At 62.9% G+C, this 55,382-nt stretch carries 58 protein-coding genes, 3 pseudogenes and 1 riboswitch (1 of these 62 running past the window's edge); of the genes and pseudogenes, 17 read left to right on the top strand and 44 right to left on the bottom strand.

Features of this window, described 5'->3' with window-relative positions; genetic code table 11:
- Positions 1–199, top strand: a pseudogene (locus NKI21_RS32415) (hypothetical protein); the annotation flags it as partial.
- Between the two features lie 8 nt (positions 200–207).
- Here NKI21_RS32415 and NKI21_RS27520 read toward each other — a convergent pair.
- From NKI21_RS27520 to coxB, 14 genes and pseudogenes are all read right to left on the bottom strand, one after another.
- Positions 208–518: pseudogene (locus tag NKI21_RS27520) on the bottom strand (type II toxin-antitoxin system RelE/ParE family toxin).
- Positions 508–789: a ribbon-helix-helix domain-containing protein gene (locus tag NKI21_RS27525; protein ID WP_127290846.1), complete on the bottom strand. Its 282-nt coding sequence runs from the start codon at positions 787–789 to the stop codon at positions 508–510. The pseudogene NKI21_RS27520 and the gene NKI21_RS27525 overlap by 11 nt, the downstream one beginning before the upstream one ends.
- A 176-nt stretch (positions 790–965) precedes the next feature.
- Positions 966–1,496, bottom strand: a complete 531-nt coding sequence (gene rnhA / locus NKI21_RS27530; RefSeq protein ID WP_023808602.1) for a ribonuclease HI — start codon at positions 1,494–1,496, stop codon at positions 966–968.
- A 10-nt stretch (positions 1,497–1,506) separates the two neighbouring features.
- Complete coding sequence (locus NKI21_RS27535) at positions 1,507–2,469, bottom strand: homoserine kinase (protein WP_023808603.1); 963 nt, start codon at positions 2,467–2,469, stop codon at positions 1,507–1,509.
- 5 nt (positions 2,470–2,474) lie between these two features.
- The gene (gene ispH, locus NKI21_RS27540) at positions 2,475–3,485 is read right to left on the bottom strand and encodes a 4-hydroxy-3-methylbut-2-enyl diphosphate reductase (protein WP_023808604.1); all 1,011 of its coding nucleotides are present in this window, start codon (positions 3,483–3,485) and stop codon (positions 2,475–2,477) included.
- 71 nt (positions 3,486–3,556) lie between these two features.
- Positions 3,557–4,312, bottom strand: coding sequence for an SURF1 family protein (locus tag NKI21_RS27545; RefSeq protein ID WP_023808605.1), 756 nt, complete (start codon positions 4,310–4,312; stop codon positions 3,557–3,559).
- Entirely contained in the window at positions 4,309–4,695 is a 387-nt protein-coding gene (locus NKI21_RS27550; protein ID WP_023808606.1) for a DUF983 domain-containing protein, read from the bottom strand. The genes NKI21_RS27545 and NKI21_RS27550 overlap by 4 nt, the downstream gene beginning before the upstream one ends.
- Positions 4,696–4,715: 20 nt before the next feature.
- Positions 4,716–5,207: a L,D-transpeptidase family protein gene (locus NKI21_RS27555; RefSeq protein ID WP_023808607.1), complete on the bottom strand. Its 492-nt coding sequence runs from the start codon at positions 5,205–5,207 to the stop codon at positions 4,716–4,718.
- A gap of 92 nt (positions 5,208–5,299) precedes the next feature.
- Positions 5,300–6,181: a cytochrome c oxidase subunit 3 gene (locus NKI21_RS27560; RefSeq protein ID WP_023808608.1), complete on the bottom strand. Its 882-nt coding sequence runs from the start codon at positions 6,179–6,181 to the stop codon at positions 5,300–5,302.
- Position 6,182: 1 nt separating this feature from the next.
- Positions 6,183–6,815, bottom strand: a complete 633-nt coding sequence (locus tag NKI21_RS27565) for a cytochrome c oxidase assembly protein (RefSeq protein ID WP_023808609.1) — start codon at positions 6,813–6,815, stop codon at positions 6,183–6,185.
- Positions 6,815–6,979: a cytochrome c oxidase system small membrane protein gene (locus tag NKI21_RS27570; RefSeq protein WP_024503613.1), complete on the bottom strand. Its 165-nt coding sequence runs from the start codon at positions 6,977–6,979 to the stop codon at positions 6,815–6,817. Before NKI21_RS27570 ends, NKI21_RS27565 begins: the two co-directional genes overlap by 1 nt.
- Complete coding sequence (locus tag NKI21_RS27575; protein ID WP_023808610.1) at positions 6,976–7,920, bottom strand: heme o synthase; 945 nt, start codon at positions 7,918–7,920, stop codon at positions 6,976–6,978. The genes NKI21_RS27570 and NKI21_RS27575 overlap by 4 nt, the downstream gene beginning before the upstream one ends.
- 75 nt (positions 7,921–7,995) lie before the next feature.
- A complete protein-coding gene (gene ctaD, locus NKI21_RS27580) occupies positions 7,996–9,648 on the bottom strand; it encodes a cytochrome c oxidase subunit I (RefSeq protein ID WP_023808611.1) in 1,653 nt (550 codons plus the stop codon).
- A 38-nt stretch (positions 9,649–9,686) separates the two neighbouring features.
- The gene (gene coxB, locus NKI21_RS27585) at positions 9,687–10,586 is read right to left on the bottom strand and encodes a cytochrome c oxidase subunit II (RefSeq protein ID WP_127257085.1); all 900 of its coding nucleotides are present in this window, start codon (positions 10,584–10,586) and stop codon (positions 9,687–9,689) included.
- 376 nt (positions 10,587–10,962) lie between these two features.
- Here coxB and NKI21_RS27590 point away from each other — a divergent pair, with 376 nt between their 5' ends.
- Together NKI21_RS27590 and tldD are read left to right on the top strand one after the other, a co-directional pair.
- On the top strand, positions 10,963–11,517 hold the full coding sequence (locus tag NKI21_RS27590; protein ID WP_023808613.1) for an invasion associated locus B family protein: 555 nt from the start codon (positions 10,963–10,965) through the stop codon (positions 11,515–11,517).
- A gap of 157 nt (positions 11,518–11,674) precedes the next feature.
- On the top strand, positions 11,675–13,087 hold the full coding sequence (gene tldD, locus NKI21_RS27595) for a metalloprotease TldD (RefSeq protein ID WP_127811002.1): 1,413 nt from the start codon (positions 11,675–11,677) through the stop codon (positions 13,085–13,087).
- 197 nt (positions 13,088–13,284) lie between these two features.
- Here the strand turns inward: tldD and NKI21_RS27600 are convergent, their stop codons facing one another.
- Both NKI21_RS27600 and NKI21_RS27605 read right to left on the bottom strand, forming a co-directional pair.
- Positions 13,285–14,526 carry a class I SAM-dependent RNA methyltransferase gene (locus tag NKI21_RS27600; protein WP_352868405.1) on the bottom strand — a complete coding sequence of 414 codons (1,242 nt, stop codon included), beginning with the start codon at positions 14,524–14,526 and terminating at the stop codon, positions 13,285–13,287.
- On the bottom strand, positions 14,523–15,287 hold the full coding sequence (locus NKI21_RS27605; protein ID WP_352868408.1) for a TlyA family RNA methyltransferase: 765 nt from the start codon (positions 15,285–15,287) through the stop codon (positions 14,523–14,525). Before NKI21_RS27605 ends, NKI21_RS27600 begins: the two co-directional genes overlap by 4 nt.
- A 326-nt stretch (positions 15,288–15,613) precedes the next feature.
- Here NKI21_RS27605 and NKI21_RS27610 point away from each other — a divergent pair, with 326 nt between their 5' ends.
- On the top strand, positions 15,614–16,609 hold the full coding sequence (locus NKI21_RS27610) for a sterol desaturase family protein (protein WP_352868411.1): 996 nt from the start codon (positions 15,614–15,616) through the stop codon (positions 16,607–16,609).
- Positions 16,606–17,757, top strand: a complete 1,152-nt coding sequence (locus NKI21_RS27615) for a GNAT family N-acetyltransferase (protein WP_502896787.1) — start codon at positions 16,606–16,608, stop codon at positions 17,755–17,757. The genes NKI21_RS27610 and NKI21_RS27615 overlap by 4 nt, the downstream gene beginning before the upstream one ends.
- Positions 17,758–17,846: 89 nt before the next feature.
- On the opposite strand, the gene NKI21_RS27620 is transcribed toward NKI21_RS27615, so the two are convergent.
- The 6 genes from NKI21_RS27620 to NKI21_RS27645 all read right to left on the bottom strand — a co-directional run bounded on the left by NKI21_RS27620 (position 17,847) and on the right by NKI21_RS27645 (position 22,851).
- Positions 17,847–18,140, bottom strand: coding sequence for a hypothetical protein (locus NKI21_RS27620; protein WP_352868414.1), 294 nt, complete (start codon positions 18,138–18,140; stop codon positions 17,847–17,849).
- A gap of 148 nt (positions 18,141–18,288) precedes the next feature.
- Positions 18,289–20,202: a 1-deoxy-D-xylulose-5-phosphate synthase gene (gene dxs / locus NKI21_RS27625; protein WP_352868417.1), complete on the bottom strand. Its 1,914-nt coding sequence runs from the start codon at positions 20,200–20,202 to the stop codon at positions 18,289–18,291.
- Positions 20,203–20,332: 130 nt separating this feature from the next.
- Entirely contained in the window at positions 20,333–21,253 is a 921-nt protein-coding gene (locus tag NKI21_RS27630; protein ID WP_352550848.1) for a pirin family protein, read from the bottom strand.
- 39 nt (positions 21,254–21,292) lie between these two features.
- Entirely contained in the window at positions 21,293–21,559 is a 267-nt protein-coding gene (locus NKI21_RS27635) for a DUF2277 domain-containing protein (protein ID WP_027035955.1), read from the bottom strand.
- 110 nt (positions 21,560–21,669) lie between these two features.
- On the bottom strand, positions 21,670–21,921 hold the full coding sequence (locus tag NKI21_RS27640; protein ID WP_127268720.1) for an exodeoxyribonuclease VII small subunit: 252 nt from the start codon (positions 21,919–21,921) through the stop codon (positions 21,670–21,672).
- Positions 21,922–21,924: 3 nt separating this feature from the next.
- Complete coding sequence (locus NKI21_RS27645) at positions 21,925–22,851, bottom strand: histone deacetylase family protein (protein WP_127290880.1); 927 nt, start codon at positions 22,849–22,851, stop codon at positions 21,925–21,927.
- Between the two features lie 121 nt (positions 22,852–22,972).
- Positions 22,973–23,152: riboswitch (cobalamin riboswitch) on the top strand.
- Positions 23,153–23,263: 111 nt separating this feature from the next.
- Between NKI21_RS27645 and bluB the strand changes: the two are divergent.
- Positions 23,264–23,881, top strand: a pseudogene (gene bluB, locus NKI21_RS27650) (5,6-dimethylbenzimidazole synthase); the annotation flags it as partial.
- Between the two features lie 122 nt (positions 23,882–24,003).
- Here bluB and NKI21_RS27655 read toward each other — a convergent pair.
- Positions 24,004–24,987 carry a hypothetical protein gene (locus NKI21_RS27655; RefSeq protein WP_352628637.1) on the bottom strand — a complete coding sequence of 328 codons (984 nt, stop codon included), beginning with the start codon at positions 24,985–24,987 and terminating at the stop codon, positions 24,004–24,006.
- 284 nt (positions 24,988–25,271) lie between these two features.
- Positions 25,272–25,880 (bottom strand): TetR/AcrR family transcriptional regulator, encoded by a 609-nt coding sequence (locus NKI21_RS27660; protein ID WP_352628635.1) that lies wholly within the window; start codon positions 25,878–25,880, stop codon positions 25,272–25,274.
- 121 nt (positions 25,881–26,001) lie between these two features.
- Between NKI21_RS27660 and NKI21_RS27665 the strand changes: the two genes are divergently transcribed.
- The gene (locus NKI21_RS27665; protein ID WP_352868422.1) at positions 26,002–27,225 is read left to right on the top strand and encodes an MFS transporter; all 1,224 of its coding nucleotides are present in this window, start codon (positions 26,002–26,004) and stop codon (positions 27,223–27,225) included.
- A 37-nt stretch (positions 27,226–27,262) separates the two neighbouring features.
- Here NKI21_RS27665 and ribB read toward each other — a convergent pair whose 3' ends face one another.
- Positions 27,263–28,363 carry a 3,4-dihydroxy-2-butanone-4-phosphate synthase gene (gene ribB, locus NKI21_RS27670; RefSeq protein ID WP_023808630.1) on the bottom strand — a complete coding sequence of 367 codons (1,101 nt, stop codon included), beginning with the start codon at positions 28,361–28,363 and terminating at the stop codon, positions 27,263–27,265.
- Between the two features lie 102 nt (positions 28,364–28,465).
- Complete coding sequence (aroC, locus tag NKI21_RS27675; protein WP_023808631.1) at positions 28,466–29,575, bottom strand: chorismate synthase; 1,110 nt, start codon at positions 29,573–29,575, stop codon at positions 28,466–28,468.
- A gap of 183 nt (positions 29,576–29,758) precedes the next feature.
- On the opposite strand from aroC, the gene NKI21_RS27680 reads away from it, so the two are divergent.
- Positions 29,759–30,019, top strand: a complete 261-nt coding sequence (locus tag NKI21_RS27680) for a DUF1344 domain-containing protein (RefSeq protein ID WP_023808632.1) — start codon at positions 29,759–29,761, stop codon at positions 30,017–30,019.
- Between the two features lie 66 nt (positions 30,020–30,085).
- Here the strand turns inward: NKI21_RS27680 and NKI21_RS27685 are convergent, their stop codons facing one another.
- The 4 genes from NKI21_RS27685 to NKI21_RS27700 all read right to left on the bottom strand — a co-directional run bounded on the left by NKI21_RS27685 (position 30,086) and on the right by NKI21_RS27700 (position 33,135).
- Positions 30,086–30,673, bottom strand: coding sequence for a histidine phosphatase family protein (locus NKI21_RS27685; RefSeq protein WP_352439986.1), 588 nt, complete (start codon positions 30,671–30,673; stop codon positions 30,086–30,088).
- A 46-nt stretch (positions 30,674–30,719) separates the two neighbouring features.
- Positions 30,720–31,538, bottom strand: coding sequence for an enoyl-ACP reductase FabI (gene fabI, locus NKI21_RS27690; RefSeq protein WP_023808634.1), 819 nt, complete (start codon positions 31,536–31,538; stop codon positions 30,720–30,722).
- A gap of 105 nt (positions 31,539–31,643) precedes the next feature.
- Complete coding sequence (locus NKI21_RS27695; RefSeq protein ID WP_352677115.1) at positions 31,644–32,573, bottom strand: DnaJ C-terminal domain-containing protein; 930 nt, start codon at positions 32,571–32,573, stop codon at positions 31,644–31,646.
- Positions 32,574–32,673: 100 nt separating this feature from the next.
- Positions 32,674–33,135, bottom strand: a complete 462-nt coding sequence (locus NKI21_RS27700) for an RT0821/Lpp0805 family surface protein (RefSeq protein WP_027035968.1) — start codon at positions 33,133–33,135, stop codon at positions 32,674–32,676.
- A 76-nt stretch (positions 33,136–33,211) separates the two neighbouring features.
- Here NKI21_RS27700 and pdxH point away from each other — a divergent pair, with 76 nt between their 5' ends.
- The gene (gene pdxH, locus NKI21_RS27705; RefSeq protein ID WP_023808637.1) at positions 33,212–33,829 is read left to right on the top strand and encodes a pyridoxamine 5'-phosphate oxidase; all 618 of its coding nucleotides are present in this window, start codon (positions 33,212–33,214) and stop codon (positions 33,827–33,829) included.
- Between the two features lie 3 nt (positions 33,830–33,832).
- Here pdxH and NKI21_RS27710 read toward each other — a convergent pair whose 3' ends face one another.
- Together NKI21_RS27710 and NKI21_RS27715 are read right to left on the bottom strand one after the other, a co-directional pair.
- The gene (locus tag NKI21_RS27710; RefSeq protein ID WP_023808638.1) at positions 33,833–34,585 is read right to left on the bottom strand and encodes a crotonase/enoyl-CoA hydratase family protein; all 753 of its coding nucleotides are present in this window, start codon (positions 34,583–34,585) and stop codon (positions 33,833–33,835) included.
- 20 nt (positions 34,586–34,605) lie between these two features.
- Complete coding sequence (locus NKI21_RS27715; protein ID WP_352550859.1) at positions 34,606–36,375, bottom strand: acyl-CoA dehydrogenase family protein; 1,770 nt, start codon at positions 36,373–36,375, stop codon at positions 34,606–34,608.
- Positions 36,376–36,590: 215 nt separating this feature from the next.
- Here NKI21_RS27715 and NKI21_RS27720 point away from each other — a divergent pair, with 215 nt between their 5' ends.
- Both NKI21_RS27720 and NKI21_RS27725 read left to right on the top strand, forming a co-directional pair.
- Positions 36,591–36,809, top strand: coding sequence for a hypothetical protein (locus NKI21_RS27720; protein ID WP_352550982.1), 219 nt, complete (start codon positions 36,591–36,593; stop codon positions 36,807–36,809).
- A gap of 158 nt (positions 36,810–36,967) precedes the next feature.
- Entirely contained in the window at positions 36,968–38,077 is a 1,110-nt protein-coding gene (locus NKI21_RS27725) for a glycoside hydrolase family 25 protein (protein WP_128302530.1), read from the top strand.
- A 14-nt stretch (positions 38,078–38,091) separates the two neighbouring features.
- Here NKI21_RS27725 and purD read toward each other — a convergent pair whose 3' ends face one another.
- A complete protein-coding gene (gene purD, locus NKI21_RS27730; protein ID WP_352868431.1) occupies positions 38,092–39,369 on the bottom strand; it encodes a phosphoribosylamine--glycine ligase in 1,278 nt (425 codons plus the stop codon).
- Positions 39,370–39,650: 281 nt separating this feature from the next.
- The gene (locus tag NKI21_RS27735; protein ID WP_352722794.1) at positions 39,651–40,466 is read right to left on the bottom strand and encodes a phytanoyl-CoA dioxygenase family protein; all 816 of its coding nucleotides are present in this window, start codon (positions 40,464–40,466) and stop codon (positions 39,651–39,653) included.
- An 89-nt stretch (positions 40,467–40,555) separates the two neighbouring features.
- On the opposite strand from NKI21_RS27735, the gene NKI21_RS27740 reads away from it, so the two are divergent.
- Complete coding sequence (locus tag NKI21_RS27740; RefSeq protein WP_352722795.1) at positions 40,556–41,467, top strand: LysR family transcriptional regulator; 912 nt, start codon at positions 40,556–40,558, stop codon at positions 41,465–41,467.
- Positions 41,468–41,535: 68 nt separating this feature from the next.
- Positions 41,536–42,519, top strand: coding sequence for a 4-hydroxybenzoate octaprenyltransferase (gene ubiA / locus NKI21_RS27745; RefSeq protein WP_023808647.1), 984 nt, complete (start codon positions 41,536–41,538; stop codon positions 42,517–42,519).
- Between the two features lie 36 nt (positions 42,520–42,555).
- Here the strand turns inward: ubiA and NKI21_RS27750 are convergent, their stop codons facing one another.
- The 3 genes from NKI21_RS27750 to NKI21_RS27760 all read right to left on the bottom strand — a co-directional run bounded on the left by NKI21_RS27750 (position 42,556) and on the right by NKI21_RS27760 (position 45,723).
- A complete protein-coding gene (locus NKI21_RS27750; protein ID WP_023808648.1) occupies positions 42,556–43,122 on the bottom strand; it encodes a DUF6101 family protein in 567 nt (188 codons plus the stop codon).
- A 186-nt stretch (positions 43,123–43,308) separates the two neighbouring features.
- Positions 43,309–44,739 carry an FAD-binding oxidoreductase gene (locus tag NKI21_RS27755; RefSeq protein ID WP_023808649.1) on the bottom strand — a complete coding sequence of 477 codons (1,431 nt, stop codon included), beginning with the start codon at positions 44,737–44,739 and terminating at the stop codon, positions 43,309–43,311.
- 9 nt (positions 44,740–44,748) lie between these two features.
- A complete protein-coding gene (locus tag NKI21_RS27760) occupies positions 44,749–45,723 on the bottom strand; it encodes an L-threonylcarbamoyladenylate synthase (protein ID WP_164892811.1) in 975 nt (324 codons plus the stop codon).
- Positions 45,724–45,915: 192 nt separating this feature from the next.
- Between NKI21_RS27760 and NKI21_RS27765 the strand changes: the two genes are divergently transcribed.
- Both NKI21_RS27765 and NKI21_RS27770 read left to right on the top strand, forming a co-directional pair.
- Complete coding sequence (locus NKI21_RS27765; protein ID WP_128302477.1) at positions 45,916–46,398, top strand: hypothetical protein; 483 nt, start codon at positions 45,916–45,918, stop codon at positions 46,396–46,398.
- A gap of 178 nt (positions 46,399–46,576) precedes the next feature.
- Complete coding sequence (locus NKI21_RS27770) at positions 46,577–46,966, top strand: hypothetical protein (protein ID WP_023808652.1); 390 nt, start codon at positions 46,577–46,579, stop codon at positions 46,964–46,966.
- A 106-nt stretch (positions 46,967–47,072) separates the two neighbouring features.
- Here the strand turns inward: NKI21_RS27770 and NKI21_RS27775 are convergent, their stop codons facing one another.
- Both NKI21_RS27775 and glyS read right to left on the bottom strand, forming a co-directional pair.
- Complete coding sequence (locus tag NKI21_RS27775) at positions 47,073–47,375, bottom strand: ATPase (RefSeq protein ID WP_128302476.1); 303 nt, start codon at positions 47,373–47,375, stop codon at positions 47,073–47,075.
- A gap of 109 nt (positions 47,376–47,484) precedes the next feature.
- Entirely contained in the window at positions 47,485–49,860 is a 2,376-nt protein-coding gene (gene glyS / locus NKI21_RS27780; RefSeq protein ID WP_352868435.1) for a glycine--tRNA ligase subunit beta, read from the bottom strand.
- Positions 49,861–50,055: 195 nt separating this feature from the next.
- On the opposite strand from glyS, the gene NKI21_RS27785 reads away from it, so the two are divergent.
- Entirely contained in the window at positions 50,056–50,232 is a 177-nt protein-coding gene (locus tag NKI21_RS27785) for a hypothetical protein (protein ID WP_164781615.1), read from the top strand.
- Positions 50,233–50,235: 3 nt separating this feature from the next.
- Here the strand turns inward: NKI21_RS27785 and NKI21_RS27790 are convergent, their stop codons facing one another.
- A complete protein-coding gene (locus NKI21_RS27790; RefSeq protein ID WP_206637984.1) occupies positions 50,236–51,156 on the bottom strand; it encodes a glycine--tRNA ligase subunit alpha in 921 nt (306 codons plus the stop codon).
- 218 nt (positions 51,157–51,374) lie between these two features.
- Here NKI21_RS27790 and NKI21_RS27795 point away from each other — a divergent pair, with 218 nt between their 5' ends.
- Entirely contained in the window at positions 51,375–51,836 is a 462-nt protein-coding gene (locus NKI21_RS27795; protein WP_023808656.1) for a GNAT family N-acetyltransferase, read from the top strand.
- A 78-nt stretch (positions 51,837–51,914) separates the two neighbouring features.
- On the opposite strand, the gene NKI21_RS27800 is transcribed toward NKI21_RS27795, so the two are convergent.
- The 4 genes from NKI21_RS27800 to NKI21_RS27815 form a co-directional block, all read right to left on the bottom strand.
- Complete coding sequence (locus NKI21_RS27800) at positions 51,915–53,690, bottom strand: tetratricopeptide repeat protein (RefSeq protein ID WP_023808657.1); 1,776 nt, start codon at positions 53,688–53,690, stop codon at positions 51,915–51,917.
- A gap of 257 nt (positions 53,691–53,947) precedes the next feature.
- Positions 53,948–54,391, bottom strand: a complete 444-nt coding sequence (locus tag NKI21_RS27805; RefSeq protein ID WP_023808658.1) for a DUF1284 domain-containing protein — start codon at positions 54,389–54,391, stop codon at positions 53,948–53,950.
- Complete coding sequence (locus NKI21_RS27810; RefSeq protein ID WP_023808659.1) at positions 54,388–54,981, bottom strand: biotin transporter BioY; 594 nt, start codon at positions 54,979–54,981, stop codon at positions 54,388–54,390. Before NKI21_RS27810 ends, NKI21_RS27805 begins: the two co-directional genes overlap by 4 nt.
- Positions 54,982–55,088: 107 nt before the next feature.
- Positions 55,089–55,382, bottom strand: partial view of a GntR family transcriptional regulator gene (locus tag NKI21_RS27815; RefSeq protein WP_127290934.1) — the end only. 375 nt of this gene lie beyond the right edge of the window; the window shows 294 of its 669 coding nt (coding positions 376–669); its start codon lies beyond the right edge, outside the window; the stop codon is at positions 55,089–55,091.

The following is a 55,382-nucleotide window of genomic DNA, read 5'->3' on the forward strand; positions in this document are numbered from 1 at the left end:
CGACGTTGCGCCTATGGGCGGGCTTGGCCCCGGGGGTCCCGCGCCCGCCGGCGGGGTCGCTTATGCTCGCCCCGCCGGACCGGCCGGCGGGGGGCCCCCCGCCCCCCGCCCCAACCCGATGCTGATCCGTGCGCTGAACCTGGTGTCGCATACGGTGTTCGCGCTCGGGCTTTGGGGTACAGCGCTGCTGATCCGATAAACAGCTCGCTAGAATAAACGGTTCAGATCCCGCCGGCCGTCCACCACACGGACGATTTCAACCCACTCAACAGGGCCATCATCCGTGTCCGGAATCGTTTCGTAGAGCAGTACAAACGGCGCCTCCACCAGCATCCGTACGGAAGACCTGATATCGGGTGCCTAACACCCATGCGCGGATGGTCTGCCAGCTGCAAGGCCCGCGCTTCTAGTTGATCATAATAGCGATCGGCCGCTCGTATGTTTTCGCTGCCTATCATCACGTAGACGTCGATGAGGTCCGCCTTGGCCGCGGGTGACCAGACCAGCCTAACGGTCATTCCGCGAGGCTTCCGCCAGCCTTCGCCGAGCTTCCTTTCGCAACGCGTCGAAATCCACAGGCTCCGGCCTCCCACTTGCCTTGCCTTCATCCCACAGGTGCCTTAGCCGGCGGATATCGTCGTGCCGAAGTTCACGCTTGGCCAGCCAATCCCGCACCGCTTCACGCACAATCTCGCTTGCGGTGGCATACTCGCCCGCCTCGACAGCCTCACGCATCACAGCTGCTTGTTGCGGGGTCACAGCCACGCTCATTTTTTCTACGTTTGCCACGCCCGTTTCCTTATCGCATTTTGCTCTATGGTAGGAAATATTACTCCCTCCGTATTCTGGAGCAACTGCGACGCCACCAAAGGCCTTACGTCCGCTGGACGCTGGTCAAGGCAGCCTGTCGTCGGCCGTCAACCGTTGATAACGCGATGCGCGCCTAGCCGCGCCGCTCCGGAAATTCAATAGCTCTGGGTCGAGCGCCGCACTTTCGCGATTGCCGGTTGTTTGGCCGGCGCAGCAGGCTTTGGCGCGGCTGCAGGCTTGAACGGACCTTTCTTGAACGGTGCCATGCCTTCACGCGCAAGCTCGTCGGCGCGCTCGTTCTCGACATGACCGTCATGGCCCTTGACCCAGTTCCAGGTGACCTTGTGGCGCTTGTTGGCCTCGTCGAGCGCCTGCCAGAGTTCACCGTTCTTCACAGGCTTCTTGTCGGCGGTCTTCCAGCCGTTCTTCTTCCAGCCGTGGATCCACTTGGAAATACCGTCCATGACATACTTGCTGTCGGTGTGGAGGTCGACCGTGCACGGTTCCTTCAGCGCGTTCAGCGCCGAAATGGCGGCCAACAGTTCCATGCGGTTGTTGGTCGTCTCGGCTTCGCCGCCGGAAAGCTCCTTGGTGGTGCCGTTGAAGCGCAGGATCGCGCCCCAGCCGCCGGGGCCGGGATTGCCCGAACAGGCGCCGTCGGTGAAGATCTCAACCTGTTTGCTCATGATACTCATATCAGGCCAATCCATATTCCGAAGACGATTTGATCGCCCGGTGGAACCGCATCCTTCTGATGTATTCGGTCGGATCGCGTTTCATCACCAGCCCGCCATCGGGAACGGTCAACCAGTCGTACAGCCGGGTCAGCATGAAGCGCAACGCCGAACCGCGCGCCAGCATCGGCAGCGCAGCCTTTTCCTGGTCGCTCAGGGGCCGGAGGCTCTGGTAGCCGGCGAGCAGCGCCTTGCCCTTGGTGAGATTGAAGGAAAAATCCTTCTCGAAGCACCAGGCGTTGAGACAGGTGGCGACATCGTAGGCGTAGAGGTCGTCGCAGGCGAAATAGAAATCGATCAGGCCGGACAGTTTTTCGCCGAGGAAGAAAACGTTGTCGGGGAAAAGATCGGCATGGATGATGCCTTGCGGCAGGTCTTTGGGCCAGTTGCGCTCGAAATCGGCAAAGTCGGCATCGACCTCGGCGGCCAGACCCGGCTCGACCTCGTCTGCGCGATCGCGCGCTGCATCCCAGAGCTTGCGCCAGCCGTCGATGGCCAGGGCATTCGGACGCGTCATCGAAAAATCGGCGCCGGCCAGATGCAATTGCGCCAGCGCCTTGCCGACCTCGGCGCAATGCGTTGCTGTGGGCCGCCGCAACGAAAGCCCTTCCAGGAAGGTGATGATGACCGCCGGCCGGCCGGCGAGCGTGCCGATGACGCTGCCGTCATGCGCGGTCACCGGCAGCGGGCAGGACACGCCCTTGTTGGCGAGATGGCCCATTAGCCCCAGGAAAAACGGCAAATCCGCCTTTTCGACGCGCTTCTCATAGAGCGTCAGGATGTAGGAGCCGCTGGAGGTGTGCAGCAGGAAGTTCGAGTTCTCGGTACCTTCGGCGATGCCCTTGTAGGACAGGAGATCGCCGACCGGATAGTGCTTCAGGAATGCGCCGAGTTCGCCTTCCGCAACGTCGGTGTAGACCGCCATGTGGCTTACGCGGCTCCATTGACGAAGGCCATGTCGGCCCGCGTCAGTTCGACATCGCGCAATACCCGCATGACCGGAAAATCCTCCGTTTCCGTGGCCGTGATGGCCAGATCGATCGTGACATCGAAGCGCTGCCGGAACGCGTCGATGATCTCGTCGACGATGATTTCGGGCGCCGACGCGCCGGCCGACAGGCCGAGCGTCGAGATGTTGCCGATGTCATTCCACGGAATCTCGGCGGCGCGCTGCACGAGAAGCGACATGGTGGCGCCTGCACGCTCCGCGACTTCGACAAGTCGTCGCGAATTGGAGGAATTCGGCGCGCCGACGATCAGATAGAGATCGGCGCCCGGCGCGGTGTCCTTGACGGCTTCCTGGCGGTTGGTGGTGGCATAGCAGATCGATTCCGCCGCCGGTGCCTGCAGCGCCGGAAAGCGATCCTGCAAGGCGCGGATGATGCCGGCGGTGTCCTCGACCGACAATGTGGTCTGGGTAACGAAGCCGAGCGCCTGCGGATCGGCGGGCGAGAGCTTTGCGGCATCGGCTTCGGTTTCGATCAGCGTCACCGCTCCGTCCGGCAGCTGGCCCATGGTGCCGATCACCTCGGGATGGCCGGCGTGACCAATCAACAGCACATGACGGCCGAGCCGCTGATGGCGCATCGCTTGCTTGTGGACCTTCGACACCAGCGGGCAGGTGGCATCGAGATAGAAGAGATTGCGCGCCTTCGCATCCGCCGGCACCGATTTCGGCACGCCATGCGCCGAGAACACGACGGGCGACTGCCGATGTTCGGCCGGTATCTCGGAGAGTTCCTCGATGAAGACGGCGCCAAGGCTTTGCAGCCCCTCGACGACGTAGCGGTTGTGCACGATCTCATGGCGGACATAGACCGGCGCGCCATATTTCTTCAGCGCCAGCACGACGATCTGGATGGCACGGTCGACACCGGCGCAGAAACCGCGCGGCTGGCAGAGCCGGATCGTCAGAGGTGGTTTGGTGGTTGTCTGAAGCATTAAATCCGGGCCGGTTGATCAAAGCCGAAATGAGGTGCGCACCCCTGCCCTGTCAAGGGCATCAGCCGCGTTCATTCGTCTTTCGCGGGACGGCGAAGCCGCAGGATGAGCACGGCTGCGAGCGCCGCGGCAAGCCCGTACCAAGTCATCGCATATTGCAGATGGCTGTTCGGGAGGTCGATGATGGTGACGCCGCCAACCGGCAAGCCGCCCGGGTTTGGCGTCTTGTCTGCGTCGATGAAGATCGGCACCAGCGCGGCGCCCGCCGGCAGACCGGCGCTCGCAGCCATCACGTCGCGGTCCTTCCAGTAGAAGATGTTCTTCGCCACGTCGTTGTCGGGCAGCATCATCGACGGCTTCGCCGGCAGCGGGTTGCGGGCCAGCCCGGTCACGGTCACTCTGCCAGTCACCTGTCCCTTGGCGCGCTTGGCGGCGTCCTTCAGATCGTAAGGCACGAAGCCGCGATTGATCAGGACGAAGCGGCCGTCGTCGAGCGCCAGCGGCGTGTAGACATTGAAGCCGGCGTCACCTTCCCAGGTTGCGTAGAAATGGCGTTCGCCTTGATGCAGGAACGTGCCGGTGACGGTAACCGGCGTATAGTCGACATCCCCGGTGGCGGCGAACTCTTTCTCGACCGCAACCAACGGCAAGGGCGCCGAATGGGTACGCTGGTCGATGGTCTGCAGAAGGCCTTCCTTCCAATACAGGCGCTGCACTTGCCAGGTGCCGAGCACCAGCAGGATCAGGAACAGCATAAGGCCAAGGCCGAGCAGCAATGCCGATCGCGGTCGCGAACGACCGTCAGTTTTAACGGAAGCCTCGCTCATTCGCCGCGATCCAGCCGGCCCTCGGCCGCTTTGTTGCGGTATTGCAGCGTCAGCAGCACGCCCTTGATCAGCCGCAGCGCCGTCAAGCACAGCACGACAGCCAGCGGAATCCAGACCAGCAGATGCAGCCAGAGCGGCGGGCTGAGCGTGACTTCTACCCAGAGCGCCAGGCCGACGATGATAAAGCCGATGATCAGGATCACGAACACCGCCGGCCCGTCGCCGGCATCAGCGTAGGAATAATCGAGGCCGCAATTGACGCAGCGCTTGCCGACGGTGAGGAAGCCGGAGAACAACCGCCCCTCGCCGCAACGCGGGCAGCGGCCATGCAGGCCGGCCGAGATCGGATCGATCGGCGGCCAGATCGCCCTGTCTTCACTCATGGGAGCGTCGTCGCTCATGCTTACCGCTCGATCTCGATCGGTGTGCCATCGGCCACCATCGCCCAGATTTCGTCCATATCGGAGTCCGTAACCGCAATGCAGCCGTCGGTCCAGTCGACCAATTGAAGCAGCCAGCCCCACCAGCCATAACCATTCGGTTGGCCGTGGATCATGATCATGCCGCCCGCGTCGACATTGCGCGCCCTGGCGGCCGCCAGATCGTCGGTGTTGGGGTAGGAAATATGGATCGACCTGTGCGCGATGCTGTTCGGGTTCCGCCAGTCGAGGACATAGTTCCCCTCGGGCGTGCGTTGATCGCCCTCCTGGTGCTTATGCCCCACAGGATCGCCGCCGAGTGCGATGCCGTAGCTGCGCAGGATCTTGCCGTAGCCGATGAGTTCCAGCCGGCGTTCGGCTTTGTGGACACGCACCAGATCCACCTTCTCGCCGGCAAAGGCCGGGAGTGCCGCGATCATCAATGCGCAAATGGCCCGGAAAATTGTCAGCCGCATCGGCTATCGATCAGCGATCATTGCGCCAAAAAGAAGAAGGCGGCCACGTTGCCGCGGCCGCCTTCTCGAAACGAAAACTCCTCAGGCCAGGATCAGTGGCCCTCGATCACCGCGCCAACCGATCCCCAGACGTAGATCGAGGCGAACAGGAAAAGCCAGACCACGTCGACGAAGTGCCAGTACCAGGCGGCCGCCTCGAAGCCGAAATGCTGCTTGGGGGTGAAATCACCCTTCATCGCCCGGATCAGGCAGACCAACAGGAAGATGGTGCCGATGATGACGTGGAAACCGTGGAAGCCGGTCGCCATGAAGAAGGTGGCGCCATAGATGGAATCCTTGAAGGCGAACGGAGCATGCATGTACTCGTAGGCCTGCACCATGGTGAACAGCATGCCGAGGCCAACAGTCAGCACCAGGCCGTTGATCAGGCCTTTGCGATCGCCATGGATGAGCGAATGGTGCGCCCAGGTCACCGTGGTGCCGGACAGCAGCAGGATGACGGTGTTGTAGAGCGGCAAATGGAAAGGATCGAGAACTTCCATGCCCTTCGGCGGCCAGACACCGCCGGTAAACGCGGTGCGGGCATATTGCTGGGCTTCGCTCGGAAACAGGCTGGCATCGAAATAGGCCCAGAACCAGGCAACGAAGAACATCACCTCAGAGGCGATGAACATGATCATGCCGTAGCGCAGATGCAGCGACACGACACGCGTGTGATGGCCCTCATGCGCTTCCTTAATGGTGTCCGACCACCAGGCGAACATGGTGTAGAGGATGATCACGAGGCCGATGAAGAACAGCCATGGATTGGCGATGTTGAAGCCAAAGATCGGGAACGAGCCGCCCTTCAGGTACTCCATCAGGCAGACGCCGCCAAAGGCGGTGACAAGTGCGCCTACCGATCCCAGGAAAGGCCACGGGCTCGGGTCGACGAGATGATAGTCATGCTGTGGTTTTGCGTGCGCGTCTGCCATATCAACCCCCGAGATTTGCTTCGGTATTCGAAATTGTCTTGCTGTTGCCCTCGGCCGGCTCCGAGGAGGCGACCGGCTTGGTCTTCTCGACCGGGAACATCGTGTAGGACAGAGTGATCGTCTTCACGTCCTTGAGCTCCGGCACATTGACGATGTCGGGGTCCACGTAGAACAGCACCGGCATGTCCAGCGTCTCCCCGGGCTTCAGCGTCGTGTCGGTGAAGCAGAAGCACTCGACCTTGTTGAAATAGGGACCTGCCAGTTCAGGCTGCACGTTGAAGGTAGCGCGGCCGGTCACGGGACGATCGAACTTGTTGGTCGCCTGATAGTGCGCCTGCACGGTCTCGCCGATCTTCATCGTCATCGAGCGCTGGACCGGCTGGAACTCCCACGGCACGCCAGCGATGTTGGCATCGAAGCGGACAGTGATCTCGCGGTCGAGCACGCGGCCGGCATACTGCTTCTCGGCACGTTGCGTCGTGCCGCCATAGCCGGTGGCCTGGCAAAACATTTTGTAAAGCGGCACCGCGGCATAGGCCATGCCGATCATGCCGGTGAAAAAGGCGAGGCAGACAGCCGCGACGATGACGTTGCCGTTCTTGCCAGCCGTTTTTTTTGAGGTCTCGACGCTCATCACATCGTGCCCAGATTGTGGCCGAACTTCACGATCGTCGCGATGTAGAAAATGACCACCAGCAGCGCCAGCGCCACACCGATGGCGATAGAACGGCTGCGCTGCGCCTTCTTCTGACGCTCGGTCAACGTGACGGTCTCGAGCTTTTCCTCGATCATGGTCATGCTCCACCCATGGCAAGCGCGCGTTCGACAACGCTGTCGGCCAGATAGGCAGCGAAGATGGCGAAGAGGTAAAGCAGCGAATAGGCGAACAGGGCCTTGGCCGGTTTCATGACGCCGTCATCGTCGGCCATGCCAAGCACTTTCCACGCGTACCAGACAAAACCGACTCCCAGAAGCAGGGCGGCCACGCCATAGAACGGCGTGGTGTAGCCAAGCAGCCACGGCAGCACGCCGACCGGGGCCAGCACCAGCGCATAGGCGAAGATCTGGCGGCGGGTCGAAGCGTGGCCGGCGACGTTGGGCATCATCGGAATGCCGGCCTTGGCATAGTCCTCGGACTTGAACAGCGCCAGCGCCCAGAAATGCGGCGGCGTCCACAGGAAGATGATCAGGAACAGGACAATGCTTTCGAGGCTGACTGTCCCGGTCACCGCGGCCCAGCCGATCACAGGCGGAATGGCGCCGGCGGCGCCGCCGATGACGATGTTCTGCGGCGTCCAGCGCTTCAGCCACATCGTGTAGACGACGGCGTAGAAAAAGATGGTGAAGGCAAGCAGCGTCGCCGCCAGCCAGTTGACCAGTACGCCGAGCGTCATCACCGACAGCACCGACAGCACCAGCCCGAAGGTCAGCGCTTCGTGCGGCTGGATGCGACCGGCCGGGACCGGGCGGGTGGCGGTCCTGGTCATCACGGCATCGATGTCGGCATCGTACCACATGTTGAGCGCGCCGGAGGCACCAGCACCTATTGCAATAGCCAGGATGGCGATCACCGCCAGCAGAGGGTTGATGGTCACGGGTGCGGCGACAAGGCCGACAAAGGCGGTGAACACCACCAGCGACATGACGCGCGGCTTCAGCAGCGCGAAGAAATCGCCCGCCGTCGCTTCCGACATGCGAAAGCCCGCTTCGTCAATCAATGGGTCGTCGACAAGGGCCATGCGTACTTAAGTCCATCATCCGTTGGCCAAAACCGCCGGCGGACCGGCGGTTTCGTATTCGAGCGGGCAGCCGCCTTACTTGATTTTCGGCAGCTGTTCCCACTGGTGGAAGGGCGGCGGCGAAGGCAGCTGCCATTCGAGCGTCGTTGCGCCCTCGCCCCATGGGTTGGCGCCGGCGATCCGCTTCTTCTGGAAGGCCTCGAACACGCCATAGAGGAAGATCAGGACGCCGATGGCCGAGATATACGAGCCGATGGACGACACATAATTCCAGCCGGCAAACGCATCGGGGTAGTCGATGGTGCGGCGCGGCATGCCGGCGAGACCGAGGAAGTGCTGCGGGAAGAAGATCAGGTTCACGCCGACGAAGGTGACCCAGAAGTGGGTGTTGGCGATGACGGGCGAATACATGTAGCCGGTCATCTTCGGGAACCAGTAGTACCAGCCGGCGAAGATGGCGAACACCGCGCCCAGCGACAGCACGTAGTGGAAGTGGGCAATGACGAAATAGGTGTCATGCAGCGAGCGGTCGAGGCCGGCATTGGCCAGTTGGACGCCGGTGACGCCGCCGATGGTGAACAGGAAGATGAAGCCCAGCGCCCACAGCATCGGCGTCTTGAACGAAATCGACCCGCCCCACATCGTCGCGATCCAGGAGAAGATCTTCACGCCTGTCGGCACCGCGATGACCATGGTGGCGAAGACGAAATAGCGCTGCGTGTCGAGCGACAGGCCGGTCGTGTACATGTGGTGCGCCCACACGATGAAGCCGACGGCGCCGATCGCCACCATGGCATAGGCCATGCCGAGATAGCCGAACACCGGCTTCCTCGAGAAGGTCGAGATGACGTGACTGATGATGCCGAAGCCCGGCAGGATCAGGATGTACACTTCAGGGTGACCGAAGAACCAGAACAGGTGCTGGAAGAGGATCGGGTCGCCGCCGCCGTCGGGCGCAAAGAAGGTGGTGCCGAAATTGCGATCGGTGAGCAACATGGTGATGCCGCCGGCCAGAACCGGCAACGACAGCAGGAGCAGGAAGGCGGTGATCAGCACCGACCAGGCAAACAGCGGCATCTTGTGCAGCGTCATGCCAGGCGCGCGCATGTTGAAGATGGTGGTGATGAAGTTGATGGCGCCGAGGATCGACGACGCACCGGCAATGTGGATCGACAGGATCGCCAGATCCATGGCCGGCCCGGGCTGGCCCGAGGTCGAAAGCGGCGGATAGAGCGTCCAGCCGCCACCGACGCCAAAGGCGCCCGGCGCGCTCGGCACGAACATCGAGGTGAGCAGCAGGATGAAGGCCGGCGGCAACAGCCAGAAGGAGATGTTGTTCATGCGCGGGAACGCCATGTCGGGCGCGCCGATCATGATCGGGACCATCCAGTTGGCGAAACCGCCGATCAGCGCCGGCATGACCATGAAGAAGATCATGATCAGGGCGTGCGCGGTGGCGAAGGCATTGTACATGCTCTTGCCGCCGTCGATCGCGGCGTCACCGTTCATGCCATAGACCATCTGCGCCAGGCCGCTGAAGATCTGGATGCCAGGCTCCTGCAGCTCCATGCGGATGGCGACCGACAAGGCACCGCCGATGATGCCGGCCATGATCGCGAAGATCAGGTAGAGCGTGCCGATGTCCTTGTGATTGGTCGAATAAACCCAGCGGACCCAGCCGTGATAAGGCTTGTGGTCGTGCCCGTCGTGAGCTGCAGCGTCTGCCATGTTCCGCTCCGTTCCCTAAATCTTGCTAACCCGCGGCATCAGTTGCCGGCGGCCGCTACCTTGTTCTGGCCGTCGACCTCGGCCATCAGCGTCTTGTTGGCGCCGGGCAGATCGGTCTTGGCTGCCGCCAGCCAGGTCTTGAACTGCGCGTCGGAGACGACGCGGATGGCGATCGGCATGAAGGCATGATCCTTGCCGCAGAGCTGCGAGCACTGGCCGTAAAAAATACCTTCCTTCTCCGCCTTGAACCAGGTCTCGTTGGTGCGGCCCGGAATGGCATCGATCTTGATGCCGAACGACGGCATGGCAAAGGAGTGGATCACGTCGGTCGCGGTGACGAGCACGCGGGTCATGGTGTTGACCGGCACCACCAGTTCGTTGTCGACGGCCAGCAGGCGCGGATAGACCTTGCGGTCCTCCTTGCCGGCGCCGGCCCGATCACCGTCCTGGAGGATCGCGGAGTTGAAGGAGAGCGTGTTTTCGGTCTGGTACTCGTAGTCCCAGTTCCACTGGTTGCCGGTCGCCTTGACGGTCAGCTTTGCTTCTTCCGGCGGCGTATATTGCGCGGTCAGCAGCTGGAACGAGGGAATTGCCAGGCAAAGCAGGATGACGACCGGACCGACAGTCCAGATCACCTCGATCAGCGTGTTGTGGCTGGTCTTGGACGGAACCGGGTTCGCGCTCGCACGGAATCTGACGATGCAATAGGCTAGAAGAAGCAGCACCAGGATGGTGATCGGGACGATGAACCACATTGTGTAGTTCCCGAACCACTCGATCTGCCGCATCATGTCGGTCGCCGGCGCCTGGAAGGTTGTCTCCCAGTTCTTGGGCTGGTCGGCATGGGCGGATGCGCCGGCGAAAAACGTGATAGCGGCACAAGCACTTAGAAACTTGGCACTTGCTGGAACCTTGGCGTTTGCCAGGAAATTTCTCATCGCCCTCATCGTCTCCCAGTTCCTCGCTGCGGTACCCACGAGAATAACGAACAATGCCGGGACGGGAATCCCGACAGTTTCAAGCTGGTTCAAACCATACTCTTTTTCCCTCCGCAAGAAAGGAGCGGACGAAACCGTGCGGCATTTTTGCGCGCAAGCCCGGATGTGCCTTTGGAGGCAGCCGCGGCAGCACCGAATCGCCTACAGTGAGCCCGCAGCAGCATTCCCGCGGGCCGCAGGTGCCGAACGTCGCAATTCGGGCGAAATTGGCAGGGAAAAGCGCCCTATTGGCTTTTTCGGGGCAGACCTGGTGCGGTCTCGTCCTTTACTTGGCTTTGGCGCGGCTTAAAGTGCCGTGATTCGCAATGGAGCCGTCATGAATTACTGGCTTTCGAGAAACTCTCGGTTTTCGAGAAACTGGGCGAAGGTCATCTTTCTCGCCGCCCTGTCTGGCATCGGCTTGTCCGCGATCGTGTCCGGCACGGCCAACGCCGCGCAGCCGAGCGGCACCGTGCGCTCGACGCATGGCGCATGGTCGATCATCTGCGACACACCGGCCGGCGCCACCTCGGAACAATGCGTGATGATGCAGAACGTCGTCGCCGAGGACCGTCCCGAGATGGGACTGTCGGTCGTGGTGCTGCGCACCGCTGACAACAAGGCGGAGATCCTGCGCGTGCTGGCGCCGCTCGGCGTGCTTTTGCCCAACGGGCTCGGCCTCAATGTCGACGGCAAGGATATCGGCCGCGCCTATTTCGTGCGCTGCTTCCAGGACGGCTGCTATGCTGAGGTCATTCTCGAAAAGCCGCTTCTCGACACGCTGAAGACCGGCACGTCGGCCACCTTCATCGTCTTCCAGACCCCGGAAGAAGGCATCGGCATCCCGGTCGACCTCAAGGGTTTTGCCGACGGCTTCGCCGCGCTCCCCTGACAGCCCGGCGACATCACCGACTTCATCAACCAGAAGTGACATCGGCCGGCTGCTGGCAAACCGCTTTTGTCTTCACAATGCGGCAGAACGATTGTCTCGGCGCACCTTCGCGCCTACATCGTGGCAAAGACCCATTCCTCCTGTGAACGGACGCGCCATGAACAGCCTGATCGGCCAATTCGACATTTCAGACGATCGCATCAAGCAGATCGTCGCTGAGACCATCAACGGCGCCGATGACGGCGAGCTGTTCCTCGAATACAGCGAGAGCGAAGCGCTGATGTTCGACAACGGCCGGCTGAAGACCGCCAACTTCAACACCGACCAGGGTTTTGGCCTGCGTGCGGTTGCCGGCGAAGCCAGCGGCTATGCCCATTCCAGCGACCTCTCCGAAGCTTCGCTGCTGCGCGCGGCCGATGCCGTTTCAACCGTCAAGGGCGGTTATTCCGGCACGCTTGCCGCCGCACCCGCCCGCACCAACCGCCATCTCTATGGCGAAGAGAACCCGATCCCCTCGCCTTCCTTCGAGGCCAAGGCAAAGCTCTTGCAGGAAATCGATGCCTGGCTGCGCGCCGAGGATCCGCGCGTGCGGCAGGTTTCGGCATCGCTCGCCGCATCCTGGCAGCATGTCGAGATCGTGCGCGCTGATGGCCAAATGGTGCGCGACATCCGCCCGCTGGTCCGCATCAACGTCTCCGTCGTGGTCGGCGATGGCGACCGCCAGGAGAGCGGCTCCTACGGCATGGGCGGCCGCAAGGCGTTTGGCGAATTCCTGGTCGAGGACAGCTGGAAGCACGCCGCCAAGGAGGCGCTCAGGCAAGCCCTGGTCAATCTCGAGGCCATACCGGCCCCGGCCGGCACTTTCGACATCGTCTTGTCCAGCGGCTGGCCGGGCGTCATGCTGCACGAGGCCGTCGGCCATGGGCTGGAAGGCGATTTCAACCGCAAGAAGACCTCGGCCTTCGCCGGCCTGCTAGGCCAGCAGGTCGCCGCCAAGGGGGTGACCGTCGTCGACGACGGCACGATGCCCGAGCGGCGCGGCTCGCTGACCGTCGACGACGAAGGCACGCCTTCGGCCCGCAATGTGCTGATCGAAGACGGCAAGCTGGTCGGCTACATGCAGGATCGCCAGAACGCCCGGCTGATGGGCATGAAGGCAACCGGCAACGGCCGTCGCGAAGGCTACGCCCACCAGCCGATGCCGCGCATGACCAACACCTACATGACATCAGGCGACATGGAGCCGGACGAAATCATCGCCTCGGTCAAGAACGGCATTTATGCTGTCTCCTTCGGTGGCGGCCAGGTCGACATCACCTCTGGCAAATTCGTGTTCGGCTGCACCGAGGCCTACATGATCGAGAACGGCAAGGTGACGCAGCCGATCAAGGGCGCGATGCTGATAGGCAACGGCCCGGACGCCATGCACCGCGTGTCGATGATCGGCAACGACATGAAGCTCGACACCGGCATCGGCATGTGCGGCAAGGCCGGACAGGGCGTGCCCGTCGGCGTCGGCCAGCCGCATCTGCGCATGAATCAGATGACGGTCGGCGGCACGCGGGTCTGATGCGATGGCCACTGGAGAAAAATCCGTTGCCTCCAGTTCAACCGCCGATCAGCTCACACGGCCTGCTCCGGTCTTTCCCCCAACGCGACCCGAGGATGTGTTCGGGTCGCTGCCCAACAGAGGCAAGTCGAAAACATTGAGAGAAATAGAAACGGGCGTGCTCGCGGAAGCACGGCGTCGCCAAACCAGCGAATGATCTACCGCCTCTTCTTCGGCTTCTCCAGCAGCGCCACTGCCTCGACATGCGGCGACCACAGGAACTGGTCGATCGGGGTGACGCTTTTCAAGGTGTAGCCACCGTCGAGCAGGATGCGCAAATCCCGCGCGAGCGTCACCGGATTGCAGGACACCGCCGCAACGTAGGGAACATCCGAGCGGGCGATCTGCTTCGACTGGTCCTCGGCGCCGGCGCGTGGCGGATCGAACACCAGGCCGTCGAACGCATTCAACTCCTTGAACGTCAGCGGCCGGCGGAACAGGTCGCGGCGTTCGCCCGTCACCCGCTTCAGGCCAGTGGCGAAACGCGATCCACGGTCGAGGGCCGAAAGGGCTGCCGCATCGCCCTCCACCGCATGGACTTCCGACTTCGCGGCCAGGCGCAGAGCAAAACTGCCGCAACCGGCGAAAAGATCCGCCACCTTCTTGGCACGCTTCAGATGCCCGCCGACGATATCGGCCATCGCCTGTTCGGCGGCCTCGGTTGCCTGCAGGAACGCGCCCGGGGGCAAGGCTACAGCGACGCTGCCGAACATGACCACCGGCTTCCTCGGCTCGATGATGATTTCGTCATCGATGGACAGCCTGGCAAAGCCCTGCGCCATGACGAAATTGGCAGCGATGCGGCGCTGATGCTCCCCCAGCTTGCCGGATTCATGAACCGCGACATCGAGACCCGAACCGGTCACGGTGACCGCCAGCCGGAACGATTTGGTGGTGGCGCAGACCAATTCGGCGAGCGCCTTCAAGCGATCGAGCGAAGCGACGATCTCAGGCAGCGAGATCGGGCATTCCGATATGGCGACGATCTCCGGCGACAGATGGCGGTGGAAGCCGAGCAGCATGCCTGTATCGGTGCGCCGGGCGGCAAGCACGACACGGCGCCGCGTCTGCGGCGCGCAGGCGACCAGGTCGCCGATCTCGCAATCGATGCCCTTGCCCTTCAAGGCGTGCACCACCTTTTCGCGTTTCCACTGGTGATAGGCTTCGGCTTCGAAATGCTGGAGCGCGCAACCGCCGCATTCGGTAAAATGGCGGCAGGCGGGATCGATGCGAAGCGGCGATGCTTCCAGCACCGCCATCAGCATGGCGCGGTCCCTTTCGCGCGCGGCGGTGACCGTTTCACCGGGCAGTGTGAAGGGAATGAACAGATCGCCTGTCTCGGTTTCGGCGATACCGTCGCCCTGAGCGCCAAGTTTCCTGATGCTGAAGCGCGCGCTCATCGATCCTTGATCCCACCGAGCAGGAATTCGCGATTGCCGTCGCCGCCTTCGATCGGCGACAAATGCAGGCCGAGCGCGCGCCAGCCGGGGACGGCATCCAGCCAATCCTGCAGCAGGCCGGCGACACGGGAGGCGTCGTAGGGGTCTTTCAACAGACCACCCTTGCCGATCGCATCACGGCCCGCCTCGAATTGCGGCTTGACCAGAAACATGGCCTTGGCGCCAGCCTTCGCCAGACCAAGCGCCGGCGGCAGCGCCAGTTTCAGCGAGATGAAGCTGACGTCGGACACGATGAAATCCGGAATACGCCCGCTGAGATCGGCGAGGGCGAGGTCGCGGGCGTTCAGCCCTTCGATCACCGTCACACGCGGGTCGCCGCCGATATCAGGATGCATCTGGCCATGACCGACATCGACGGCGGTGACATGGGCCACACCGCGCTCGAGCAACACCTGGGTGAAGCCGCCGGTCGAGGCGCCGATGTCGAGCGCTTCGCGGCCGGCAGGGTCAAGGCCGAAATGATCGAGCCCACCGATCAGCTTGAGTGCCGCGCGCGACACATAGCCTTGCGCCGGATCATCGATGGTAACAAGGCATTGCGGCAAAACGCTCTGGCCGGGCTTGCGCGCAATGACGCCGTCGACGGCCACCGTGCCACGCTCGACCGCGTCGCGGGCACGTGAGCGGCTGGCAAACAGCCCGCGCTGGACGAGCAGGTCGTCGAGCCGCTGGCGTGCGCTGGCTGGCAGAGGCGAATTCATCGGCCTTCATGGCGAAAGCCGACGACGATGGCAAGAGCGCCAGCCGGAAGCATTTCGTCTCCCGTTCCCGTCATCACGCCCAGCATCTTGGACCGCGACGATGGTGAGGCATTCCGTCCCGTCGACCATCTTTATGAATATCCATGCGTTACGCCCGTTGAGACAGATGACCGCCGTAGCATGAGGTCTCGCCGCCTGCGGATAAATACCAAAAACCTAGAAAGCCTCATGATTTCTTAACCAATTTTCATCGCATTTGCTTGAGGACTTCAATGTTATGACCGCGACGACCGGAAAACCCGGATGGAGAGGCGGCAACCTTGGAAATGGCCAGCGATATCGTCTACAGGGTTCTTGATCGGATTTCCGGCGCCGGCCTGCTGGCGACCGGACTTCTGTTGCTGACTGCTTTGGTCAGCGCCCTGGTCGCCTACTGGCGCACGGTCGAGAAAAAGAGCTGGAAAGAGTTCTTCGAGTTCGCGGTCCCGCATGAGGTCATCACGCATCCCTCGGCGAAAGCCGACCTTTTGTTCTGGGTGACGCGGAAGGCGCTGATGCCATTCCTCATGCTGCCCGCCGGCGTCGTCTTCGTCAGCGCCGTCGGCTATGCGACGAACTGGTTGCTCTCCACGCTGCTGGCAATCCAGCCGCCCCTGATCGAAGGACCGGCAGGGCCTGTGACGGTGACGATCTTCACCATCACCATGCTGCTTGCCTACGACATTTCGTATTATCTCTATCACGTCGCCCAGCACCGCTACCCGGTGCTCTGGGAACTGCACAAGGTGCACCATTCGGCCGAGGTGATGGTCGGCATCACCAAGGATCGCGTCCACCCGCTCGACGAATTGATGAACCGGGCCTGGGACGGCGTCATTCCCGGCATCTGCTTCGGGATCTGGTCGCTGGTGTCGCTGAACCTCGTCGAGCTGACGGTCTTCGGCGTCAACGTCTACATCATACGCAACATCCTGATGATGGATTTCGTCAGGCACACGCATTTCAAGATCTCGTTTGGACCATTGAACAATCTGATCCTGTGTCCGCACTGGCATCAATTGCACCACAGCACCGACCCGCGCCACTACGACAAGAACTTCGGGCTGCTCTTCTCGTTCTGGGATCGGCTCTTCGGAACGCTATGCGTTCCCAGACCCGACGAGGACTTCAAGTTCGGTTTGATCGAACGCAACGTGCGCGACTACCAGTCGCTCGCAGGCCTCTATGTTCTGCCGCTGAAGCGGATGTGGCGGCAGATCGCCAGACATTTCCGCACCGACAAGCCCGAGCCACAGCAATCGCCGCAAGGGGGCAAGCCATGAACGGACCCGCCGTGTTCCGGATGCCGCGAACGCACCGGATCGAAATTGCGACCTCGTCAGCGCGACTGGCAGAAATCGCGCCCGCCTGGGCAGCGCTCTGGCAACGCGCCGGCGGCCTCGTTTTCCAGCATCCCGACTGGATCTCGGCCTGGTGGCACACCACACCGCATCAGGACCGCCGCGGTCTCAGGATCGGCATGGTCTGGAGGGGCGAGCGCCTCGAGGCCGTCATTGCGCTCGCGACCTTCTGGCGCTCGGGCATCCGTATGCTGGAGTGGGCGGCGAAAGATCACTGCGACTATGGCGATGTCCTGCTTGCTCCCGATGCCGAGCCACAGATCCTGCCGCAACTCTGGCAACATATCCTCGACGATGGCGGCTTCGATCTTGCCTACCTCAATCGTCTGTTGCCCGATGCCCGATTTCGGACCCTGCTCGGTCCCGCCGCCCCAGGCCAAGACAATATCTTGCAGCCAAGCCACCGCAGCGAGGTCAGCTATCGAGTTTCCGGCGCCGGGCAACGCGGCGCACAATGGTTTGAAAGCCAGTCGAAGAAAACCCGGCAAAACTATCGCCGTGGCTACAAATTTATGGAGGAAGGCGGCGCGCTGCGTTTCCGCCTGATGGATGCGCACGAAGCCCGCGAGCCGGTGCTGGAGCGCGTCGCGGCACTGAAGCGGGTATGGCTTGCAAAACACGGCCGCGTTTCGGACCTCTTCGACGAAGGTTCCCCCGCGCTGGCGGCACTCATATCCGTTCTTGCCAAGCTTGGATTGCTGCGCATCTTCGTGCTCGAACGCGAAGACGAGATCATCGCCATCTCGATCAATTTCGAGCAGCATGGAACGATGATGGCTTTCGTCACCACCTATGATCCGGCCTTCGAACGGGCCTCGCCGGGCATGGTCTTGATGATGGATTACATCCAGTGGTCGTTTGACCGGGGCTTGGCCACGATCGATTTTCTCTGCGGCGGCGAGGATTTCAAGCGCCGCTTTGCGACGCATTCGGTGACCTTGTCGTCAGTGGTGGGTGGACGAAACCTGCGCGGACGCCTAGCCGCCCTGGCAGACCGCGCCCGCCACGCGGCGCAATCCTGGCGCCCCGAGAAACCGGCGCAACAAGCGGAGTTGGTGGCGGCGGAGTAGCATTGCCAGCGCCTTCTTAGATCACCCGCACAGCGGCAAGCACGATGAAACGATCGGGCAATCCCGATCAAGGCTTGCTGCTCTCCAGCTCAGAATACGCTTCGCGGAACCGGACGCTCGACGGCTGGAGACAACCCATCCTGACGCCCTCCCGAAGCTTGCTCGCGTGCAGGCTCGATGGCAACCGCAGGCGCGGGAACAGGGGCCGGCAGAACCACCAATTGCGGCACCTGCTTGAATGAAAAGCCGCCGCGGATGTCGCCCATCTTGCCAGCGACGATGCCCATCGCCGCCTTTTCGAGGCTGCGATCATAGCGCGTTTCGGCTGTGGCCGGCGCGACGATGACGGCGCAAAGCGCTGCACCGCACAGAAGCGTTTTCATTGTTGTTGTCTCCCTGCCTGATCACGATCTAGCAGGGCGCCATTGAAGAACGGCCAACAGACACGGTAAGCAAAGCGCCAAACGTCAGCGTAAACAACGCGTTAAGATCGTTGGCCGGCAAACCGATTCAAGTCATTGAGACTTTGATTCAGGCGCGCTGGGCGTGGACTGTGTGCCCGAGTGCCACGAACACGGTGCGCACGATGCCGGCGGCATCGAGCCCGGCATCGGCATACATCTTTTCCGGCTTGGCGTGGTCGGTGAACGCGTCGGGCAGCACCAGCGGACGCACCTTCAGGCCGCTTTCCAGCAGGCCCTCATGGGCAAGGAACTGCAGCACGTGGCTGGCGAAGCCGCCGACGGCGCCCTCCTCCACCGTCACCAGCACCTCATGCGAGCGGGCCAGCCGTCGGATCAGATCCTGGTCGAGCGGCTTGGCGAAACGGGCGTCGGCGACAGTGGTGGACAGCCCGGCAGCCCCTAGCTCCTCGGCGGCGATCAGGCAATCCTGCAGCCGCGTGCCGAAGGACAGCAATGCAACCTTGGTGCCCTCCTTGACGACGCGGCCCTTGCCGATTTCGAGAACCGAGCCGCGCTCCGGCATGTCGACGCCGACGCCGTTGCCACGCGGATAGCGGAAGGCGATCGGACCCTCATCATAGCTCGCCGCAGTGCGTACCATGTGACGCAGCTCCGCCTCGTCGGCGGCCGCCATGACGACGAAACCCGGCAGTGTCGCCAGGAAGGTGATGTCGAAGGCGCCGCAATGGGTGGCGCCATCGGCGCCGACGAAGCCGGCCCGGTCGATGGGAAAGCGCACCGGCAATTTCTGGATGGCGACGTCGTGGACGACCTGGTCGTAGGCGCGCTGCAGGAAGGTGGAATAGATGGCCGCGAACGGCTTGTAGCCTTCGGTGGCAAGGCCCGCCGCGAAGGTCACCGCATGCTGTTCGGCGATGCCGACATCGAAGGTGCGCGACGGGAACGCTTCACCGAACAAATCGAGGCCGGTACCGCTCGGCATGGCTGCGGTGACGGCGACGATACGGTCGTCCTCGCGGCCCTCCTGGACCAGGCTTTCGGCGAACACCTTGGTGTAGGCCGGTGCGTTGGCTGGCGCCTTGGCCTGCGCGCCGGTGATGACGTCGAACTTGTTGACGCCGTGATATTTGTCGGCAGCGGCTTCGGCCGGCGCATAGCCCTTGCCCTTCTGGGTGACGACATGGATGAGCACCGGGCCTTCGCCATTGTCGCGGACGTTTTTCAGGACCGGGATCAGATGCTCCAGATTGTGGCCGTCTATCGGGCCGATGTGATAGAAGCCGAGTTCCTCGAACAGCGTGCCGCCGGTGACGTAGCCGCGTGCATGCTCGACTGCCCTTGTGATCGCACGATCCGCGCGCTTGCCGAGATAGGACGTCAGTTTCTTGCCGAAATCGCGCAGGCCGATATAGGCCTTGCCGGAGGCCAGCCGCGCCAGATAGGCGCTCATCGCGCCGGTCGGCGGCGCGATCGACATGTCGTTGTCGTTGAGAATGACGATCAGCCGTGCATCGAGCGCGCCGGCATTGTTCATCGCCTCATAGGCCATGCCGGCAGACATGGCGCCGTCGCCGATGACGGCAATGACGTTGTTGCGGCCGCCGGAGAGATCGCGGGCGGCGGCCATGCCGAGGCCGGCCGATATCGACGTCGAGGAGTGGGCGGCGCCAAAGGGATCGTACTCGCTTTCGGCGCGGCGGGTGAAGCCGGACAGACCGCTTTCCTGGCGCAGCGTGCGGATACGGTCGCGGCGGCCGGTCAGGATCTTGTGCGGATAGGCCTGGTGGCCGACATCCCAGATCAGCCGGTCGTCGGGGGTGTTGAAGACATAGTGCAGCGCCACTGTCAGCTCGACCACGCCAAGCCCTGCGCCCAGATGACCACCCGTGCGGGACACGGCGTCGACCAGCTCGGCGCGAAGCTCGGACGCCAATTGCGGCAGTTCACTTTCGGCAAGCGTGCGCAGGTCGGCCGGGATGCGGACCTTGTCGAGAAGCGGCGTATGCGGCGTTGCGTTCACGGTGCTCGGGCTTTCGGTTGATGGGCGAATAGGCCGCCGGCCGGCGAAAGTAAATGTGTGTCAGTGACGCGGATCAGGCCCTAGTCTTTTGTCTATGCATTTCGTTCTGCCACTTTTGGGTGACAGGGCATCAGCTTTCCGGCAGCGGAATAAACTCTTCCTCGTCTCCGGGAACGATGTCGAAGCGGCCCGTCTTCCATTCCTCTTTCGCCTGTTCGATGCGCTCCTTGGACGACGAGACGAAATTCCACCAGATGTAACGCTTCGAACCAAGAGAGGCGCCGCCGAACAGCATGAAATGCGCCCCGGTCTGCGACGACACGACGATCTCGTCACCGGGACGGAACACCAGCAGCCGTTCGGCTGGGAATACATCACCCGAAATTGAGACCTCGCCTTCCAGCGTATAGATGGCGCGTTCTTCCGCATCAGCAGGGATTTTCACGCTGGCGCCGGGCGCCAGGCGCAGGTCGGCGTAGAGCGTCTCCGTGTCGGCCCTGACCGGGGACCGCAGTCCCTGGAAATCGCCGATGATGAGGCGCCCGTTGACGCCTTCGGCTTCGATCTCGGGAAGCCGAAGCGCTGCGGTATTCTCGAAAACCGGAGCCACCTCTTCCTTGTCGTCCGGCAGAGCCAGCCATGTCTGCAGGCCGGATACCGACATCGGCGCGCCACGCAGTTCCTCCGGCGTACGCTCCGAATGGACGATGCCGCGGCCGGCGGTCATCAAATTCACGTCGCCGGGCTGAATGACCATTTCGGTGCCGAGTGAATCGCGGTGCCGGATCTTGCCGTCGAACAGATAGGTGACCGTCGACAGGCCGATATGCGGATGCGGACGGACATCCAGTGCCTGACCGGCGCGCAGGATCGCGGGACCCATGCGGTCGAAGAAGATGAACGGCCCCACCAGCCGCCTTTTTGCCGTCGGCAGGGCACGGCGCACCTGAAAACCGCCGATATCCTTGGCGTTGGGTATGACCATCAATTCGATCTGATCGCTGGCGAAGGCATCGCCTGCCTCAGGGTCTTTCCCGGGGAAGAAGCTCATGGACTCTCCTTGTCGGTGGTCGAAGGCCGCCTGGCCGCATCAGGCAAAGCGGATCGCCGCCTTTGCCCGCAGCTTGGCCGCGACCTCTTCGCGATTACGCGGATGCTGGTGGGTTTCCAGGGAATCGAGCAGTTCGCGCGCCGAGGCGGCGATGGCTTCGACGGCATGGTCGAAGGCGTGCTGGTTCTGCTTCGAGGGTCGCGTGGTTCCGCTCAGCTTGCGGACGAACTGAAGAGCCGCGTCGCGCACCTCGTCATTGGTTGCCGGCGGATCAAAATTGAACAGGGTCTTGATGTTTCTGCACATCGCTTCCGTATCTCCTCTTGTCCTTGAGCTGTTTCAATCGGAACGAGTTATATCCTCGATCATGATCATGTCCAAAAACCGGTGAGGCGAGGCCATTTTCGGACCGAGCCTCAATCCGCGTCGAGTGGCTCCGTTCCAACCGGCTTGCCGTCGCGCGACAGCCTGATCTTCTCGACCTTGTCCTCGGCGGCCTTCAGCAGCCGGTCGCAATGCGCCTTCAGCGCCTCACCACGCTCATAGATCTTGATCGACTGGTCGAGCGGCACGTCGCCACGCTCCAGATCATCGACGATCTTCTCCAGCGCATCGAGTGCCTGCTCGAAGCTCATCGCCTTGACGTCTTCGTTGGTCTCATCGGCCATCATTCATCCTTTCATCAGTCGCCCGACATGGGCGGCGACCGAAAATGCCAATCCCTGCAGATCGTAGCCGCCCTCGAGCAGGCTGACGAGCCGGTTGCCGCTGTGGCGTGCCGCGCGCTGCATCAGCTGGCCGGTCGCCCAGTCGAAATCATCCTCGGTCAGATTGATCTCGGCCAGCGGATCGCGGTGGTGCGCGTCGAACCCCGCCGAAATGATGATCAGGTCGGGCGCGAAATTGTCGAGCGCGGGCAGGACGCGCGACAGGAAGGCATCGCGAAACACTTCGCTGCCGGTCTGCGGCGCCAGCGGTGCGTTGACGATGTTGCCGGCGCCCGTTTCGGTCTTCGCTCCGGTGCCGGGATAAAGCGGCATCTGGTGTGTCGAGCAATAGAGCACCGACGGATCGTCCCAGAAAATATCCTGCGTGCCATTGCCGTGATGCACGTCCCAGTCGACGACGGCAACGCGCTCGACACCGTGTTTCTTCTGCGCATAACGCGCCGCGATCGCCGCCGTGTTGAACAGGCAAAAGCCCATCGCCGTGGTCTTTTCGGCATGATGGCCGGGCGGCCGGGCGGCGACGAAGACGTTGTCGGCGCGGCCCGAAAAGACATCATCGACGGCGGCGTTGGCGGCGCCGATCGCGGTGATCGCCGCTTGCCAGCTCTTCGGGCTGGCAGTGGTGTCGGCATCGATGCGGGCAATCCCCTCGTCGGGGATGGCGGCGCGCACGCGGGCGACGAAATCGGCGGGATGCGCGTAGAGGATGGTGGCCTCGTCGCCTTCCGGCGCCTGAATACGATCGAGCCCGGCAAAGGCTTCGTCGTCGAGCACGCGCTCGATGGCGCGTAAGCGGTCGGGCCGCTCGGGATGTCCGGGCGGCGTGAGATGCTCGAGGAAGATCGGATGGGTGTAGAGACGGGTGGTCATCGTCCTAATCTAGTGACCCGGATCGACAAAGGCCATGCACGGGCGGCCGATGACTGGGGAAAATCGCGACTGCGTCCATTCGCGTCGCCGCAGGCATTGGCCCCGCGGGCGCTTCGGCGTAAGGTCCCTGGTACTGCCTGGTGCCCGCCGCAAGCGGGAGAATCGGGAACACGGTTGAATTCCGTGGCGTGCCCAACGCTGTGAGGGGGACCGCGCCGGTAAATGCCACTGTCGATGACGGGAAGGCACCGGACGCGGGTTGATCCCGAGCCAGAAGACCGGCCTGGCAGGCATTGTCATCCGCGTGGTCAGGCGGATGGCATCAGAGCGACGTGCGTCTACTTGGACGCACAAAGTACGCTCTGTCAGTTTTGAATCTGCAATCGCAAGGGGACAAGCGATGCCGGAACACATGACCGCTGCCATTGACGATGGATTTGACCAGAATGCGCGCGATGCGGTCTACCGCGCCATGTTCACGCGGCGTGACGTGCGCAGCCATTTCCTGCCCACCGCGATCGATGACGACGTGCTGGCACGGCTGCTGCTTGCCGCCCATCACGCGCCATCGGTCGGCTTCATGCAGCCATGGAATTTCATTGTCATTCGCGATGTCAAACGACGGGCGGAGGTGCGCGACCTGTTCCTGGCCGCGCGAGAACAGGAACTGCCGGCGATCGAGGCGGAAAAACAGGCGCTGTACCGCAAGCTCAAGCTGGAAGGCATCTGCGAGAGCGCGCTCAACATCTGCATCACCTGCGACCGGCAGCGCTCGAAGGGTTCGCCGCTGGGACGCTGGCACAATCCGGAGATGGATCTCTACAGCACCGTCTGCGCGGTGCAGAATTTCTGGCTGGCCGCGCGTGCCGAGGGCGTTGGCGTCGGCTGGGTGAGCATCATCGAGGCTGAGGCGCTGAAGCGGCTGTTGGCCATTCCGGATCACGTAACGCCGGTCGCCTATCTCTGCCTCGGCCGTGTTTCCGAGTTCGCTCCCAAACCGGACCTTGAAACGCATGGCTGGGGACGGCGGCTGCCGCTGCCGGAGCTGATCATGAGCGAGACCTTTTCCGGGCAAGGCGAGACACAGCTCAAATCCACCGTGGCGCGCCTCAACACCGTTCCTGCCTCACCAGACACCATCCGCCCAGCCGATCAGGGTGTGGCGCCGGCCGTAGCCCAGCGCGAACCGCCGAAGGAGGCCAGCGCCTTGTCCTTGAGCTCCCTGAACTTCGACGATGCCTCGGCCAGCCGGGCGTCCCAGGCCGGATCGGGCACCTGGCCCGCGATGGTCTTGAAATAGACCTGCATCAGGCAGGCGATGGCGAAAGGCTCGATGAACGCCGCCTTGAATGCCCAGGCGAAGACGATGGCGAGCACAAAAGCCCAGCCGGCGAGCTGGCCAGGCATCAGGAACAGAATCGCACCGGCAGGTGCCAGCATCATCAGAAAGATGATGAACGACATGCCCCACATGATGACCGCCAGCCAGACGGCGTTCTTGACCATGACCTTGCCGTTCTGAGCATAGAGCACTACGCCTTGGCGCGCCGTCTCGAAGGGCGAGGCTGAATTGATGCGGATGTTGTAGCCGAGGATGATCTCGTCGACATAGGTCAGCGACAGGCGGATCACCGTGTTGATGAAGGAGACCAGGCCGCTCAGGCCTGGTATCGGCAGGAAGGCGGCGATACCGCCGAGCAGGCCGGTGATGGCACGGATGGCACCCTTGACGAGTCGGTCGACGACGAAAAGGATGTTGGCTTCGGCAAAACGCTGGGTGACGACATCCCTGGCGTAGGCGATCTGGTCCTGACCGCCGGGAATGTCGCGGCCGTCGATCAGATGAACCATGACGGCGATGTGGCCGGCCTTGACGACATAGAGGATGTATTCGCGGATCCAGTAGACGGCGATCGAGACGACGCCGAAACCGACCACGCCGCCCCACAGGGCAAACGACAGCGGCCCGTCGGGATCGGTGGAGATATGGCCAACGCCATAGCCGACGGAGGCGCCGGTGCCGGTTGCCATAATATAGGCCAGCGTGATGCCGAAATAGACGATCATGCGAAAGACGATGAACGGCCAGGTCCGCATCATGATGGACACCGACCGGCCGATCTCGAAATCCCACATGTGTCCCGAATCTCCGCCTCAGAGATGGTGGAAGAGGATGGACTCAACCCGGCGATTGTCAATTGCGGCCCTGACGCCAAAGGGCGACGAATTCGGGGTAACGGGTTGGTTCGGAGCCCGCCAGCGCGTTGGCTGACGGAGCATCAAACGAAAAACCCGCCTGTGCGGCCGGTCACTGGCGCAAATCAGCACCATGGACGAATATATACCTTAGCTGAGGGCATGGTGTCAAGAAAAAATTCCTATCGTGAACAGCTGCCGGCACGAAAGCTCCGGTGAGAACTTCAATTCGACTGCGGATCCGGCTTCTTCAGCAGGCCTTCAAGCAGTTGCTTGAACGCCGTCACCACCTTCTTCGACGTCGTTTCGGGGTCGTTCGAATTGGCGATCCGTTGCGCCGCCTGGCTGCTCGCTCCGATGATCAGTCGCGAGGCGGTCTCGGGGTCGAGGCTGGAGACAACGACCCCCTCCTCCTGCAGCGCGGTCAGATGGTCGGTCATTGAAGCGATGCACGCACTGGCATTCGGCCATTGCGCTGGATCCCCCAGCACGGCCGGGCCATCGCGGAACATGATGCGCTGGATTTCCGGCTCCAGCGCCATCTCGATATAGGTCGAGCACTCGTCGACGAAATGTTGCCAGCGGGTCGGTGCTCTCGACGCGACCTCATTGATGCGCGCCGCCATCTCGCCGTCAATCTGGGCTATGACCGCCTGCAACAGCCCCTTCTTGTCGCCGAAATGATGATAGAGCGCACCGCGCGTCAGCCCGGCCGAAGCGGTGAAATCATCCATCGAGGCTTCCGCATAGCCTGTTGTGCCGAAGGCATGACGGGCCGCCGCAATAAGCTTTGCGCGCGTCTCGGCGATCATCTCCTTGCGGGGTTTGTGCATGTGTCCTGGACCTACTCACATACGCTTCGTATGCTAATTGACATACGCGGCGTATGCTCTATCTAATAATCATACGCTCCGTATGTAATTGTCCAATCGTCCTTTGTCGAGGAACCAACCGATGCAAAATCCCTATGCGGCAATCTTTCGTGCCCCCGGCGCCAAGGGCTTTGCGGCCGCCGGCTTCCTAGCGCGCCTGCCGATCGCCATGGCGCCCATCGGCATCGTGGCGATGCTGTCGCAGGCGCGCGGCGAATACTGGCTGGCTGGAGCCGTCTCGGCGACATACGCGCTGGCCAACGCCTTCGTCGCGCCGCAAATATCGAGACTGGTGGACCGCCTGGGCCAGACACGAATCGTCGTGCCCACCACTATCATCGCGGTGCTGGCTTTCGCCATCCTCATAGCGGCGGCCAACCAGGACTGGCCGGTGTGGACGCTGTTCGTGTCGGCACTCCTGGCCGCCGCCATGCCAAGCATACCTGCGATGGTGCGGGCGCGCTGGACAGAGATTTTCCGAGGACGACCGCAGATGAACACCGCATTCGCCTTCGAGTCCGTGGCCGATGAACTGGTCTATATCGCCGGGGCATCGTTATCGGTCGGCCTGAGTGCCGCCCTATTCCCGGAAGCCGGCGTTCTGGTGAGCACATTATTTCTCGCATTCGGATCAGCGGCCTTCATCCTGCAACGCTCGACCGAGCCCCAGGTGCGGCCGGTCGACCATAACTCAAGCGGCTCGGCGATCCGCCTGCGGCCGGTTCAGATCATCACGCTTGCCCTGATCTTCGTCGGCGCAACCTTCGCGACGACGGAAGTGACCACCGTGGCGATCACCAAGGAGCTTGGCCAACCCGGCGCCGCCAGCCTTGTCATCGGCGTTTATGCGCTGGGATCGTTCGTGCTCGGCATCATCGTCGGCGCGCTCAGCCTGAAGGCGCCGCTGCAACGCCAGCTCGCCATCGCAGTCGCCCTCGTCGCGCTCGGCACGCTGTTGCCGCTCGCCGCCGACACCGTGCCGCTGCTGGCGCTGACCGTGTTCATCAGCGGTGTGGCGATCTCGCCGACCTTCATCACGGCCTTCGGCCTGATCGAGCGGCATGTGCCGGAAGCGATGCTGACCGAAGGCATCACCTGGGTCATGACCGGCATCGGCATCGGCATGGCGCTGGGCTCGTTCGCGGCCGGCGCGGTGGTGGATGCGTTCGGTGCACCGAACGGGTTCTGGGTGTCGGTGGCTTCAGGCACGATCGCGCTGGCCACGGTGCTGCTTGGCCAACGCAGCCTTGCCACGACTGAGTGCGAGATGGACGGATGTGAAGCGGCCGCGATTGCCGCGGAATAATCAGATAGCGCCCGGTTTCGAGCCGGGCGCTAGCTGCCTAGAGGATCTCGGTCTTGGCGATGTGGATGCCAAAACCTTCGAGGCCGACATAGTGGCGTTCGCGCGAGGCGATCAGGTTGATCGAGGAGATGCCGAGATCCTTGAGGATCTGCGCGCCGAGCCCGATCTCGCGCCACTCGTTTTCGCGGCGGCGAGCCTCTTCGTGATCCTCGCGGTCGCCGCTGGCCGGCCGTTTGCGTTCCTGATGCGCAACGCCGACGGAGCCTTCTCTGAGATAGACGATGACGCCGCGCCTGCGCTCACCCATCGCCTTCATGATGGCGTCGAGCCGGTGGCTGGTGCCGAAGACATCGGTCACCACATCCTCGGAATGCAGACGCACCGGGACCTCCTCGCCGTCGCGGATGTCGCCGAAGACTATCGCGACGTGATGCATGGAGTCCCACGGCAGCGTGTAGGTGAAGACCTGTGCCTTGCCGCCGAGCGTGTCGATTTCCGAGCACGCGACGCGTTCGACCAGAGTTTCCTTGCGCTGCCGGTAGGCAATGAGGTCGGCGACCGAAACCTGCTTCAGCCCATGCTCCTGGGCGAAAGCCTGCACCTGCGGGCCGCGCTTGACGGTGCCGTCATCATTGACCAGCTCGGAAATGACGCCGACCGGCGGCAGGCCGGCGAGCTTGCACAGATCGACCGCTGCTTCGGTATGACCGGAGCGCATCAGCACGCCGCCTTCGCGCGCAATCAAAGGGAAGATGTGGCCGGGCCGGACGAAATCCGAGCCGCCGACATTGCCGTTGGCAAGATTGCGAACGGTCAAAGTGCGATCTTCGGCCGAGATGCCCGTGGTGGTGCCATGCTTGAAATCGACGCTGACGGTGAAAGCCGTGGTGTGGGCGGAATCGTTGTCGGCGACCATCGGCGCAAGGTTAAGCCGCTTGGCTTCTTCGCGCGGCATCGGCGTGCAGACGATGCCGGACGTGTGGCGAACGATGAACGCCATTTTTTCGGGCGTGCAGTGGACGGCGGCGACGATCAGGTCGCCCTCGTTCTCGCGCCCGTCATCATCCATGACGACGACGATCTCGCCGCGTTCGAAAGCACGCAGGGCTTCGACGATTTTTTTCTGGTCGTAAGGCATGGGTACTCGCTTCGCTCGCAGGGGAATAAGGGAGTAGGGCAGTACGGGAGTAGGGAAAGCAAAAAGATTTGGCCGGCCGGACTAAGAGCGCAACATATTGCCCTATTCCCCTATTCCCCTCCCCGTCTGTCCCCGATGCCGCAGATAGTGGTCGGCGATCGCACAGGCAACCATTGCTTCGCCGATCGGCACGGCGCGGATGCCGACGCATGGATCGTGGCGGCCCTTGGTCATGATCTCGACGTCCTTGCCGTCCTTGTCGATCGACTTTCGCGGCGTCAGGATCGACGAGGTCGGCTTGACGGCGAAACGGGCGACGATCGCCTGGCCGGTCGAGATGCCGCCGAGGATGCCGCCGGCATTGTTGGACAGGAACACCGGCTTGCCGTCATTGCCGATGCGCATCTCGTCGGCATTCTGTTCACCGGTGATGCGGGCGGCCTCGAAGCCGTTGCCGATCTCGACGCCCTTGACGGCGTTGATCGACATCAAGCCGGAGGCGATGTCTTGGTCAAGCTTAGCATAGATCGGCGCGCCGAGGCCTGGCGGAACGCCGTCGGCGACGATTTCGATCACCGCACCGACCGAGGAGCCCGCCTTGCGGATGCCGTCGAGATATCTGGTGAAGACAGGAACGGACGCCGGATCGGGGGTGAAGAACGGATTTTCGGCATCGCCGATGAAATTCCAGTTCCAGTTGGCGCGGTCGATGGATTTTTCGCCCATCGACACCAGCGCGCCGCGCACCACCACGCCCGGAACCACCTTGCGCGCCAAGGCACCGGCCGCCACCCTGGCTGCCGTCTCGCGGGCCGAGGAGCGGCCGCCGCCGCGATAATCGCGCACGCCGTATTTCACGTCATAAGTGTAGTCGGCATGGCCCGGCCGGTATTGGCGGGCGATCTCGCCATAATCCTTTGAACGCTGGTCGACATTCTCGATCAGCATCGACACCGGCGTGCCGGTGGTGATCATCGTCTCGCCGTCCTCGTCGAAAATGAAGCCAGACAGCACCTTCACTTCATCTGGTTCGCGACGCTGCGTCACGAAACGTGATTGCCCCGGCCGGCGCTTGTCGAGTTCGACCTGGATATCGTCGCGCGTAAAGCGGATGCCAGGCGGGCAGCCGTCGACCACGCAGCCGAGGGCGGCGCCATGGCTTTCCCCCCAGGTGGTGACGCGGAAAAGGTGGCCGAACGTGTTGTGAGACATGGAAAGTGCCCTGCCCGGCAGCGGAGCCGGCTGAAGCCTGCCTTCTATTGGCGTTTTTCGCAGTGGTCAAACTGTCATCCCAGCCGTTTAAGTTTTGACACATTCGGCTGGTTTCTGCTTTCTTCGATCCGCCGTTGAGTATCCGCCGCCGCCGTGCCGGTGCAATGATAAAGAGGAACGATTATGCGTACCCTGATTGGCGCCGTTGCCGCCACGCTGCTGCTTTCCACCGCCGCTTTCGCCGGCCAGACCGAAGGCCTGATCAAGAAGATCGACAAGGACACGGCGACGCTGACGCTGGATGACGGCAAGTCCTACAAGCTGAACGCAGAGACTGATCTCGACGCGCTGAAGCCGGGCATGGACATCGTCATCGCCTACGATGTGACCAATGGCGAAAACATCGTCACCGACATGGAACTGCCGGACAGCTCTGCCAACTAGAGCTTCCAACCTCAATTGAATGCAGTGTTTGCGGTTCAGCTTTCGCCGAGCCGTGTGCGAACTGGCCTAAAGCCACTCTAGACTCTTGCCTTCGAGCTTGAGCAGGCGATCCTGCGGTATTTCCAGGTTCGCTGCCTCGTCCTCGGCCAGCCCCAGAACGAAGCGAAACAAGGTGCGCATGACGCCGCCATGGGTCACGCATATCGTCTGGCGTTCGATCTCGTCGAAGCATGGCCTCACCCGTTCGAGCAGCATCTGATAGCTCTCGGCGCCTTCGCCGGGCGGCTGAAAGTTCCACTTGTCCAGAGCCCGCGTCATGCTCGCTCCGGGATACCGTGTCTCGAGCTCGGGAAAGGTAAATCCCTGCCAGTCGCCGAAATTGACTTCGACGAGGCGCGGATCGGTTCGATAGGCACCCGGATCGAGCTCCATCGCGGCGCGAATACGCTGCATCGTTTCGCGCGTCCGTTTCATCGGACTGGCGAGGAAATCGAATTCCCAGGGGTTTGGGACCAACGCGGCTAGCCGAAGCCCGTTTCCGGTCGCCTGTTCGCGGCCAAGAGGGTTGAGATCGGTGTCGGCCTGCCCCTGAAGCCGGAATTCGGCGTTCCACGCGGTCTGGCCGTGGCGCGCGATATAAACCAGCGGGTACATCAGGTCTTCCGGTGCGGGATCGGGACGGACGACGGTTGGCCGGGCGTTAGTCCTTGACCGTCGAAATATCAGGTGCGTCGACCGCCTTCATGCCGACGACGTGGTAGCCCGAATCGACGTGATGCACTTCACCGGTGACGCCGCGCGACAGATCGGACAGGAAATAGACGCCGGAATCGCCGACTTCCTCCTGCGTGACCGTCTGCTTCAGCGGCGAATTGTACTCGTTCCACTTCAGGATGTAGCGGAAATCGCCGATGCCGGAGGCGGCCAACGTCTTGATCGGACCGGCCGAAATGGCGTTGACGCGGATCTTCTTGGCGCCGAGGTCGACCGCCAAATAGCGCACGCTGGCCTCGAGCGCCGCCTTGGCGACACCCATGACGTTGTAGTGCGGCATCACCTTTTCGGCGCCGTAGTAGGTCAGCGTCAACAGCGAGCCGCCATTGGTCATCAGCGCCTCGGCGCGCTTGGCAATGGTGGTGAAGGAATAGACCGAAATGTCCATGGTGCGCAGGAAATTGTCGCGCGTCGTCTCGACATAGCGGCCGGTCAGCTCGTCCTTGTCGGAGAAGGCAATGGCGTGGACGAGGAAATCAAGCTTGCCCCAATGTTTGGCGACATTGGCGAAAACCTCGTCCAGGCTCGCCGGGTCGGTGACGTCGCAATGGCCGGCGACAAAGGCGCCCAGTTCCGCCGCCAGCGGCTCGACGCGCTTCTTGAACGCCTCGCCCTGATAGGTCAGCGCGATCTCGGCGCCATGGTCGACGCACGACTTGGCGATGCCATAGGCGATCGACCTATTGTTGGCGACGCCAAGAATGAGGCCGCGCTTGCCGGCCATTAGGCCCTGTCCACCCGCCATGTCAGCGCTCTCCGCAAGATTCAGCTTTGTGGGTTGCCCTATCGCACAGGCACAGAGCCCCTTCAAGCGCTCAAACCGGACAGTTCAGGGGACAAAAGCCGCCGATCAGCCTTTTTGGCTGCGCAACAGCGCTTCGAGCGCGCTATCACCGTCTTCCGGCAGCATGATGCGCACATGAGCGTAGAGATCGCCGTGGCCGCCGGCCTTTTCCGGCAGGCCCCTGCCCTTCAGCCGCAGGACCTTGTCGGAGCTCGACCAGGCTGGAATGTTGACCGCGAGCCTGCCGGTCGGCGTCTCGACCGGCACCTTGGCGCCGAGCACCGCATCCGCCAGCGCCACCGGCAGATCGGCGTGCAGGTCGCGGCCCTCGATGCGGTAGCGTGGATGTCGGCGCAGATGGATCTTGACCAGCGCGTCGCCCGGCTGGCCCGGCCCCTGCTCGCCTTGGCCCTTGAGGCGGATGGTCTGACCATCCTCGACATAGGCCGGCAGCTTGACCGCCACCTTGCGGCCGTCGGGGAACATCGCCGTCACCTTTTCGGCGGTCGCCGCTTCCTCGATGGTGATGTCGAGCGTCACGTTCAGATCGGCTGCTGTCGCCTGCTGACGGCGATCGCCCGTGCCGGGACCGCGCGCGCCCGAAAAAGTGTCGCCAAAAATCTGGCTGAAGATGTCGCTGTTGCCGTCGAACGGATCGCCACCCGGTCGGCCGGAGCGGAATTCGAACCGCGAACCGCCCGGACCTTGCTGCCGGCGGAACCCGCCGAAGGGATCGCCGCCACCGGCAGCGCCCTCAAAGCCCTGGAATCGCGGCTTTCCGTCGGCGTCGATCTCGCCGCGATCGAAAGCGGCGCGATTCTTTTCGTCGCCGACGATCTCGTAGGCCTGGTTGGCCGCGGCAAAACGGTCCTTCGCCTTGGGATCATTCGGATTCTGGTCCGGATGATGCTTCTTGGCGAGTTTCCGATACGCCGACTTTATGTCCTTGGCCGATGCGTTCCTGGCAACGCCCAGCACCTCATAGGGGTCGCGCATGCTTACTGCCCTGGAGTAGAGTTGAGTCTCTGGTTGCCTCCTATATGCGCTCGCATAGGAAGAAATTCCAGTGCTGGAGCAGCATATCAGACGCGGAAAATCAGAGTGCCTTGAAGTCCTGCATGCGCCAGCCACCGGCGCTGGCCAGGCACAGTTCGCCTTCGAACATGGCAACGCCGTCAAAGCTTTCGCGCGAGGCCTTGAAGCGGCGGCAGGTCTGGCCGTTGTCCTTCAATTCCGCCAGATCGGTGATGGAACCGCGCGAGCCGGTGCCGGCATTGGCCCATGGGACGGCCTGCCCGCCGAGCTGCTCGATATCGGCCGAGGAAACCGCATTGCCGATCGTCGTCTGGTCGGAGTCGCGATCCAAATTGGCCGGCGCGGCCGAGGCCGATGTGCTGCTGGTCAGGATCGAGCGGTCGACTTCGGCTTTTTCCAGGCTGAAGCCGCCGGCGCCACACGCGGCAAGCGGCAAGGCGACCGCCACGATCGCGGCTTTCGCGCTGGCCGAAGCGATAACGCTCCATTGCCTGCTGTCAAAAGCTTGCGCGATACGCGACAATCGGCAGCCTCCCCTTGCTTCGTTAAGAATCTTGGTTTTGTAAGAATCTTGGCTTCGTGACAATTTGAGAAAAACTATGAGTGACACTGAGTTAACAAGCGGTGACTTTACCGAGGCTGCCGAGCCGTTTCGCCTCTTTGCCGCATGGCTGGACGACGCAACGAAAAGCGAGCCGAACGACCCCAACGGCGTGGCTCTGGCGACCGTCGATGCCGACGGCATGCCGGATGTGCGTATGGTGTTGCTCAAGGGATTCGATGAAGGCGGGTTTGTCTTCTACACGAATTTCGAGAGCGCCAAGGGCCAGGAGATTCTTGGCAGCATGAAGGCGGCGATGTGTTTCCATTGGAAGTCGCTGCGCCGCCAGGTGCGCATTCGCGGACCGGTGGAGATCGTCAGCGACGCCGAAGCCGACGCCTATTACGCGACGCGGCCGCGCGGCAGCCGCATCGGCGCCTGGGCCTCGAAACAGTCGCGACCGCTGGAAAGCCGCTTTGCGCTGGAAAAGGCGGTGGCAGAATACACGGCACGCTACCCGGTCGGCGAGATCCCGCGGCCAAAGCACTGGTCCGGCTTCCGAATCGTGCCCAGCACCATTGAGTTCTGGCACGACAGGCCGTTCCGGCTGCACGACCGGCTCGTTTTTACGCGCAGTGCGAAGGACGGCTGGGACAAGACACGGCTTTATCCCTGAGGCTCAGGCCTTCTTTCTCGTCATGAACGCGGTGAGCGCGGCGCGGGCCTCATCGGACTTCAGCCGCTCGCGAAAATGCTCGCTTTCCTCGCCGATGCGGGCGACGAGGTCGTCTCGCGAGCCACGCATCAGGTCGCGCGCGATCTTCAGCGCCTGCGGCGGCTTGGCCGCGATCTGCCCGGCCGCCGCCAGCACCGAGGCCTCCAGCGCTGCTTCCTCGACCACCTCGTAGATCAGGCCGGCGGCCTTCGCCCGTTCAGCCGAAAAGCCTTCGCCGAGGCCGAGCAGCGCGAAGGCACCCTGCTGCCCGAGGATGCGCGGTGCCAGCAGGCTCGATCCCGCCTCAGGCACCAGGCCAAGGTCGACGAAAGGCGTCCTGAACACGGTGCGTGGCGTGGCGAAGGTCAGGTCGCAATGCAAATTGAGCGTGGTGCCGATGCCGACCGCGATGCCATCGACGCCGGAGACCATGGGTTTTTCGACCTTGGCCAGGGCCATCAGGAAATCCCAGACTTCGGTGCCGCCGTCGCCGCCGGTGGCGACGACCATGAAGTCGGCAAGGTCGTTGCCGGAGGAGAAAGCGCCGGGCACGCCGAGAAAGACGTGGGCGCGGATCGCCGGGTCGGCGTCGCCTTCGGCCAGGGTTTTTGACATTTTCGCATACATGGCGCGCGTCAGCGCATTCTTTTTGTCCGGCCGGTTCATGCGGATAATCTGGATGGCGCCCTGGCGCTCGACGAGGATATGGTCTGTCACGGTGTTTTCCTTGTGAAACGTCAGGCGGAGACGAGCGTCTTGCCGGCAGCGGCGAGGCTTTCGGCGCCATCGATGACGCGCGCCCTCAAGGCGCTGACCTCGCCGAGCAGGTTTTCGGCAAAGAAACGGCAAAGCGCTATGCGGTTGTGATCGGCAAGAGCACCGCGCGCCAGATAGGCGCCGCCGGCGGCAAGCGAGATCAGCCTGAGATAGGGCGTGGCGCCTGCCAGCGCCTCTTCCGACCGGCCATCGGCCGTCAGTTTTTGCAGGAAGCGGGTCGCTTCGCTGAGATCGCCAAGTGCCGCGTCGAGAGCGTCGGCGGTGCGGCCGAAACCCTGCATGTTCGAGGTCCGCACCGCTGCGGCCATACCAGCCAGTTCGGCGATGTAACCATGCACATGGTCGCCACCGCCGAGCGGCAGCTTGCGCATCACCAGATCGATCGCCTGGATACCGTTGGTGCCCTCGTAGATCGGCGCGATGCGCGCGTCACGATAGAAGGCGGCCGCTCCCGTCTCCTCGATGAAACCCATGCCGCCATGAACCTGGAGGCCGAGTGAGGCAACTTCGACGCCGATATCGGTCGAGAACGCCTTTGCCAGCGGCGTCAGCAGATTGGCACGGTCGCGCCAGTGTGCCGCCTCGTCACCGGCGGAGACTCGGGCCATGTCGATGGCGTGGGCACAGGAATAGCTGATGGCGCGTGCGGTTTGGGTCAGCGCCTTCATGGTCAGCAGGTTACGCTGGACATCGGGGTGATGGACGATAGGCGCCATACCCGTGCCAGTGTAGCTCGCGGCCTTGCCCTGCCGGCGCTCATTGGCATAGGCGATCGCCTTCTGCGTTGCGGCTTCCGCGACCGCTACCCCCTGCATGCCGACACAAAGCCGCGCATTGTTCATCATGGTGAACATGCAGGCTAGCCCCTTGTTCTCCTCGCCGATCAGCCAGCCGACGGCGCCGGGTTCGGCACCTTCGAAGCCGTCGCCATAGATCATGGTGCAGGTCGGTGAGGCATGGATGCCGAGTTTATGCTCAAGTCCGGAACAGAAGACGTCGTTGCGCGCGCCAAGCGCGCCATCGTCGCCGACCAGGAATTTCGGCACCAGGAACAACGATATGCCGCGCGTGCCGGCCGGCGCGTCGGGCAGCCGCGCCAGCACCAGATGGATGATGTTGTCGGTGAAATCGTGCTCGCCATAGGTGATGAAGATTTTTTGGCCGAAGATGCGGTAGCTGCCGTCACCCGCCGGCTCGGCGCGGGCGCGCAAGGCGGCGAGGTCCGAACCGGCTTGCGGCTCGGTCAGGTTCATCGTGCCCATCCAGTCGCCGGAGACGAGCTTTTCGAGATATTTGGCCTTGAGGTCGTCGGAGGCGTGTTTGTCGAGCGCCTCGACCGCGCCCATGGTCAGCGTCGGGCCGATGCCGAAGGCCATGGCGGCGGAGTTCCACATTTCGAGCGCGGCCACGCCGAGCATGGTCGGCAGCGCCTGGCCGCCATATTCCGCAGGCCCGGAGAGCGCGTTCCAGCCGCCATCGATCCAGCGGCGATAGAGTTCCTTCCAGCCGGGCGGCGTGGTGACGGCGGCGCCCTTCAGCACCGCACCCTGCCGATCGCCGATCGTGTAGAGCGGTGCGACCTCTTCGGTGGCGAAACGGCCGGCCTCACCCAGAACGGCATCGACCAGATCCTCGCCGAGATCGCCGAAGGTGCCGGCATCGAGCGCCGATTTCATGCCGGCCACGTGCTTGAGCGTGAAGGCGATATCCTCGACCGGTGCCCTATACATGCCGCTCACTCCTCCTGATGCATCGGCCCGCCCAACCCTAGAGCCGGTGCCGCTGCAAAACCACCCGCCCTTTGGGCGGTCTCCCATCTTCTTTTTACGTAAACGTCAAATTTTGTCACGCGGATTTTGCAATCGCGGCGGCGCGTATTAAATTCAATCGACGCCGGATCAAATCAACCGGCGACAGATCAGAACCCGCCGACCGGAACCGTGCCATGCTTGCCATACCCGACGCCTATCGCTGCATCGAATGCGGCCTGCCCTATCGAGCGGAGGGGTTCTGTTACCATGGGGGCAGACTGGACCATGGTGCCGCCTACTGGTCGGATCGCGGCATATTGTGCTCCCCGCAATGCTCTCTGGCCCATCACCGCAAACGCGCCGCCGAAGGCACGCTGCGGCAAGAGCCCGCGCCCGATCCGTTTGGATTCTAGCCGCTGATGCGACGCCAGCTTTTCTGAAGCCGGCCTCCCGGAAGCAAATCCTTAACCATGGCGGTTCAGGATTTGCCTTTGATCAACGGGGATTCCCTGTTTTGAAAAATACGGTGCGCCTTCTTCGCCGCACAGCGCTCCTCGCTCTTGCGGCGACGATGGCGCTTTCGACGGCGGCAACGGCCTCGGATTTTTCCGAGCCGTGGAAGAACGCCGACCGCGCTCTGGTCGTCGATGCCTACGAATACAATTCCATCGACTGGGCCCAGCTCGCCACCGACAAGCGGGTCGTCGGCTTCATCAACAAGGCCTCCGACGGCATGCCGCCGTCCTATTTCTGCCTGGGCAACGACATTGAGGTGAAGCTTTGCAAGGCGCTGTGGAAACGTCATGCGGTGACGCGCGAACTGTTCCAGACGCGCCGGGTGGTCGCCAAGGCACTCGGCCTGAAATGGGGCGCCTATCACCTCGCCCGCCCCGGCAATCCGGTCGAGCAGGCCAACAATTTCCTCGATTTCGCCGAGCCTGCGCCGGACGATCTCATGGCTCTCGACATCGAGGGCAATGATCCCTCGCAATGGATGTCGCTCGACGATGCCGAGGAGTTCGTACGCCATGTGCATCGGCGCATCGGCCGTTTCCCGGTGCTGTACACCAACGGCAAGACCGCCCAGTACATTGCCGACAACAGCTACCGATACCGGCTCCTGTCGCGGCTGCCGCTCTGGTATGCGCGCTACACCAACGACATCGACGTGCATTTCCCGATGGGCAACTGGCAAGGCTACGCACTTTGGCAGTTTTCGGCGCAAGCCAATTGCGGCCGTTTCCGCTGCCCTTACAGGGTTGCCGGCACGCCTAACGACATAGACGTCAATGTCGCGCCGACAGACGCCGCCACGCTGCGCGCGCAATGGCCGTTCGGTGGGCTTATCGACGTGCCGCCGGACTATCTCGCCTCGATACCGCTACCGGTCTCACGCGAGGCCGGCCTCGCCGGCAATGTCACCATCACCTATGCGTCAGTGGCCGCGCCGCCGACTTTCGAGGACATGGTTGCAGCGTTGGGCACACGCTGGTCCCGTTTCCGCGACGGCTTCCGCATGCCAGTCGTGAAGACGGTGCCCCGGAGACCGAGTTTCGGCATTGTCCAATATGTCGCCTGGAAGCGGACCGAGCGGCGTTCGCCCGCACAACTCGACGCTGCCTTTGCCTTGTCCGATCCGCTCAGCACCGCTTCCACCGAACTCGATCGCGGCCAGCGGTGAGCCAACGCGGAACTTCAGGTTCCCTGTTCGCGCGCCACGGCCTGCCAGCCGATATCGCGGCGGCAGAACCCGTCCGGCCAATCGATGCGGTCGAGGGCAGCATAGGCTCGTTTCTGTGCCTCGCCGACCGTGGCGCCTGATGCCGTCACGTTGAGGACGCGGCCGCCATTGGCAACCAGCGCGCCGCCATTGATGGCGGTACCGGCGTGGAAGATCTGGACGCCGTCGCTCGCCGCGTCTTCGACGCCGCGGATGACCGAGCCTTTTTCCGGCGTGCCGGGATAGCCTCTCGCCGCCATCACCACGGTGAGTGCCGCCTCGTCGCGCCAGCGCACCGAAGTATGCGCAAGCTGGCCGTCGGTCGCCGCGTTGAGCAGGACCAGCAGATCGTCCTTCAGCCGCATCATCAGCACCTGGCATTCCGGGTCGCCGAAACGGGTGTTGTATTCGATCAGCCTCGGTCCCTTGTCGGTGATCATCAGCCCGGCAAACAGCACGCCGGAGAACGGCGCGCCAAGTTCGGCCATGCCGCGCATGGTCGGCTCGATGATCTCGCGCATGGTGCGCTCGACCAGTTCCGGCGTCATCACCGGTGCCGGCGAATAGGCGCCCATGCCGCCGGTGTTCGGACCGGTGTCGCCGTCGCCGACGCGCTTGTGATCCTGCGCGGTGCCGAAGGGCAGCGCAGTGGTACCGTCGCAGAGGCAGAAGAAGCTCGCCTCCTCGCCGGTCATGAATTCCTCGACCACAACTTCCGCGCCGGCGGCGCCGAAGGAACCATCGAAACAGGCATCGAGTGCTGCCTGTGCTTCACTGAGCGTCATGGCGACGGTGACGCCCTTGCCGGCAGCGAGCCCGTCGGCCTTGATGACGATCGGCGCTCCGGTCTTTTCGACATAGGCCTTGGCCGAGGCCAGATCACTGAAGCGGCCATAGGCGGCAGTCGGGATGTCGTAGCGGGCACAGAGGTCCTTGGTGAATCCCTTCGAACCTTCCAGCTGTGCGGCAGCCTTGGAGGGACCGAAGACGCGGATATTTTCGGCGCGCAGATCGTCGGCAATGCCGGCGACCAGCGGCCCCTCCGAACCGACCACCACGAGGTCGATTTTTTTCTCCCGGCAGAACGCGGCCACGGCGGCGTGGTCGGCTAAATCCAGCTTCACCAGCTCAGCCTCGCTGCCGATGCCCGGGTTGCCGGGAGCCGCATAGAGCTTTGTCAGCAGCGGTGATGCGGCAATCTTCCAGGCGAGCGCATGTTCGCGGCCGCCGGAGCCCAGAAGAAGAACGTTCATGGCCACCTCTTGATGCCGAAATTCTGCTCTGGCGGCCATCTGATGGCGTTTTCTGCGCTTCCGTTGCTCACGGACCAAATGTCCGCTCCGCTACGGTTCTCGAAACCACCACCATATGACTCGCCAGCGCGAATTTCGAAACAGTCTCTTGGAGCACCCGCTATTGCTCTCCGGGCGACGGGTCAAGGCATCAGGGTGTTTTGATCGGAATTGCGCACGGGAACGTTACCCCAGCCAGAATATGGGCCTCGAATACCGGCGCTCATATTCTGGCTGCCGCCTCAGCCCTGGTAGACCACCGGAAACCAATCCTCGCGCAATCTCTGTCCCGGCTGCATGCCATGGCCATGATAGGGCGGCGAGGTGCGGCCCGGCCGCTCGACATAGCGCGCATCGTCACCGACCCAGCGCAGCGACAGCGCCCGGCGCCGCGCCGCGGTCATATTGCCACGGGCGCCGTGCGCGGTCCTGAAGTCGAACAGGATGGCGTCGCCCGGCTCCATTTCCCATTCGAGCACCTTCATCGACGGATCCTTGTCGGGATCGGGCACCGGCAGATAGTCGCCCTCGCCGGCATAAAAGTTGCTATCGTCGAGCCAGCGCACCGGCAGGATCATCTTGTCCCATTTGTGCGAGCCGGCGATCAGACGCAGCGTCGCTTCCTTCACCGGGTCGATGGGTATCCAGAAGCTCACCGTCTGCCGGCCATCGACGAAATAGTAGGGGATATCCTGATGCCAGGGCGTCGGCTTCTGCGTGCCGGGCTCCTTGACCAGCACATGATCGTGGAAGAACTGCGCGGTGCGCGACTGCATCACCGCAGCCGCCAGTTCGGCGGCTGGCGAACCCCGCACCAGACTGACGAATTCGGGGATGCGCTCCCAGTTGCAGTAGTCGTCGAAGAAACTGCCGCGGCCGTTGGCGATGTCGGATGCGGTGGCGCTGCGGTTCTGCATGTTGCGTTCGATGCCGGCGGCAATCGTGTCGACCCAGCCCTTGAAGGCGCCGCGAATGCAGACAGCGCCGTCACGCTGATAGTCGGCAATCGTGGACGCGCCGATCATGGTGGCGTCGAGGATGGCAGTCTGGGAAGCCATGGCGTTCTCCTCTTGGAATGAAGCCATTATCGCAATATCAATTCATTCAGTAAAATAATAACTTTCCATCCGACATATAGAGTACTCCTATGAGTGTAACCCTCACGCAGCTGCGCTATCTGGTTGCCGTGGCGCGTCACGGCAGCGTCACCGGCGCGGCAAAGATGCTGAACGTCTCTCAGCCGTCGATTTCGGTGGCGATCGACGCGGTCGAAAAGAATTTCGGCCAGAAGCTGTTCGTCCGCCAGCGCGGAAGCGGCGTGTCGCCGACATCGTTCGGCCGCGCCGTCGTGGCCAAGGCAAGGCAGGTTCTCACCGAAACGGACGAACTCGTCGGCCTGGGTTCAAGCAAATCGGCTGTCGCGGGTGAGTTGGTGCTGGGATGCTTCGAGGATCTGGCGCCTTTCTTCGCGCCGGCTTTGATCCGCGCCTTCTCCGAACGCTACCCGGCCGTCAAAATCGTCGTTCGCGACGAGACGTTCGAGACCCTGGGACGACGGCTGGGTGATGCGGCCATCGATCTCGGCCTGACTTATGACCTCAGCCTGCCGACGCATTTCGCCCGCATCCTGTTGCGCGAACTTCGCCCGCACGCGCTGTTGCCGGCAGGCCATGCCCTGGCGGACCGGCCAACGGTCAGCCTTGCCGATTTGGCCGCCTATCCGCTGATCACGACGGACCAGCCGCACAGCTGGCAGCACATGCTCGACCTGTTCCGCAGCCGCGGCCTTTCGCCGGTGGCCGATACGACGACAAGCTCGTTCGAACTGCAGCGGAGCATGGTCGCCAACGGATTCGGAGTCGCGGTCAGCTACACCCGCCCGCACGGCGACCGCAGCTATGACGGCCTGCCGCTCATCTGCAAGCCGCTGTCCGATCCGCTGCCCATGCAGCGGATCCTGCTCACCTATGACACGCATCAGCGTGTGTCGAATGCAGCGCTGGCCTTCGTCGAGGTGGCCAGGGACTGGTTCGCCACCCGCGACATCTTTGCCTCGTGAAAGGCTGACGTGCACCACTCTCCCGCTTGCCGCTTGACGGTTTCTGCCGCTGCTGCCACTCCATGGACATGGAAAACATCCAGTCGAAAGCGGCCCAGGGCCGTGTCGCCGATGCTCCGAACGGCCATTGGGTCTACCGCGTGCTGCCGCGCTCGATATGGCCCTATGCGCAGCTTGCCCGATGGGACAGGCCGATCGGCTGGCAGCTGCTGCTGTGGCCGTGCTGGTGGTCGGCGGCCTTGGCGGCAAGCGCCTATCCGCGTCCCGGCGACCCGCTGCTCTCACTGCTGCCGGCACCAGTGTATCTCGTGCTTTTCCTGGTCGGGGCCATCGCCATGCGTGGCGCCGGCTGCACCTACAACGACCTCGTCGACGAGGACATCGACAGCCAGGTGGAGCGCACGCGCTCGCGACCGCTGCCGTCGGGCAAGGCGACCCGCCGGCGGGCATGGCTGTTTCTCGTCCTGCAGGCTCTGGTCGGCCTCGTCGTGCTCATCCAGTTCAACAGCTTCGCCGTCCTGCTCGGCATCTGCTCACTGGCGGTCATCGCCATCTATCCATTCATGAAGCGGATAACCAACTGGCCGCAACTGGTGCTTGGCCTTGCCTTTTCCTGGGGCGCGCTGATGGGATGGGCGGTCGAGTTCGGCGATCTCGATGGGCCTGCCATCATGCTCTATATCGGCTCGATCCTGTGGGTGATCGGCTACGACACGATCTACGCGCATCAGGACAAGGAAGATGACGCCATCGTCGGCGTGCGCTCGACGGCACGCTTGTTCGGCGACAACACCAAGTCGTGGCTGGCAGGGCTTTATGGTGGCGCGCTGATCTGTTTTGCGATCGCCTTCGCGTCGGCGCAGGCGCCGGTGGTGGCGCTGGCCGGGCTGATTGCCGCCGGCGCCCATATGGCGCGGCAGATCGCGGTTCTGGATATCGACAATCCGGACCAATGCCTGCGACTGTTCAGGTCGAACAACCAGGTCGGCTGGCTGATCTTCCTCGGCCTGATCGGCGGCGCTGTGTGGGTGGCGCTGAAGCCGCTGGTTTAGCGGCTTCCCGTCTCAGCATTCCCAGCGGGATCATGCTCAGTCGCGCGAAATAATCTCCTGGCCGTCGATGACCAGCCTGAGACCGAGGGCGCCCGCTCTGCGGCGAGCGAGGAAACGCGGGCGGCGCGTGTTCGAAATCCGCCCCTTGCGCCTATCCTGCGGCGGCAGCGTCTTGATGGCGGCGCCGAGCGATTCTTCCAGGGTGCGGGCAACGCCGTCCGATTCGATCAGCAGCATCGGCAGACGGTAAGCGTCGGCCCAGGCGCGCCAGTCGGCTGCGACATCGTCGAGATCGTCGGCCACAAGCAGCGGCACCGACAGCATCGGGTCGTTGTGCAGGAGTTCCAGGGTCACCGTGACATTGCCGTCCGGGTCTTCCATGGCGCGGGCGGCAACGCCGCGGAACGCATTGGCGGGCAGAACGATGATTGCGGGCAGGCCGCTCATCTCGAGCAGGCGGCGGATCACGGCGCCGCGCTGGTCGATGGTGAAGGTTACATCGCCGTAGTCGTCGCGAGTCGCGTAGCTCACCACTTGCGGCAGGCGGAATGGGTCGAGACGCATGTTGCGTCCCGCCCAGACTGGCTTCAGTCCGGTGTTCATAGAGTGGCCTTCCTGTCTGTCTCCTGAGAGCCGGTGTCCGGTTCTCTCCGGGCCGGTTTTTCCGGCCTCGTTTGTATGGAGACAGTAGCGCGGGCTCCTTACCGCCCCGCTTAAGAAAGTCGGTTAAATTTTGCTGATCTCAGGGATGGTTATCGGAATCCCACCAGCCACAAGATGTCGAAAGGATCAGATAACCTTACCCGGATTCATGATGCCGGCCGGGTCGAAAGCGGCCTTAACCCTTCGCATCAGATCGATCGCCATCGGCGGCGCGGTGGCGATCAGTTCGTCGCGTTTCAACTGGCCGATGCCGTGCTCGGCCGAGATCGAACCGTGCAGGCTGCGCACCACATCGTGCACCGCCTTGTTCATGGGATGATAGAGAGCGAGGAACGCCTCATCGTCGCCGTCGACGGGCCGCGAAATGTTGTAGTGGAGATTGCCGTCGCCCATATGGCCGAAGCAGACGACGCGGGCACCGGCGCTCACCGACGCCACGGCGCCGGCAGCCTCCGCGATGAAACGCGGAATCGATGCAATAGGCACCGAAATGTCGTGCTTGATCGAGGCGCCCTCCGGCTTCTGCGCCTCGGGCAGCAGCTCGCGGAAATTCCAGAAGGCATCGCCCTGCGTGAGACTCGCGGCAATGACGGCGTCGCCGACGAATTCCTGTTCAAGGCCGGCCGAAAGCACGTCCTCGATCAAGGCTCTCGAATCCTCCGATGAACGACCGGACGAAATCTGCATCAGCACGTACCACGGCCAGTCCTCGATCAGCGGCCGCACCACGCCCTGGGCATGCGCCAGCGTGAAATCATAGGGCCGCTTGCCGATCAGTTCGAAAGCGGTGAGTGCTGCCCCGGCACGGTCCATGGCCAGGCTGAACAGCGAAAGTGCTGCCTCGGGCGACGACAGGCCGACGAAGGCGACTTCGCGCCCCTTCGGCTTCGGGAACAGCTTGAGCACGGCGGCGGTGATGACGCCGAGCGTGCCTTCGGCACCGACGAACAGGTTTTTCAGATCGTAGCCGGTGTTGTCCTTCTTCAGCTTGCGCAGGTCGTCGAACACCTCGCCGGTCGGCAGCACCACCTCGACACCGAGACAGAGTTCGCGCGCATTGCCATAGGCAAGCACTCCGGTGCCGCCGGCATTGGAGGAAAGATTGCCGCCGATCTGGCAGGAGCCTTGCGCGGCCAGCGACAGTGGAAACAGCCGGTCGGCGGCGTCGGCCGCCTCCTGCAGCGTCTGCAGGATGACACCGGCCTCGACCGTCACCGTGTTGGACAAGACATCGATTTCACGGATGCGGTTCAGCCGCGACAGCGACAGGACGATTTCGCGCCCGGACCTGTCCGGCACCTGGGCGCCGACCAGGCCGGTGTTACCGCTTTGCGGCACGATCGGCGTGCCTGTCTCGGTCGCCAGCCGCATGATCCGGCTGACTTCGTCGACGCTGCCCGGCCGCAGCACCAACGATGTCGCGCCGTGCCAGAGCCCGCGCCGTTCAACGAGGTAAGGCGCGATATCCTGCTCTTCACGCAGCGCATATTTGTCGCCGACGATCGCCGTGAAGCGATCGATGAGAGCGGGATCGAGTGTCTCTGTGATTTCGGTCATGGGGAAAAACTATGTTGCGGGTTGTGGGATGTCACGAGGGGCGGCGGCACGCGACAGCCGATCGTTGATCGCTTCGCCGAGCCCGTCGAAGGGAACCGGCTCGACGGCGATGGTCCGCGCGCCGCTGCGGTCAAGCTCCTGCATATAGGCGAACAGATTGCTCGCCGCTTCGCGCAGGTCACCGGTTTCGGACAAATTGAGGAAGGCTTCGGCGCGGCGCCAGCCTTGCGCCCTCTGGCTGCCGAAGCCGAGCAAAGCCTCGCCCTCGCCGACCGTGCCGGCATGGAGCCGCATCGCAGCACCTGGCGCATAGTGCGAGGCAAGCATGCCCGGCGCCTCGATACCGGCGGTGCCGCCGCGCAACAGCTCCATGCCGATAGCCGCCTCAATCTCCTCGGCGGCGATGCCGCCGGGCCTCAGCAGCCGCAATCTGTTTCCTTCGGCCTTGATGATGGTCGATTCCAGCCCGATCGGGGTCGCGCCTCCATCGACGACCAGCTTGATCCGCGCGCCGAGATCGGCCGCCACCGCTTGCGCGGTCGTCGCGCTGATCCTGCCGGATGAATTGGCGCTGGGCGCGGCAAGCGGGCGGCCGAGCCTGGCGATCAGGTCGCCGCCAAAGCCCCTCGGCATGCGCAAGGCAATCGTATCGAGCCCGGCGGTGACCAGCGGATGGATGCCGTTGCCGGGCCGTTGCGGCAGCACCAGCGTCAGCGGACCTGGCCAGAATGCCAGCGCCAGTTTCCTGGACAGCGGATCGAACATCGCGAGGCGCTCTGCCATCGCCATGTCTGCGACATGGGCAATCAGCGGGTTGAAGCGTGGCCGGCCCTTGGCCTCGAAGATGCGCGCCACGCCGATGCCGTTGGTGGCGTCGCCGGCCAGCCCGTAGACGGTTTCCGTCGGGATGGCGACGACATCGCCCTCCCTGAGCAGCGCCAGCGCCCGCTCCAGCGCCTCGCCCGAGCCAAGTATTTCAGCCACTCTCGTCACCTCACAGATGCGGGGTGCGTAGTACGATGGCGGCCGTTGGGCAAGTCGGCTGTTGGGTAACCGATTGTTGGCGAGCAGGAGCATTGGCGATTTATCAATCCCTAAAATGCTATGTTTCCACGAAAGCCGGCATCAATTCCGGCCTGCTATCGAACAGCTTCTGGGCAAAGGGGAGCGATATCAGTGTCTGCGCGTATCTTGCTGGGTATCATTCTTGCTGCTGCGGCCGGCGAAGCCCAGGCGTCATCCCTGGTTTTTCCAGGCACGCCATCCTCCACACCATCGATCGTCAGGATCGGCGCCCCCAACCAGCCTGGAACCGCCGATGCAGTCAACGCCAGCGATGCGCGGTCGGTGGTGGCAAAAGGGGAAGCGCAGCCCGACGTCACCGATGAAAAGGTGGCGGCGATCCCGGACAAGCCCGCGACCGGGCACGGCTTCCAGCCGGGCCCGATGGTCATTCGTGGCGGCGTTACCGGTCCCGACTTCCCGGCACCGGCGCCAACCGCTGCACCAGCGACAGGTACTGCGCCGGCCGCTGGCACGGCGCCGGCAACGGCCACCGCCTCCGCAGCCCCTTCGGGGACCGAGAACCAACCCACCCCGCCGAGTCCCCCGGCGCCGGCTGCAGGTCAGCGCATGCCTCCCAACGGCTACACCAAATAGCCCCGGCTTGAAGACAGGCTGACATCGATGGCGTGACTTGACGGCGGTCTGGCGACCGGCGCACCATTGCCAAGCAAACCCCGTTTCGGTTTATGTCAGCCGCAGGACGCCATCGCCTGTATTTCGCCAGGCGGTTTTGGCAGACGGGATTTCATCACTAGGGGGTAAAGGGGGGACCATGAGAAAAGCTGGAATCGTAACCGGGGCTGGCCTTCTGCTGGCGTCACTGCTTGGCGTCGTCGCAGCTCACGCCGACGACATGCTGGGATCTTATGTCGCGCGCATTTCCGATCGCGACCATCAGGCGAGTGACGGCTATGCGCTGGACAATGCCGCGCAGATGGTGCGGCAGGACCGCGCCAACTGGCACAAATTCCACCGCCGTGACAGCGACGACGAGGGTGATGGCTGGTTCAGGACCAACGGCCAGCGCGCCGACCTGCAACGCATGCTGGAACGCGGCGGCGCGATGAGTTCCTCGACCAAGCGCGCCATCGTCAATGGCGAACCGCTGATCCAGGTCGATGTCTACGAAAACAGCGTGCGCGTCAGCATTCTCGAGAACTGACCGGGCCGTCGCCCGGGGCGGCTGACAGTCGGCTTCGGGGACGACTGACAGGAAAAGGCGGCGCCTCAGCACCGCCTTGCCATCGATGGAACCGGCGGCTGAAAAATCAGGCCGCTTTTTCCTTGTCATCGTCTTCTTCGGACTCGTCGCCTTCAGCCTTCACGCTATCCTCGGCGTCGTCTTCGTCTTCGTCCTCGTCGTCTTCATCTTCGTCGTCATCCGAGAGCGTGGCAGTTTCGGTGGACTCTTCGCCATCTTCATCGTCGCCGTCTTCGTCGTCATCAGACAGGTCAGCGGCTTCGACCGCTGCGGCGGCGGCATGATCGAGGATGGTTTCGGAAGCGGATTCAAGCGCCTCGGCGGAAGCCGGGGTTTCTTCTGTCACTTCGATGTCGTGATCGGAATTCATAGAAGCCTCCGTGGGGTTGGGGAACATGTCCCTTTTGCCACGGAGAGATCATCGCCATATGACTGTAAGCCGGCTCGAACGGCCGGCGGCAAAGAATATTTTCTTCGCCTTAACCTGCGATCTTCGAGAAATCCGCGACCTGGCCGGTGGCCGCGCGGATGCGGGCGAGCAGCGCCAGGCGGTTGGCACGCACCGCCTGATCCTCATCGTTTACAAGAACATGCTCAAAGAATGAATCAACCGGTTCGCGCAACACGCTAAGCGCCAGCAAGGCGGCGGAAAAGTCATCGTTTTGAATCGCTTCGCCGGCTTGCTTCTCAGCCTGATTCACCGCCGCAAACAGCGATTTCTCGGCATCCTCGCGCAAGAGTGCCGACTCAACGGTTTCGGCGACCACCGTTTTCTTCTTCTCCTCGGCGGCCAGAATGTTGGCCGCACGCTTGGTGCCGGCGAGCAGGTTCTTGCCATCCTCGGTGTCGAGGAAGGAGCCCAGCGCCTCGACCCGGCGCACGATCTGCAGCAGGTCGTCATTGGACGATTGGCCAATCTCCCCCCTTGTGGGGGAGATGCCCGGCAGGGCAGAGGGGGGTACTTGGCGCTGAGAGGACGGCGGGACAGCGCCCCCCTCTGTCGGCTTCGCCGACATCTCCCCCTCTAGGGGGGAGATCGGGCGCGAACCTGTCGCCAGCACCGCATCGATCAGGTCGTGCCGAGCGCCTTGATCGCGGAGGTAGACCTTTAGGCGATCGTGGAAGAAGGCCAGGAGGTCGCGATCCCCAGACTTTCCGTCGCCGGCGTGCGCCCGTGCACTCACATAGTCGCCACCCAACTTGACCTGCTCTTCAGCGTGCCGGCGGTCGATCTGGTCTTCAATGATTCTTCGATGTTCAGCTACGATCGAAAGAAGGCTTACCGGCGTCTCGTTATCCAGCACCAGCCTCACCACCCCAAGAGCAGCTCTGCGCAGTGCGTAGGGATCCTTCGACCCGGTCGGCTTTTCATCGATCGCCCAAAAGCCGACCAGCGTATCGAGCTTGTCGGCGAGCGCGACAGCGACCGACACTGGATCGCTCGGTACGCGATCGGACGGGCCCTGCGGCTTGTAGTGTTCCTCCGCTGCAGCGGCGACCGATGCATGCTCGCCCTGAAGCAGCGCATATTTGCGACCCATAGCGCCTTGCAGTTCTGGGAACTCGCCAACGACTTCGGTGGTGAGATCGGCCTTGGCCAAGACGGCAGCGCGCCGCGCCAGTGCCGGATCGGCGCCGATGATCGGCGCCAGTTCCTCGGCAAGCCGCGCAATCCGCTCCACCCGTTCGCCTTGCGTGCCGAGCTTGGCGTGGAAAGTCACGCCGAGATGGTCGAGGCGGGCCATGCGCTGGTCGAGCGGCTTCTTGAGATCAAGCCCGAATTTTTCCGCCGATGCCTCGAGCTCACGCAGGTCAGGCAAGTCGCCCTGGTCGGTCGTCCAGAAATAGAGCGCATCGGACAGGCGGGCGCGCACCACCTTGCCATTGCCGTGGGCGATCTCCTTGCCGCCGTCCTTGGCCTCGATGTTGGCGGTGAGGATGAAGCGGTTGGAAAGCGCGTCGTCGAAACCCTGCGGCCGCGTCACAAAGCATTTCTGGTTGGCGCGAATGGTCAGCCGGATCACTTCGGCTGGAATGGCGAGGAATGCCTCCTCGAACTCACCCATCAGCACGACCGGCCATTCGACCAGACCGGACACTTCCTCCAGCAGCCCGTCGTCCTCGACCAGGTCGAGCCCGTTGGCGAAGGCGAGATTGCGGGCGTCGGCAAGGATGATCTCCTTGCGGCGGTCGGCATCGAGCACGACCTTGGCCGCTTCCAGCTTGGAGACATAGTCGTCGAAGCGGCGCACCGTGATGGCATCCGGCGCATGGAAGCGGTGGCCATAGGTGATGTTGCCGGAGCGGATGCCGTCGATCTCGAAATCGACCACGACAGGCTCCTCTGTTTCCGGGCCGAAGGTGCACAGGATCGATTGCAGCGGCCGTACCCAGCGCAGTGAACCGGGCTTGGCCGAGGCCGGCCCCCAGCGCATCGATTTCGGCCACGGAAAATTGCGGATGATGCCCGGCACCAGTTCGGCGATGATCTCCTCCGCCGCCCTGCCCGGCTTCGAAATGTGGGCGACATAAAAATCGCCTTTCTTCGGATCGGAATGGACATGCGCCTCGGCGATCGAGGAAAGTCCGGCCTTGCGCAGGAAACCCTGGACCGCCTGTTCAGGCGCCGATGTCGAAGGCCCCTTGATCTCTTCGCTTATATCCTTCGAGCGCGCGGTCAGGCCCCTGATGTCGAGGGTCTGCCGCCGCGGCGTCCAGTACTCGCGCGCCGCCTCATAGGTCAGTCCCGCCTCGACCAAACCGTCGGTCAGCATCTTCCTGAGATCACCCGCCGCCTTGCGCTGCATGCGCGCAGGGATTTCCTCGGAGCGAAGTTCTAGAAGCAGGTCAGGCATCGGGGTCAGCTCATGCGGGAGAGTGGTCCGGGCGGGGCATAGCAACTCGGCTGGCTGCTGTCACCCTTTACACAAATTTTGACCGCCCTGTCGGGACGAGACCACGCCACCCGTCCTTGGATCAAAGATTTCCATGAACCGAACGCAGCGCTGAAGCGACCCACGCTCAGGCAGGGAACATTTGGCTCAACGATCATGAAAACGGCATCCAGACTTCTGCAGATCCTCGCACTCGGCGCCTGCTTCACGGCGCAGGCTCACGGCGCCTTCTCGATGCCGGGCGTGCGGCAGGCATTGCGCACCATCGACGGTGCCGGCGGTCAGGCCGTACCGCCGATCAACGTTTCCCTCGAGATGATGAAGCGGGCCTGAAGCTCAGGCCGCCAAGCCACCCGCCTGCGTCTTCAAAAATGCCTCACCGCAAGCCTTGGCCAGATTGCGCACCCGCAGGATGTAGCTCTGCCGCTCAGTGACCGAAATCACGCCGCGTGCGTCGAGCAGGTTGAAGACATGGCTGGCCTTGATGCACTGGTCGTAGGCCGGGAAAACCATGCGGTGCATCGGCAGATTGTCGTTCGATGCCGGCGCGCCGGCGTCGAGCAGCGCCTTGCACTCGGCCTCGGCGTCCTCGAAGTGGCGCAGAAGCATCGCCGTGTCGGCGTATTCGAAATTGTGGCGCGAATATTCCTGCTCGGCCTGCAGGAAGACATCGCCATAGGTGACCTTGTCGGCGCCTTCGCGGCCGTTGAAATTGAGGTCGTAGACATTGTCGACGCCCTGCACATACATGGCCAGCCGCTCCAGCCCGTAGGTGAGTTCGCCGGCCACAGGCGCGCATTCGATGCCGCAGACCTGCTGGAAATAGGTGAACTGCGAGACTTCCATGCCGTCGCACCAGCATTCCCAGCCGAGACCCCAGGCGCCCAGCGTCGGGCTTTCCCAATCATCCTCGACGAAGCGGATGTCGTGCAGCAGCGGATCGACGCCGATCGCCGCCAGCGAGCCGAGATAGAGCTCCTGCAAATTGGGCGGGTTCGGCTTCAGGATCACCTGGTACTGGTAATAATGCTGCAGCCGGTTCGGGTTCTCGCCATAGCGGCCATCCTTGGGACGACGCGAGGGTTGGACATAGGCAGCGTTCCAGCGTTTTGGGCCGAGCGCGCGCAGCGTCGTTGCCGGATGAAAGGTGCCGGCGCCGACTTCCATGTCATAGGGTTGCAGGATGACGCAGCCATAGGCCGCCCAGTAGTTGTGCAAGGTCAGGATCAGCCCCTGGAACGAGCGGCTGGGATGCATATGGGCGGGGATTTCAATTGTCACGGGTGGCCTCGACAGCACAGGCTAGCTTGCCGGCACGTCCTAGAGACCCAGCAGCAAAGCGTCAAGCAAGGCACGCCGATGCCGTCACCCCGACATTATGGACAATGTTGAAAGCTTTGCAGGGGCTGGCCCATTGCCCATCTCTCGGGCCTACGCTCTGTTTGCCTGTGCAGCAACGACAACAGGTTTCAGCCATGCCCAGCCCGATCGTCATCCGCCCTGTCGCGCGACAGGATTTCGAGCAATGGCTGCCGCTGTGGGATGGCTACAATGCATTTTATGGCCGCTCGGGCGAAACGGCCCTGCCGGGTGAGATTACCCAGATGACATGGTCTCGTTTCTTCGATGCCTATGAGCCGGTCCACGCGCTGGTGGCCGAAGGCGAGGGACAGCTTCTCGGCCTCGTGCACTATCTCTTCCATCGCAGCACCACGGCGATCGCACCGAATTGCTATCTGCAGGACCTTTTCACCACGCAGGCATCGCGTGGCAAAGGCATCGGACGGGCGCTGATCGAGGGCGTCTACGAGCGCGCCCAGGCGGCCGGCTCGGGCCGCGTGTACTGGCTGACGCATGAGACCAATCACACGGCGATGAAGCTTTACGACAAGGTCGCCGAACACTCCGGCTTCGTCGTCTATCGCAAGCTCTTCTGAGGCAGCCAGCCTAATACGGTTCAAACGAAAACGGGACTCCGAAAGAGCCCCGCTTGCGTTGAATTCAAATGGCTGACTTCATCCCTTCGGGGCGGGCACCGGCTCCGGCTTGACCTTCGGGGTCTCCTGCGCCGTGTTGGATTCGATCGGCGGCAGGCCCTTCATCAGCTTCTGCTGCAAGTTGGCCAGCACATCGGGATCCGGCTTCAGGTCGCGAGCCTGGTTCCACTGGAAGGTGGCTTCCAGCTTGCGGCCGACGCGCCAGTAGGCGTCGCCGAGGTGATCGTTGAGAACCGGATCTTCCGGCTTCAGCGACACGGCGCGTTCCATTTCGCGCACCGCGTCATCGAACCTGCCGAGGCGGAAATAGGCCCAACCCAGCGAATCGACGATGTAACCGTCGCTCGGCCTGAGGTCGACGGCCTTTTGAATCATCGCCAGGCCTTCCTTGAGGTTCATGTTCATGTCGACCCAGGAATAGCCGAGATAGTTCAGCACTTGCGGCTGGTCGGGGAACAGTTCCAGCGCCTTGCGGAAGTTCGGCTCGGCCTTGGGCCATTCCTTCAGGCGCTCATAAGCGATGCCGCGCTGGTAGAAGATGTTCCAGTTGGCCGCGGTCGGCGCCTTCAGCACCTCGACGGCCTTATCGTAGAGAGTGGCGGCCGAACGGAAATCGTCCTTCGAGGAATAGACGCCACCGAGCGCCAGATAGGCGCGCATGTCATTGGGATGGGCGTCGACCAAGGCTTTCAGATGGGTGATCGCTTCTTCGTGACGGTCGAGATCGGCAAGATTGAGGCCGAGTTGCAGGTCCGAAAGCTCCTTCAGCGGCGAAGCGGCGGGAATCCGGCGATAGAGCGCGATGGCACCTTCGCCGTCCTTCAATTGCTCGGACACGGCGGCGAGTTGCACAAGGGCAGCGTCGCTATCTGGCTTCAAAGCAAGCGCATATTGCAGATAGAGGCGGACGAAGGGCTCGCCGCCACCACGGTTGAGCGCGGTGGCGAGGTCGAGCAGGATTTCGGAGGCGCCATCGGATGGACCGGCAACCAGCGGCGCAATCTTGTCGCCTTTTGCAATTCGGTCGCGCAAGGCGACGATTTCCAGCTTGCCCGGCGAAAACGCCTCGGCCTGGTCGAGCACCGACAGCGCCTTGGTCTTGTCGCCCTTGCGGACCAGGAACGAGGCGTAGGCCTGGGCATTGCGCATCCAGGTTTCGGGAGCGGCACCGCCGGCGGCGGTATCCTGCATGGTCGCGGCATAGATCGCCTCGGCCTTTTCGGGCATGCCGGATGCATCAGCGATCAGGGCGCGGTGGAACGACTTGAACAGGCCGAACCAATCTGGCCCCTGCAGCTTGTCGATGGACGCCATCGCATCGGCAGGCTCGCCGGCGCCTTGCTGCGCCCAGCCGGACATCACCCCGGAGATCAACCGGTCGAGATCGGATTCCAGCGACAGCTTGAGCCAGTACTGCGCCTTGGTGAAATCCTTCTTGTGGAAGGAATCGACGGCGAGCGCCAAGCGCGAGAAACGCTCGACGTCAGGCACTTCCTTGAGCTTGTCGGCATAGACCAGGGACTCGTCGAAGCGCCCTTGCGCGATCAGCGACAGCATCAGGCTCTGCTGCAGGCCGGTGTCGCTCGGGTCAAAGGCCAATGCTTGCTTGTAGTAGGCGATGGCGCTGTCGAGGTCGTTATCGCCTTCGGCGATCCGGGCTGCCAGATAGGCGCCCGAAAATGACGTGATCTTGACCGGTTCGCTGGTCTGCTTGGCATAGGCCGGCAAAGCCGAGATCGTCATGCCTGTCACAATTGCCAGCCTTGTCAGCCAGCGCGCACATCCTTGCCGCATCGTATCCCTTTCAGCCAGGCGCCATCTCCGCATCAGCGGGATCGGCGTAGACTCGATCTTTCCAGGCAAAGCATGGCCTTTTTGGGGTCGCGCTTCAATCCGCCTCGAATTCACAATCCGGGCACCCGATTAACAAATCATGGCGACAGGGGGCAGTTTTCCGATTTTGAATTTCGGCCATGGCCCTGCGCAGCGCCGAATATATCACAGCTTCGACCCTTGAGCTCAGCTTCGACCGCTAAGGCTCGGGGCCAATATCAGCCCTCGGCTGGCGAGGCGGACCGCTGCACCAGCGTGTCGCTATAGCCGCCGGCCGCTATCGTGCTGCACAGTTCGTTCCATTCGCAGCCGCCGCAGGCCTTGCGTACAAGGCCAGCCGAAAACGCCTGCCGCATCCGGGCTAAGGTCCCCGTGTCGAGATCGAGGTGGGTGCCGACACGGATTGGCCGCGCCAGCAATTCCTCTACATCCAGCGCGGCGAGCCGGTCCCGCTCGACGACACTCTCGTTGAGACAATGCGGTTCCGGCTCGTCGAGCAAGGGAGCGCAGACATCGTCGGGGCCGGAAACGAGGAGGATGCCCTCGCCCCGGCTCAGGCGCTCCGCGACGCGATCATAATTGGCGATGAAGGCGGGGCTGTATCCCTTGCCCACATAGGTGAGCAGGCAAAGGAGGTGATGGGCGCGCAGCCTGATCGTCACGGATTGGCCGGCTTCGCCTTGCCGCCGGGAAGGGCCATGAGGGTCGCGGCACCCAGCGCTGACTTGAGCAAGCCGCCGACGATGAACGGCAGGAAGCCGAAGGTAACGGCCTGTTCGGCTCCAATCATGACGGCAAGCCATGCTGTGCCAAGCACAAGGCAGGCAAGGTTGCCAAGCAGCATGGCGACGAAGGCAAGCATCACCCTTTTGCCGTTCCAGCCGCGTTCGGCCAGCCAGCCGACCAGTGCGCCGACAAGCGGGAAGGCGAAGAGATAGCCACCCGTCGGCCCGACGAAATGCGCCGCACCCGCTGCCCCTCCGGACAGAACCGGAAAGCCGACCGCACCCTCGACCAGCCAGGCGGCGATGGTGAGCGCGCCAAGCCGCCAGCCATAGAGGGCGCCGATCAGTGTCACCGCAAAGGTCTGCATGTTTACCGGGACCGGCACCATCGGCACCTCGATATAGGACGCCAGCGCCAGGAACAGCGTGCCAAGCACGACGGCTCCAACCTGCCAGGCAAGAGAACGATCCTGGAGCTGGAGCGGACTGAACGACGGCTTGCCGGGTGAGAATGCGACGTCTGTCATTGGGATTCCTTCGATCGATTGCAAATTATAGATAATTTCTGTTTTCGATCTATTATCGAATCCACACTTCCCTGGGGATTGCAAGCCCTGGCTTTGGCGGAGGCCGTCTAACCTACTATGGCGAAGGCTTCGCGCGTCGTTCCGGAAGCCGTCCTGACCGGCTTGCGGCCAATCCATTGGACGTGCCGCCCCAGTGTGACGGCCGCGGATTCGGTGTTTCCCTGCCGCAAGGCGGTGAGGATCGCGCGATGGTCCTGATCGGTGCGCGTCTCCCACTCCGACCGCCATGCCGCGAACAGGAAACGGGCGCTTGCCGCGTGCAGGTCGTCGATGGTCGCGAGCAGGCGCGGCATGCCGCATGGCGACAGGATCAAGCGGTGGAAGGCGCGGTTGGCCTCTTC

The sequence above is a fragment of the Mesorhizobium sp. M0715 genome, assembly GCF_040320355.1.
Taxonomy (GTDB): Bacteria; Pseudomonadota; Alphaproteobacteria; order Rhizobiales; family Rhizobiaceae; genus Mesorhizobium.

Coding starts and splice junctions, on each gene's coding strand:
- ispH (WP_023808604.1), bottom strand. CDS start 3,485: ATGCTTCAGACAACCACCAAACCACCTCTGACGATCCGGCTCTGCCAG.
- purD (WP_352868431.1), bottom strand. CDS start 39,369: ATGAACGTTCTTCTTCTGGGCTCCGGCGGCCGCGAACATGCGCTCGCC.
- tldD (WP_127811002.1), top strand. CDS start 11,675: ATGAACAGCCTGATCGGCCAATTCGACATTTCAGACGATCGCATCAAG.
- NKI21_RS27790 (WP_206637984.1), bottom strand. CDS start 51,156: ATGCATCCCAGCCGCTCGTTCCAGGGGCTGATCCTGACCTTGCACAAC.
- rnhA (WP_023808602.1), bottom strand. CDS start 1,496: ATGAGCAAACAGGTTGAGATCTTCACCGACGGCGCCTGTTCGGGCAAT.
- NKI21_RS27750 (WP_023808648.1), bottom strand. CDS start 43,122: ATGAACACCGGACTGAAGCCAGTCTGGGCGGGACGCAACATGCGTCTC.
- NKI21_RS27810 (WP_023808659.1), bottom strand. CDS start 54,981: ATGACAGACGTCGCATTCTCACCCGGCAAGCCGTCGTTCAGTCCGCTC.
- NKI21_RS27770 (WP_023808652.1), top strand. CDS start 46,577: ATGAGAAAAGCTGGAATCGTAACCGGGGCTGGCCTTCTGCTGGCGTCA.
- NKI21_RS27665 (WP_352868422.1), top strand. CDS start 26,002: ATGCAAAATCCCTATGCGGCAATCTTTCGTGCCCCCGGCGCCAAGGGC.
- NKI21_RS27630 (WP_352550848.1), bottom strand. CDS start 21,253: ATGAGCTTCTTCCCCGGGAAAGACCCTGAGGCAGGCGATGCCTTCGCC.
- NKI21_RS27775 (WP_128302476.1), bottom strand. CDS start 47,375: ATGAATTCCGATCACGACATCGAAGTGACAGAAGAAACCCCGGCTTCC.
- NKI21_RS27615 (WP_502896787.1), top strand. CDS start 16,606: ATGAACGGACCCGCCGTGTTCCGGATGCCGCGAACGCACCGGATCGAA.
- NKI21_RS27565 (WP_023808609.1), bottom strand. CDS start 6,815: ATGAGCGTCGAGACCTCAAAAAAAACGGCTGGCAAGAACGGCAACGTC.
- NKI21_RS27735 (WP_352722794.1), bottom strand. CDS start 40,466: ATGGCTTCCCAGACTGCCATCCTCGACGCCACCATGATCGGCGCGTCC.
- NKI21_RS27715 (WP_352550859.1), bottom strand. CDS start 36,375: ATGTATAGGGCACCGGTCGAGGATATCGCCTTCACGCTCAAGCACGTG.
- NKI21_RS27660 (WP_352628635.1), bottom strand. CDS start 25,880: ATGCACAAACCCCGCAAGGAGATGATCGCCGAGACGCGCGCAAAGCTT.
- NKI21_RS27575 (WP_023808610.1), bottom strand. CDS start 7,920: ATGGCCCTTGTCGACGACCCATTGATTGACGAAGCGGGCTTTCGCATG.
- NKI21_RS27605 (WP_352868408.1), bottom strand. CDS start 15,287: ATGAATTCGCCTCTGCCAGCCAGCGCACGCCAGCGGCTCGACGACCTG.
- NKI21_RS27535 (WP_023808603.1), bottom strand. CDS start 2,469: ATGGCGGTCTACACCGACGTTGCGGAAGGCGAACTCGGCGCATTCCTG.
- NKI21_RS27590 (WP_023808613.1), top strand. CDS start 10,963: ATGAATTACTGGCTTTCGAGAAACTCTCGGTTTTCGAGAAACTGGGCG.
- NKI21_RS27795 (WP_023808656.1), top strand. CDS start 51,375: ATGCCCAGCCCGATCGTCATCCGCCCTGTCGCGCGACAGGATTTCGAG.
- ubiA (WP_023808647.1), top strand. CDS start 41,536: ATGGAAAACATCCAGTCGAAAGCGGCCCAGGGCCGTGTCGCCGATGCT.
- NKI21_RS27800 (WP_023808657.1), bottom strand. CDS start 53,690: ATGCGGCAAGGATGTGCGCGCTGGCTGACAAGGCTGGCAATTGTGACA.
- ribB (WP_023808630.1), bottom strand. CDS start 28,363: ATGCCTTACGACCAGAAAAAAATCGTCGAAGCCCTGCGTGCTTTCGAA.
- NKI21_RS27740 (WP_352722795.1), top strand. CDS start 40,556: ATGAGTGTAACCCTCACGCAGCTGCGCTATCTGGTTGCCGTGGCGCGT.
- fabI (WP_023808634.1), bottom strand. CDS start 31,538: ATGGCGGGTGGACAGGGCCTAATGGCCGGCAAGCGCGGCCTCATTCTT.
- NKI21_RS27685 (WP_352439986.1), bottom strand. CDS start 30,673: ATGTACCCGCTGGTTTATATCGCGCGCCACGGCCAGACCGCGTGGAAC.
- NKI21_RS27600 (WP_352868405.1), bottom strand. CDS start 14,526: ATGAGCGCGCGCTTCAGCATCAGGAAACTTGGCGCTCAGGGCGACGGT.
- NKI21_RS27720 (WP_352550982.1), top strand. CDS start 36,591: ATGCTTGCCATACCCGACGCCTATCGCTGCATCGAATGCGGCCTGCCC.
- NKI21_RS27755 (WP_023808649.1), bottom strand. CDS start 44,739: ATGACCGAAATCACAGAGACACTCGATCCCGCTCTCATCGATCGCTTC.
- NKI21_RS27785 (WP_164781615.1), top strand. CDS start 50,056: ATGAAAACGGCATCCAGACTTCTGCAGATCCTCGCACTCGGCGCCTGC.
- NKI21_RS27695 (WP_352677115.1), bottom strand. CDS start 32,573: ATGCGCGACCCCTATGAGGTGCTGGGCGTTGCCAGGAACGCATCGGCC.
- NKI21_RS27725 (WP_128302530.1), top strand. CDS start 36,968: ATGGCGCTTTCGACGGCGGCAACGGCCTCGGATTTTTCCGAGCCGTGG.
- coxB (WP_127257085.1), bottom strand. CDS start 10,586: ATGAGAAATTTCCTGGCAAACGCCAAGGTTCCAGCAAGTGCCAAGTTT.
- NKI21_RS27560 (WP_023808608.1), bottom strand. CDS start 6,181: ATGGCAGACGCGCACGCAAAACCACAGCATGACTATCATCTCGTCGAC.
- glyS (WP_352868435.1), bottom strand. CDS start 49,860: ATGCCTGACCTGCTTCTAGAACTTCGCTCCGAGGAAATCCCTGCGCGC.
- ctaD (WP_023808611.1), bottom strand. CDS start 9,648: ATGGCAGACGCTGCAGCTCACGACGGGCACGACCACAAGCCTTATCAC.
- NKI21_RS27640 (WP_127268720.1), bottom strand. CDS start 21,921: ATGGCCGATGAGACCAACGAAGACGTCAAGGCGATGAGCTTCGAGCAG.
- NKI21_RS27570 (WP_024503613.1), bottom strand. CDS start 6,979: ATGACCATGATCGAGGAAAAGCTCGAGACCGTCACGTTGACCGAGCGT.
- NKI21_RS27635 (WP_027035955.1), bottom strand. CDS start 21,559: ATGTGCAGAAACATCAAGACCCTGTTCAATTTTGATCCGCCGGCAACC.
- NKI21_RS27645 (WP_127290880.1), bottom strand. CDS start 22,851: ATGACCACCCGTCTCTACACCCATCCGATCTTCCTCGAGCATCTCACG.
- NKI21_RS27555 (WP_023808607.1), bottom strand. CDS start 5,207: ATGCGGCTGACAATTTTCCGGGCCATTTGCGCATTGATGATCGCGGCA.
- NKI21_RS27620 (WP_352868414.1), bottom strand. CDS start 18,140: ATGAAAACGCTTCTGTGCGGTGCAGCGCTTTGCGCCGTCATCGTCGCG.
- NKI21_RS27545 (WP_023808605.1), bottom strand. CDS start 4,312: ATGAGCGAGGCTTCCGTTAAAACTGACGGTCGTTCGCGACCGCGATCG.
- NKI21_RS27655 (WP_352628637.1), bottom strand. CDS start 24,987: ATGTGGGATTTCGAGATCGGCCGGTCGGTGTCCATCATGATGCGGACC.
- NKI21_RS27610 (WP_352868411.1), top strand. CDS start 15,614: ATGGCCAGCGATATCGTCTACAGGGTTCTTGATCGGATTTCCGGCGCC.
- pdxH (WP_023808637.1), top strand. CDS start 33,212: ATGAGTGACACTGAGTTAACAAGCGGTGACTTTACCGAGGCTGCCGAG.
- NKI21_RS27550 (WP_023808606.1), bottom strand. CDS start 4,695: ATGAGTGAAGACAGGGCGATCTGGCCGCCGATCGATCCGATCTCGGCC.
- NKI21_RS27680 (WP_023808632.1), top strand. CDS start 29,759: ATGCGTACCCTGATTGGCGCCGTTGCCGCCACGCTGCTGCTTTCCACC.
- aroC (WP_023808631.1), bottom strand. CDS start 29,575: ATGTCTCACAACACGTTCGGCCACCTTTTCCGCGTCACCACCTGGGGG.